The sequence below is a fragment of the Massilia sp. genome, assembly GCF_046293535.1.
Classification (GTDB): Bacteria; Pseudomonadota; Gammaproteobacteria; order Burkholderiales; family Burkholderiaceae_D; genus Telluria.
The window spans coordinates 57,672-113,904 of record NZ_JBKBOV010000013.1; the positions used below are offsets into that span (position 1 = coordinate 57,672).

Annotated in this window: 46 protein-coding genes, 2 tRNA genes and 1 pseudogene (2 of these 49 only partly in view); 21 read left to right on the plus strand and 28 right to left on the minus strand. The window is 67.1% G+C overall.

Going from position 1 to position 56,233, the window contains the following annotated elements; all coding sequences use genetic code 11:
- The 3 genes in view from ACK4S9_RS09730 to ACK4S9_RS09740 are tightly spaced (at most 56 nt apart) and all read right to left on the minus strand, a layout consistent with a single transcriptional unit that may run on beyond the window.
- Positions 1-419, minus strand: partial view of an L-serine ammonia-lyase gene (locus ACK4S9_RS09730; RefSeq protein WP_409724773.1) — the 5' portion only. The gene continues 970 nt to the left of window position 1, outside the view; 419 of the gene's 1,389 nt are visible here — the first part of the coding sequence; the start codon lies at positions 417-419; its stop codon lies beyond the left edge, outside the window.
- 56 nt (positions 420-475) lie between these two features.
- Positions 476-1,432: an NAD-dependent epimerase/dehydratase family protein gene (locus tag ACK4S9_RS09735; RefSeq protein ID WP_409724776.1), complete on the minus strand. Its 957-nt coding sequence runs from the start codon at positions 1,430-1,432 to the stop codon at positions 476-478.
- Positions 1,433-1,452: 20 nt separating this feature from the next.
- Complete coding sequence (locus tag ACK4S9_RS09740) at positions 1,453-2,658, minus strand: glycine C-acetyltransferase (RefSeq protein WP_409724779.1); 1,206 nt, start codon at positions 2,656-2,658, stop codon at positions 1,453-1,455.
- Between the two features lie 182 nt (positions 2,659-2,840).
- Between ACK4S9_RS09740 and ACK4S9_RS09745 the strand changes: the two genes are divergently transcribed.
- Complete coding sequence (locus ACK4S9_RS09745; protein WP_409724782.1) at positions 2,841-3,416, plus strand: helix-turn-helix domain-containing protein; 576 nt, start codon at positions 2,841-2,843, stop codon at positions 3,414-3,416.
- A gap of 223 nt (positions 3,417-3,639) precedes the next feature.
- On the opposite strand, the gene ACK4S9_RS09750 is transcribed toward ACK4S9_RS09745, so the two are convergent.
- From ACK4S9_RS09750 to ACK4S9_RS09765, 4 genes are all read right to left on the minus strand, one after another.
- Positions 3,640-5,823, minus strand: coding sequence for a prolyl oligopeptidase family serine peptidase (locus tag ACK4S9_RS09750; RefSeq protein WP_409724785.1), 2,184 nt, complete (start codon positions 5,821-5,823; stop codon positions 3,640-3,642).
- A 116-nt stretch (positions 5,824-5,939) separates the two neighbouring features.
- Complete coding sequence (locus ACK4S9_RS09755; RefSeq protein ID WP_409724788.1) at positions 5,940-7,346, minus strand: tetratricopeptide repeat protein; 1,407 nt, start codon at positions 7,344-7,346, stop codon at positions 5,940-5,942.
- Positions 7,347-7,496: 150 nt separating this feature from the next.
- Positions 7,497-8,144 (minus strand): PolC-type DNA polymerase III, encoded by a 648-nt coding sequence (locus ACK4S9_RS09760; protein ID WP_409724791.1) that lies wholly within the window; start codon positions 8,142-8,144, stop codon positions 7,497-7,499.
- A 20-nt stretch (positions 8,145-8,164) separates the two neighbouring features.
- Positions 8,165-9,430 carry an Hsp70 family protein gene (locus ACK4S9_RS09765; RefSeq protein WP_409724794.1) on the minus strand — a complete coding sequence of 422 codons (1,266 nt, stop codon included), beginning with the start codon at positions 9,428-9,430 and terminating at the stop codon, positions 8,165-8,167.
- Positions 9,431-9,595: 165 nt separating this feature from the next.
- Here ACK4S9_RS09765 and ACK4S9_RS09770 point away from each other — a divergent pair, with 165 nt between their 5' ends.
- From ACK4S9_RS09770 to ACK4S9_RS09790, 5 genes are all read left to right on the plus strand, one after another.
- A complete protein-coding gene (locus ACK4S9_RS09770; RefSeq protein ID WP_409724797.1) occupies positions 9,596-10,051 on the plus strand; it encodes a DUF2244 domain-containing protein in 456 nt (151 codons plus the stop codon).
- Positions 10,052-10,179: 128 nt separating this feature from the next.
- Positions 10,180-11,091: an isoaspartyl peptidase/L-asparaginase gene (locus ACK4S9_RS09775; RefSeq protein ID WP_409724800.1), complete on the plus strand. Its 912-nt coding sequence runs from the start codon at positions 10,180-10,182 to the stop codon at positions 11,089-11,091.
- Positions 11,088-11,966, plus strand: coding sequence for a cyanophycinase (locus ACK4S9_RS09780; protein ID WP_409724803.1), 879 nt, complete (start codon positions 11,088-11,090; stop codon positions 11,964-11,966). The genes ACK4S9_RS09775 and ACK4S9_RS09780 overlap by 4 nt, the downstream gene beginning before the upstream one ends.
- On the plus strand, positions 11,963-14,551 hold the full coding sequence (gene cphA, locus ACK4S9_RS09785) for a cyanophycin synthetase (protein ID WP_409724806.1): 2,589 nt from the start codon (positions 11,963-11,965) through the stop codon (positions 14,549-14,551). The genes ACK4S9_RS09780 and cphA (ACK4S9_RS09785) overlap by 4 nt, the downstream gene beginning before the upstream one ends.
- A 214-nt stretch (positions 14,552-14,765) precedes the next feature.
- Positions 14,766-15,266: an outer membrane beta-barrel protein gene (locus ACK4S9_RS09790; RefSeq protein WP_409724808.1), complete on the plus strand. Its 501-nt coding sequence runs from the start codon at positions 14,766-14,768 to the stop codon at positions 15,264-15,266.
- Between the two features lie 124 nt (positions 15,267-15,390).
- Here the strand turns inward: ACK4S9_RS09790 and cphA (ACK4S9_RS09795) are convergent, their stop codons facing one another.
- The 7 genes from cphA (ACK4S9_RS09795) to ACK4S9_RS09825 form a co-directional block, all read right to left on the minus strand.
- Complete coding sequence (gene cphA / locus ACK4S9_RS09795; protein WP_409724811.1) at positions 15,391-18,033, minus strand: cyanophycin synthetase; 2,643 nt, start codon at positions 18,031-18,033, stop codon at positions 15,391-15,393.
- 65 nt (positions 18,034-18,098) lie between these two features.
- On the minus strand, positions 18,099-19,550 hold the full coding sequence (locus ACK4S9_RS09800; protein ID WP_409724814.1) for an iron-containing redox enzyme family protein: 1,452 nt from the start codon (positions 19,548-19,550) through the stop codon (positions 18,099-18,101).
- 148 nt (positions 19,551-19,698) lie between these two features.
- Complete coding sequence (locus tag ACK4S9_RS09805) at positions 19,699-21,468, minus strand: thiamine pyrophosphate-requiring protein (RefSeq protein ID WP_409724817.1); 1,770 nt, start codon at positions 21,466-21,468, stop codon at positions 19,699-19,701.
- Between the two features lie 110 nt (positions 21,469-21,578).
- Positions 21,579-22,196, minus strand: a complete 618-nt coding sequence (locus tag ACK4S9_RS09810) for an isochorismatase family protein (RefSeq protein WP_409724820.1) — start codon at positions 22,194-22,196, stop codon at positions 21,579-21,581.
- Positions 22,197-22,339: 143 nt separating this feature from the next.
- Positions 22,340-23,734, minus strand: coding sequence for an amino acid permease (locus ACK4S9_RS09815; RefSeq protein ID WP_409724823.1), 1,395 nt, complete (start codon positions 23,732-23,734; stop codon positions 22,340-22,342).
- 437 nt (positions 23,735-24,171) lie between these two features.
- Positions 24,172-26,328: an MHYT domain-containing protein gene (locus tag ACK4S9_RS09820; protein WP_409724826.1), complete on the minus strand. Its 2,157-nt coding sequence runs from the start codon at positions 26,326-26,328 to the stop codon at positions 24,172-24,174.
- 121 nt (positions 26,329-26,449) lie between these two features.
- Entirely contained in the window at positions 26,450-27,442 is a 993-nt protein-coding gene (locus tag ACK4S9_RS09825) for a diguanylate cyclase domain-containing protein (RefSeq protein WP_409724828.1), read from the minus strand.
- A 271-nt stretch (positions 27,443-27,713) separates the two neighbouring features.
- Here ACK4S9_RS09825 and ACK4S9_RS09830 point away from each other — a divergent pair, with 271 nt between their 5' ends.
- The 4 genes and pseudogenes from ACK4S9_RS09830 (at position 27,714) to ACK4S9_RS09845 (ending at position 30,873) form a co-directional block, all read left to right on the plus strand.
- On the plus strand, positions 27,714-27,950 hold the full coding sequence (locus ACK4S9_RS09830; protein WP_409724909.1) for a helix-turn-helix domain-containing protein: 237 nt from the start codon (positions 27,714-27,716) through the stop codon (positions 27,948-27,950).
- Between the two features lie 168 nt (positions 27,951-28,118).
- The gene (gene htpX / locus ACK4S9_RS09835) at positions 28,119-28,988 is read left to right on the plus strand and encodes a protease HtpX (protein ID WP_409724831.1); all 870 of its coding nucleotides are present in this window, start codon (positions 28,119-28,121) and stop codon (positions 28,986-28,988) included.
- A 52-nt stretch (positions 28,989-29,040) separates the two neighbouring features.
- Complete coding sequence (locus ACK4S9_RS09840; protein ID WP_409724833.1) at positions 29,041-30,072, plus strand: AI-2E family transporter; 1,032 nt, start codon at positions 29,041-29,043, stop codon at positions 30,070-30,072.
- 3 nt (positions 30,073-30,075) lie between these two features.
- A pseudogene (locus ACK4S9_RS09845) lies at positions 30,076-30,873 on the plus strand (transposase).
- A gap of 112 nt (positions 30,874-30,985) precedes the next feature.
- Here the strand turns inward: ACK4S9_RS09845 and ACK4S9_RS09850 are convergent.
- Together ACK4S9_RS09850 and ACK4S9_RS09855 are read right to left on the minus strand one after the other, a co-directional pair.
- Positions 30,986-31,060: transfer RNA gene (locus tag ACK4S9_RS09850), tRNA-Val, on the minus strand.
- A 41-nt stretch (positions 31,061-31,101) separates the two neighbouring features.
- The gene (locus tag ACK4S9_RS09855) at positions 31,102-33,171 is read right to left on the minus strand and encodes a GDSL-type esterase/lipase family protein (protein ID WP_409724836.1); all 2,070 of its coding nucleotides are present in this window, start codon (positions 33,169-33,171) and stop codon (positions 31,102-31,104) included.
- A gap of 243 nt (positions 33,172-33,414) precedes the next feature.
- On the opposite strand from ACK4S9_RS09855, the gene ACK4S9_RS09860 reads away from it, so the two are divergent.
- Positions 33,415-34,047: a class I SAM-dependent methyltransferase gene (locus tag ACK4S9_RS09860; RefSeq protein WP_409724912.1), complete on the plus strand. Its 633-nt coding sequence runs from the start codon at positions 33,415-33,417 to the stop codon at positions 34,045-34,047.
- A gap of 55 nt (positions 34,048-34,102) precedes the next feature.
- Here ACK4S9_RS09860 and ACK4S9_RS09865 read toward each other — a convergent pair.
- The 4 genes from ACK4S9_RS09865 to ACK4S9_RS09880 all read right to left on the minus strand — a co-directional run bounded on the left by ACK4S9_RS09865 (position 34,103) and on the right by ACK4S9_RS09880 (position 36,225).
- A tRNA-Val gene (locus ACK4S9_RS09865) sits at positions 34,103-34,177 on the minus strand.
- A 26-nt stretch (positions 34,178-34,203) separates the two neighbouring features.
- Complete coding sequence (gene dnaQ / locus ACK4S9_RS09870; RefSeq protein WP_409724839.1) at positions 34,204-34,923, minus strand: DNA polymerase III subunit epsilon; 720 nt, start codon at positions 34,921-34,923, stop codon at positions 34,204-34,206.
- A 73-nt stretch (positions 34,924-34,996) separates the two neighbouring features.
- The gene (gene rnhA / locus ACK4S9_RS09875) at positions 34,997-35,455 is read right to left on the minus strand and encodes a ribonuclease HI (protein ID WP_409724842.1); all 459 of its coding nucleotides are present in this window, start codon (positions 35,453-35,455) and stop codon (positions 34,997-34,999) included.
- Positions 35,452-36,225: a class I SAM-dependent methyltransferase gene (locus tag ACK4S9_RS09880; protein ID WP_409724845.1), complete on the minus strand. Its 774-nt coding sequence runs from the start codon at positions 36,223-36,225 to the stop codon at positions 35,452-35,454. The genes rnhA and ACK4S9_RS09880 overlap by 4 nt, the downstream gene beginning before the upstream one ends.
- Positions 36,226-36,252: 27 nt before the next feature.
- Between ACK4S9_RS09880 and gloB the strand changes: the two genes are divergently transcribed.
- Complete coding sequence (gloB, locus tag ACK4S9_RS09885) at positions 36,253-37,053, plus strand: hydroxyacylglutathione hydrolase (protein WP_409724848.1); 801 nt, start codon at positions 36,253-36,255, stop codon at positions 37,051-37,053.
- 157 nt (positions 37,054-37,210) lie between these two features.
- Here the strand turns inward: gloB and aceB are convergent, their stop codons facing one another.
- A complete protein-coding gene (gene aceB, locus ACK4S9_RS09890; protein WP_409724851.1) occupies positions 37,211-38,800 on the minus strand; it encodes a malate synthase A in 1,590 nt (529 codons plus the stop codon).
- 163 nt (positions 38,801-38,963) lie between these two features.
- Between aceB and ACK4S9_RS09895 the strand changes: the two genes are divergently transcribed.
- Positions 38,964-39,866 carry a LysR family transcriptional regulator gene (locus ACK4S9_RS09895; protein ID WP_409724854.1) on the plus strand — a complete coding sequence of 301 codons (903 nt, stop codon included), beginning with the start codon at positions 38,964-38,966 and terminating at the stop codon, positions 39,864-39,866.
- A 92-nt stretch (positions 39,867-39,958) separates the two neighbouring features.
- On the opposite strand, the gene ACK4S9_RS09900 is transcribed toward ACK4S9_RS09895, so the two are convergent.
- From ACK4S9_RS09900 to ACK4S9_RS09915, 4 genes are all read right to left on the minus strand, one after another.
- Positions 39,959-40,162, minus strand: coding sequence for a cold-shock protein (locus tag ACK4S9_RS09900; RefSeq protein ID WP_027867533.1), 204 nt, complete (start codon positions 40,160-40,162; stop codon positions 39,959-39,961).
- A gap of 371 nt (positions 40,163-40,533) precedes the next feature.
- Complete coding sequence (locus ACK4S9_RS09905; RefSeq protein WP_409724857.1) at positions 40,534-40,881, minus strand: Hpt domain-containing protein; 348 nt, start codon at positions 40,879-40,881, stop codon at positions 40,534-40,536.
- A 24-nt stretch (positions 40,882-40,905) separates the two neighbouring features.
- Complete coding sequence (gene upp, locus ACK4S9_RS09910) at positions 40,906-41,556, minus strand: uracil phosphoribosyltransferase (protein ID WP_409724859.1); 651 nt, start codon at positions 41,554-41,556, stop codon at positions 40,906-40,908.
- Positions 41,557-41,691: 135 nt separating this feature from the next.
- Positions 41,692-43,392, minus strand: a complete 1,701-nt coding sequence (locus ACK4S9_RS09915) for an isovaleryl-CoA dehydrogenase (protein WP_409724861.1) — start codon at positions 43,390-43,392, stop codon at positions 41,692-41,694.
- A gap of 343 nt (positions 43,393-43,735) precedes the next feature.
- Between ACK4S9_RS09915 and ACK4S9_RS09920 the strand changes: the two genes are divergently transcribed.
- Together ACK4S9_RS09920 and ACK4S9_RS09925 are read left to right on the plus strand one after the other, a co-directional pair.
- The gene (locus ACK4S9_RS09920; RefSeq protein ID WP_409724863.1) at positions 43,736-45,469 is read left to right on the plus strand and encodes a putative bifunctional diguanylate cyclase/phosphodiesterase; all 1,734 of its coding nucleotides are present in this window, start codon (positions 43,736-43,738) and stop codon (positions 45,467-45,469) included.
- The gene (locus tag ACK4S9_RS09925) at positions 45,466-46,959 is read left to right on the plus strand and encodes an HDOD domain-containing protein (RefSeq protein WP_409724865.1); all 1,494 of its coding nucleotides are present in this window, start codon (positions 45,466-45,468) and stop codon (positions 46,957-46,959) included. The genes ACK4S9_RS09920 and ACK4S9_RS09925 overlap by 4 nt, the downstream gene beginning before the upstream one ends.
- Before the next feature lie 182 nt (positions 46,960-47,141).
- Here the strand turns inward: ACK4S9_RS09925 and aroC are convergent, their stop codons facing one another.
- Positions 47,142-48,236: a chorismate synthase gene (aroC, locus tag ACK4S9_RS09930; RefSeq protein WP_409724867.1), complete on the minus strand. Its 1,095-nt coding sequence runs from the start codon at positions 48,234-48,236 to the stop codon at positions 47,142-47,144.
- 227 nt (positions 48,237-48,463) lie between these two features.
- Between aroC and ACK4S9_RS09935 the strand changes: the two genes are divergently transcribed.
- Entirely contained in the window at positions 48,464-50,731 is a 2,268-nt protein-coding gene (locus ACK4S9_RS09935) for an EAL domain-containing protein (RefSeq protein WP_409724870.1), read from the plus strand.
- 123 nt (positions 50,732-50,854) lie between these two features.
- On the opposite strand, the gene ACK4S9_RS09940 is transcribed toward ACK4S9_RS09935, so the two are convergent.
- A complete protein-coding gene (locus tag ACK4S9_RS09940) occupies positions 50,855-51,307 on the minus strand; it encodes a CBS domain-containing protein (RefSeq protein ID WP_409724873.1) in 453 nt (150 codons plus the stop codon).
- 180 nt (positions 51,308-51,487) lie between these two features.
- Here ACK4S9_RS09940 and ACK4S9_RS09945 point away from each other — a divergent pair, with 180 nt between their 5' ends.
- The 3 genes from ACK4S9_RS09945 to ACK4S9_RS09955 are packed head-to-tail and all read left to right on the plus strand — an operon-like array spanning position 51,488 to position 53,935.
- Entirely contained in the window at positions 51,488-52,798 is a 1,311-nt protein-coding gene (locus tag ACK4S9_RS09945; RefSeq protein WP_409724876.1) for an O-acetylhomoserine aminocarboxypropyltransferase, read from the plus strand.
- A gap of 1 nt (position 52,799) precedes the next feature.
- Positions 52,800-53,633, plus strand: coding sequence for an alpha/beta fold hydrolase (locus tag ACK4S9_RS09950; RefSeq protein WP_409724878.1), 834 nt, complete (start codon positions 52,800-52,802; stop codon positions 53,631-53,633).
- Positions 53,630-53,935 carry an Mpo1-like protein gene (locus ACK4S9_RS09955; protein WP_409724881.1) on the plus strand — a complete coding sequence of 102 codons (306 nt, stop codon included), beginning with the start codon at positions 53,630-53,632 and terminating at the stop codon, positions 53,933-53,935. The genes ACK4S9_RS09950 and ACK4S9_RS09955 overlap by 4 nt, the downstream gene beginning before the upstream one ends.
- A gap of 12 nt (positions 53,936-53,947) precedes the next feature.
- Here ACK4S9_RS09955 and ACK4S9_RS09960 read toward each other — a convergent pair whose 3' ends face one another.
- Positions 53,948-55,306, minus strand: a complete 1,359-nt coding sequence (locus tag ACK4S9_RS09960) for a YihY family inner membrane protein (RefSeq protein ID WP_409724884.1) — start codon at positions 55,304-55,306, stop codon at positions 53,948-53,950.
- Positions 55,307-55,380: 74 nt separating this feature from the next.
- On the opposite strand from ACK4S9_RS09960, the gene wrbA reads away from it, so the two are divergent.
- Both wrbA and ACK4S9_RS09970 read left to right on the plus strand, forming a co-directional pair.
- Positions 55,381-56,001: an NAD(P)H:quinone oxidoreductase gene (wrbA, locus tag ACK4S9_RS09965; protein WP_409724887.1), complete on the plus strand. Its 621-nt coding sequence runs from the start codon at positions 55,381-55,383 to the stop codon at positions 55,999-56,001.
- Positions 55,998-56,233 carry the 5' portion of a DUF2069 domain-containing protein gene (locus ACK4S9_RS09970; RefSeq protein ID WP_409724890.1) on the plus strand. 166 nt of this gene lie beyond the right edge of the window, so 236 of the gene's 402 nt are visible here — the first part of the coding sequence; its start codon is at positions 55,998-56,000; its stop codon lies beyond the right edge, outside the window. Before wrbA ends, ACK4S9_RS09970 begins: the two co-directional genes overlap by 4 nt.

The window sequence follows — 56,233 nt, forward strand, 5'->3', positions numbered from 1 at the left end:
ATGCGCTCGATGATGCTGCCGTCAAGCAGCTTGAGGATGAACTTCATGCCGTTCGGGTGTTCCGGCAGGGTCGACTGCTTGTGCCACACCAGTCCGGTGCGGTACTGGAAAGGCACTTCCTTCTCGCCCAGCAGCTTGAGGACGCCGTCCATCTCGGCTTCGGCCAGCTTGTCCTCGACCGTACCGGGGTCGACGCCCTGCGGCGTTTCGCCCATCAGGCCGAGGATCACCGCCTTGTCGGTGGCGTGGCCGACGCCGGTCAGGGCGAGCGAACCGTACAGGTGCGCCTCGATGCCGACCGCATCGTCGAGCGAACCGCACTCGAGCAAAAAGCGGCGCGCCGCCACCATCGGACCCACCGTGTGGGAACTCGACGGCCCGATACCGATCTTGAACAGATCAAAAACACTCATGTCCATCGTTGTCTCGACTCTTCCGTTTTTTATTGTTCTGTTGGTGGCAAACGCCGGTCCGCTTATGCGGCGACACCGACGTCGATATTCTTCAGCATGCTCTCGACCATCTCGTCCACGCCAATGCGCGCCTTCCAGCCCCAGTCCTGGGCCGCGCGGCTGTCGTCCAGGCTCTTCGGCCAGGTATCCGCGATCTGCTGGCGGCTGTCCGGCTTGTAGGCGATCTGGAATCCCGGCAGCGCCTTCTGGATGGCGGCCGCCAGTTCGCGCGGATTGAAGGACACGCCCGCCACGTTGTACGAGGACCGGATCGCGACCTTCTCGCTCGGCGCATCCATCAGCTCGATGGTCGCACGAATCGCGTCCGGCATGTAGATCATCGGCAGCGTGGTTTCCGGGCCCAGGAAGCATTCGTAGGTCTCGCCCTTGAGCGCCGCGTGGAAGATGGCGATCGCGTAGTCGGTGGTGCCGCCGCCCGGGGGCGACTTGAAGCTGATGATGCCGGGGTAGCGGATCGAGCGCACATCGACGCCGTACTTGCTGTGATAGTACTCGCACAGGCGCTCGCCGGCCAGCTTGCTGATGCCGTAGATCGTGGTCGGGTCCATCACCGTGTACTGCGCCGTGTTCTCGGCCGGGGTGTTCGGGCCGAAGGCGGCGATCGACGAAGGCCAGAACACCTTCAGCGGCTTGCCCGCCTCGATGCGCTCGCGTGCGACTTCCAGGATGTTGAGCAGGCCGTCCATGTTCAGCGTCCACGCCTTGAGGGGCGCCTTTTCGCCGGTGGCCGACAGCAGCGCCGCCAACTGGTACACCTGGGTGACGCCTTCCTCGTCGATCAACCCGGCCAGGCGGTCGCGGTCCAGCACGTCGAGCTGGGTGTAGCGCGCGGCGCCGTAGATGTTGTTGGCGCCGATGTCCGAAGCGATCACGTTCTGCTCGCCGTGCTGCTCGGCCAGGGCGGTGACCAGCTCGCTGCCGATCTGGCCGTTGGCGCCGATGATGAGGATGCGTTCCATGTGGTTTTCCGTTCCGATTCTTAGTTATTCTTGAGGATGCCCAGCTCTTTGCCGGCCTGCTCGAAGGCGGCCAGGACGGTGTCGAGCTGCTCGCGGGTGTGCGCGGCCGACAGCTGCACGCGCACGCGCGCCTGCCCCATCGGCACCACCGGATAGAAGAAGCCCGACAGCAGCACGCCCAGTTCGAACATGCGGGCCGCGAATTTCTGCGCCACCGGGGCGTCGAACAGCATCACCGGCACCACCGGGTGGGTGCCCGGCTTGATGGTGAAGCCGATGCGCTCGATCTCCTGGCGGAAGTAGGCGGTGTTCTCCATCAGGCGGTCGCGCAGCTCGGTCGACGTCGAGATGCGGTCCAGCACCGCCAGAGAAGCACCTGCGATCATCGGCGCCAGGGTGTTCGAGAACAGGTAGGGACGCGACTTCTGGCGCAGGGTCTCGATGACTTCGCGGCGGCCCGAGGTGAAGCCGCCCATGGCGCCGCCCAGGGCCTTGCCCAGGGTACCGGTGATGATGTCGATTCTCCCCATGACGCCGCAGTGCTCGTGCGTGCCGCGGCCAGTACGGCCCATGAAGCCCGAGGCGTGCGATTCGTCGATCATGGTCAGGGCGCCGTACTTCTCGGCCAGCTCGACGATTCTATCCAGCTGGGCGATGGTGCCGTCCATCGAGAACACGCCGTCGGTGACGATGATCTTGTGGCGCTTGCCGGCGTCAAGGGCTGCCTGCAGCTGCTTTTCCAGATCAAGCATGTCGTTGTTGGCGTAGCGGTAGCGCGCGGCCTTGCACAGGCGCACGCCGTCGATGATCGAGGCGTGGTTCAGGGCGTCCGAGATGATCGCGTCGTTCTCGTCGAACAGCGGCTCGAACACGCCGCCGTTGGCGTCGAATGCGGCCGCGTACAGGATGGTGTCTTCGGTGCCGAGGAATTCGGACAGCTTCGCTTCGAGTTCCTTGTGCACGGTCTGCGTGCCGCAGATGAAGCGCACCGAGGACAGGCCGTAGCCGTATTTTTCCAGGGCGGCGGCGGCGGCGCGGGAGGTCTCTTCGTCGCCGGACAGGCCGAGGTAGTTGTTGGCGCACATATTGATGAGCGTGCGGCCGTCCTGGGAAACCACTTCCGAGCCCTGGCGCGAAGCGATCACGCGCTCCGGCTTGAACAGGCCATCGCTGCGCAGCGTCTCGAGTTTCGATTGCAGGCCGCTATAGAATGCTTGGTCGCTCATGTGTCCCTACTCCCAGAAAATGTGGTTGGCTGCGCCGGCTTGACCGGTGGCTGGCGAATGTTGTACCGTTGGACTCGTTCGACTTATGGAAGCAAGTTCTATATGTCGAACTAAATTTCAATATATTGAATCTTACCCCCAGCTAATGAACTTGGCAAGCCAGGTATCAGCATATTCAGGTCATGACCAAAACTTTAACAAATAACGCTCCACCAGAAGTTGGCGCCACGCTACAGCGCCTGCGCCTGGCGCGCGGCCTGACCCTCGAAGACTTGTCGCGCATCGCGGGCGTGTCGAAATCGATGCTGTCCCAGATCGAGCGCGAGAAAGCCAATCCCACCATCGCCATCACCTGGCGCCTGGCCAATGCCCTGGGCGTGGAAATCGGCGAACTGCTTTCGTCCGAGGTGCGCTCGGTGGACCTGATCCGGGTGGTCGACGCCCACGAGACCCCCACCCTGCCCGGCGCCCACGCCGGCTATTCACTGCGCATCCTCGGTCCGATGGACCTGGCGGGCAAGTACGAATGGTACGAACTGACCCTGGCGCCCGGGGGAGAACTGAAGTCACAAGCCCACGATCCGGGCACCAGCGAGCACCTGACCGTCATTACCGGGGCGGTCGAACTGGAGGTGGGGACGGAGAAGAAGAAGATCAAGCACGGGGGAACGGCGCGCTATCCGGCCGATCATGACCACGTGATCAGGAATGCGGGGAAGACGGAGGCGAAGGCATTGTTGGTCGTTGTCCAACGCTGAGCTCTGCTCACCCAGAAATTGGGTTCCGGCCTGCGCCGGAACGACATGCCTCCGCTACGGGCGGAAGGCTCGCCAACACTTCTTTGCGTTTGCCTGAAGCACGTCGTCCCGGCGCAGGCCGGGACCCAGTTTGACGCTCGAAGCGCACTGCCACCGTGTGAGAACAGCAACGGCCGCCGGATCACTCCGAGCGACCGTTGCTTTTTACGGACCCGCGGTCAGCTTACTTGCTGCCGGCCGCCGCCGGCGCAGCCTCGCCCATCTTCAGCTCGCGCGCCAGGAAGCCCCAGCGATCGGCCACTTCCTCGATCTGCTTGGTGGTCGGCTTGCCGGCGCCATGGCCGGCCTTGGTCTCGATGCGGATCAGGACCGGCGCCGGGCCGGCCTGCGCAGCCTGGGCCGCCGCGGCGAACTTGAAGCTGTGCGCCGGCACCACGCGGTCGTCGTGGTCGGCGGTGGTCACCATGGTGGCCGGGTAGCAGGTGCCGGCCTTCAGGTTATGCAGCGGCGAGTACTTGACCAGGGCCTTGAACTCTTCCGGGTTCTCCGACGAGCCGTAGTCCGAGGTCCAGGCCCAGCCGATGGTGAACTTGTGGAAGCGCAGCATGTCCATCACGCCCACGGCCGGAATCGCCGCGCCGAACAGCTCCGGACGCTGGGTCATGGCCGCGCCCACCAGCAGGCCGCCGTTGGAACCGCCGCCGATCGCCAGCTTGCTTGGGGACGTGATCTTGTTGGCGACCAGCCATTCGGCCGCGCCGATGAAGTCGTCGAACACGTTTTGCTTGCGCAGCTTGGTGCCGGCCTGGTGCCAGGCCTCGCCGTATTCGCCGCCGCCGCGCAGGTTGGCCACCACGTAGACGCCACCCATCTCCATCCAGGCCAGGTTGGCCGGCGAGAAGCCAGGGGTCATCGAGATGTTGAAGCCGCCGTAGCCGTACAGGTAAGTCGGATTCTGGCCATCCATCTTGAGGCCCTTCTTCGACACGATGAACATCGGGACCTTGGTGCCGTCCGTCGAAGTGAAGAACTGCTGGCGGGTTTCATAGTCGGCCGGGTTGAAGTCGACCTTCGGCTGCCTGAACACGGTGCTTTCGCCCGTCTTCAGGTTCAGGCGGTAGATCGTGGTCGGGGTGGTGAAGCCGGTGAACGAGTAGAAGGTCTCGGTCTCATCGCGCTTGCCCGACAGGCCGCCGACGCTGCCGATGCCCGGCAGCTTGACTTCGCGCACCAGCTTGCCCTTGAGGTCGTGCACGCGCACGACGCTCCTCGCATCCTTCAGGTACTCGAGCACCAGCTGGTTGTTGATGATGTCGGCGCCGGCCAGGGTGTCGGCGCTTTCGGCGACGATCTCTTTCCAGTTCGATTCCGCCGGATTGTCGACGTCGATCGCGATGATGCGCTTCTTCGGCGCCTTGCGGTCGGTGCTGAAGTAGAACACGCTGCCGACGTTGTCGATGAAGTCATAGCCGGCGTCGAAGTTGTCGATCAGGTCGACCACCTTGGCATCCGGCTTGGACAGGTCCTTGTACGAGATGCGGTACTTCGGCGCGGTTCCCTTGGTGGTCGTGATGATCAGGTAGCGGCCGTCGTCGGTGGTATGGCCGCCGAAGCCCCATTCCTTCTGGTCCGGACGGTCGTAGACCAGGGTGTCGGCGCTTTGCGGGGTGCCGAGGCGGTGGTAATACAGCTTCTGGAAGTAGTTCACGTCGGCCAGCTTGGTCGCCTCCTTCGGCTCGTCGTAGCGGCTGTAGAAGAAGCCCTTGCCGTCCTTGGTCCAGGCGGTGCTGGAGAACTTGACCCACTTGATGTGGTCGGGCAGGTCCTTGCCGGTCTCGACGTCGCGCACGCGGATTTCGTTCCAGTCCGAGCCCGATGCTGCAGTGCTGTAGGCCAGCAGCTTGCCGTCCGGGCTGACCGCGGCGCCGGCCAGGGCGACGGTGCCGTCGCTCGACATGGTGTTCGGATCGAGCAGCACGCGCGGGGTGTCGGTCAGGGTCTTCTGGGTGTACAGGACCGACTGGTTCTGCAGGCCGTCGTTACGCGAATAGAAGTAACGGCCGCCTTCCTTGCCCGGCACGCTGTAGCGCTCGTAGTTCCACAACTTGGTCAGGCGCTCGCGGATCGCCGCGCGCTGCGGGATCTGCGCCAGGTAGGCCTGGGTCACCTTGTTCTGCGCCGTCACCCACTCCTTGGTTTCAAGGCTGTTCGCGTCCTCTAGCCAGCGGTAGGGATCGGCCACCATGGTGCCGTGGTAGTTGTCGGTGTGGTCGACCTTCTTCGAGACCGGGTAGGTCAGGGAGGAGCCCTTGCCGGTAGCGGAAGGGGGGCAGCTTTGTGCCAGCGCCGTATTGGCGCCGAAGGCCGCGGCCAGCAGGGCGACGAGCGTTGCGTGTCTCAGGGTCATGTGGTTCTCATATTCGAGTTATTCATGGGGTCGGCTTGCGCCGACGGCCATCATAACGCGAATCGCCGTGCTCGCATATCCGGCGCCAGCCTGCCGATACTGGGGAGTCGCCGTCCCTACGAGGCCAGACGGGGCGGCGAAACGCGCCGCCCCGCGCGCACGCGCGTGGCCAGGGCGCGCCCCCAGGGGCCGCCGTTCGCCCCCAGGCGCCTGGCGACGCCACTGCGCGCGCGGCGCGCTTCTTCGCTGCCAGGGCGGCCGTTCTGGCCGCCACTGGCGGCCAGGACCATCCACATGTAGGCGCGCAGGGGGTCGCGCTCGACGCCGCGGCCGCTGTTGACCATGCCGCCCAGGTTGTACTGGGCCAGCGCATGGCCCTGCTCGGCCGCCTGCCGGTACCAATAGGCGGCCAGGGCGTCGTCGTGCGGCACGCCCTGGCCGTTGGCGTACAGGACGCCGAGGTTGTTCTGGGCGCTGGCGTCGCCCTGCTGGGCCGCGCGCCGGTACCACTCGGCGGCGCGCGCCTCGTCGCGCGGCACGCCGTCGCCCTTGGCATACATGACCCCGAGGCTGAACTGGGCATTGGCGGCGCCTTGCTCGGCGGCCTGCAGGTAATAGTCGAGCGCGCGTGCCGGGTCCGGCCGGGTGCCGCGGCCGCCGGCAACCATGACCCCGGCGCAGTACTGCGCCTGCACGTGCCCGCGCGCCGCCGCGCGCAGGAAGCACTCCAGCGCGCGCTCGTCGCCGCCGCTGCCATGGCCGGCCGCGAGCAGGGTGCCGAGCCCGTAGTGGGCCTCCGCGTCGTCCTGCGCGGCGGCCCGCTCGAGCCAGGCGATGGCGCGCGCCGGGTCTTTCGGCACGCCCTGCCCATTGGCGTAGGCCAGGCCGAGGAAGCGCTGCGCCACGGCGATGCCCCCTGCGGCCGCCTCCCGGAACCAGCACACGGCCTGCGCGTCGTCGGGCTCGACCCCGTCGCCGCGGCGGTACATCAATGCGAGGTTGAGCTGGGCCTGGCCATGCCCCTGGCGCGCGGCCTTGCGGAACCAGGCCATCGCCAGCGGGTGGCTGACCGGCGCGCCCAGGCCCTGCAGATAGCATTCGCCCAGCAGGTTCTGGGCGCTGGCGAGACCCTGCTCGGCGGCACGGTAGAACCAGCCGAACGCCAGTTCGTGCGATTGCGGCACGCCGCGTCCCTTGCGGTAGAGCTGGCCCAGGTTCTGCTGGGCGGCGGGGTCGCCTTGCGCGGCGGCGCGGCCGAACCACAGCGCGGCGAGCTCGTCGCTGCGCGGCGCGCCGCGGCCGTTGCAGTACATGGCGCCGAGGTGGTTCTGCGCGGTGGCCAGACCCTGGCGCGCGGCGCGCTGCATCCATTCGAGCGCACGCACGTCGTTGCGCTCGACGGCCTCGCCGTGCTTGTAGAGCAGGCCGAGGTTGAACTGTGCATAGGGATCGCCGCGCTCGGCGGCGGGCAGGAACCACTGGAAGACTTCGTGTCCCTCGCGGGCGGCGTTCTGGCGATTCATCCCTACCCCCTTCGGCCCTCTGCGCCGTTCAACGAGGCGGGGATGAAGAATCTCCCGCCGTTGTTAAAATTTTAAGGAGTGAGACCCTCGCGTGATTTGCGTCCGCACAATCGTGGGAGTGCCACATGCAGGCGCGGACGTGGTAATGACTCAGGACGCGCGCCGTTCACGCTCGAGGCTGGCGTACTTGTCCAGGAAAACGGGGACCTTGGCGGCGGCCAGCTTGTTCACCGAGACCAGCAGGTCCGGCGCCACCTGCTGCAGGCCATGGGTGCTGCCGAGGTGGCGGGCCGCGTGCAGCAGCACGTGCGCGGCCACTTCGGCGTCGGCTTCGGCCCGGTGGGCGGCGCCCTTGAACGCGATGCCCAGGCGGTTCGAGAGGTTGCCGAGCTTGTAGCTGGGCAGGCCCGGGAACAGGCGGCGCGACAGCTTCAGCGAGCACACCAGGCCGCAGTGTCCGGTCGGGCGCCCGATGCGCCAGCCCTCGGCCTTGAGGAATTTCTCGTCGAAGCTGGCGTTGTGCGCCGACAGCACGTCGCCACCGATGAAGTCGAGCAGTTCGGCCACCACCTGCTGGCTGGGCGGCGCGCTGTCGACCATCTGCTGGGTAATCCCGGTGAGCTGGGTGATGAAGGACGGGATGCGCACACCGCAGTTCACCAGGGAGACGTAGCGTTCGCGGATCGCGCCGCCGACGATGCGCAGCGCCGCCACTTCGGTGATGCGGTCGCCGGACTCGGGCGACAGGCCGGTGGTCTCGAAGTCGAGCATCACGATCGGGCGTTCAAACACACTCATATTGCGTCCTCCTTGAAGCGTTAACCGAATTTGCGCAGCGCGTCGAGCGCCAGGCCGGCGCCGATGCTGCCGAACAGGTCGCCCTCGACCTTGCGCGCACGCGGCAGCGCCGCCGCGATCCGTTCGCGCAGCAGCGACACGCCGCTCGAACCGCCCGTGAAGAAGACCGTGTCGACCGCATCGGGTTCCACGCCGGCGTCGCGGAACAGGCGCAGTACGGTGGCGCCGACGCTGTCGACCAACTGGCCGATGGCGGCCTCGAAGCCTTCCCGCGTGAGCTCCAGGCTTTCCGGCGGCGCCAGGCGCTCGAGCTCCATGGTGAAGCGCGGGCTGCCCGACAAGCCGATCTTGGCCGCCTCGACCTGGATCGCCAGCCAGTGGCCGGCGCGCTCGTCGATCAGCTTCTGCAGGCGCACCAGTTTGGCCGGCTCGGAGCTATCGCGCACCAGGTCGGCCAGTTGGGCGATGCTCTTGCGCGTATAGGCCTGGTTGATGGTGTGCCAGGTCGCCAGGTTGAAATAGGTGCTCGAGGGGATGGCGGCGCCCGAGCGCAGGCTGCTGCCGTAGCCGAGCAGCGGCATCACGCTCGCCAGGCTCAGGTACTTGTCGAAGTCGGTGCCGCCGATGTGCACGCCGCCGTTGGCGAGGATGTCGTCGCGCCGCTCGGTGCGCTCCGTGCGCCCCGGGCCCAGGCGCACCAGCGAGAAGTCGGACGTGCCGCCGCCGATGTCGGCGATCAGGACCAGCTCCTCGCGCTCGATGCGCGACTCGTAGTCGAAGGCGGCCGCGATCGGCTCGTACTGGAAGGATATCTCGCGAAAGCCGATCGACCTGGCCACCTCTTCCAGCGTGTCCTGGGCGCGGCGGTCGGCCTCGGGGTCGTCGTCGATGAAGAACACCGGGCGCCCGAACACGGCGCTGCCGAATTCGCGGCCGGCGCGGTGTTCGGCGCGGCGCTTGACCTCGCCGATGAACTGGCCCAGCAGCGCCTTGAAGGGCAGCGCGCGCCCCGCCACTTCGGTCTGGCCGTCGATCAGGCTGGTGCCGAGCAGGCTTTTCAGGGAGCGCATCAGGCGGCCCTCGTAACCCTCCAGGTACTCGAGCAGGGCGGCGCGCCCGTAGCTCACCTGTTCGTCGTCGGCGTTGAAGAACACGACCGAGGGCAGGGTCGCCTTGCCGTCTTCCAGTGCCAGCAGGCTGCTTGCGCCCGCCTCGTAACTGCTGCCCGGAAGCCAGCCGACGGTGGAATTGGAGGTGCCGAAATCAAGGCCGCATGCGAGCGCCATAGGATGCTTATCAGTGAAAGGGGCGGTATGGTAACAGATATGCGACGGCTTTTCCCGTCCGGGCGATGCCTTTTTCCCGTCTGTGGCAAACTCGTACACACTCCATCGTAAATACAGCACGGGATGCCGGCGACGGCCATGGAACCTTTACCCTTCGAAAGACTCATGAAGCGCAACTGCTCGATGACGCCGCGCCAGGCGCTGCTCGTCTATGCGCTGCTGTGCACGGCCACGCTCGGCATCGCCCTGGTGTTCACCTGGCGCGGCGCCTGGATGGTGCTCGCTTTCGCCCTGCTCGAAACCGGGGCTCTGGGCGCCGCCCTCATTCACTATTGCCGTCATGCACTGGACCACGAGCGCGTCCGCCTGGAGCACGGCTGCCTGCTGGTCGAGTGCGCGGATGGCACCAGGCTGTCCACCGTCCAGCTCGACCCCGGCCACGCCCGCGTCAGCCTGCCCGACAGCGGCATGCGCAGCCTGGTGCTGATCGAAGCACGCGGCGTGCGCGTCGAAATTGGGCGTTATCTGACACCCTCGGCACGCCTCGAACTGGTGCGCGCCCTGCGCACCGCCCTGCGTGGCGCCTCCCTCCTCTACCTCGCTCCCGGGCATTCCCTGTAAGTTACTTCTTACACAAGCACGGCAACTGTACCGATTTGGTGCACGCAGGTCCGCGCGGATAATGCTGCTATTAACTGCGTGACAACAAAGCGCAGCTCGTAACGCATCTATCAAGGATCACCTACCCCATGAGCAATCCCCAACAGGCCGGCGCCGTCGTCGTGCACGGAGGCGCCGGCGCACCGCTGGAACACGAGGACGGCTGCGTACTGGCCGCCCGCCGCGCGCTGGCGCAACTGGAAGTCAACGGCGACGCGCTCGACGCCGCCATCATCGCCGTCACCACCCTCGAGGACGACGGCCGCTTCAACGCGGGCAGCGGCTCCACGCTGGGGCTGGACGGCGCAACCATCGAGATGGATGCGTCCATCATGGATACCCGCGGCCGGCTCGGCACGGTGGCCTGCGTGCGCGACGTCCAGAACCCGGTCAAGCTGGCGCGCGCCATCGCCGACACGCCGCACGTGATGCTGGCCGGCGAAGGGGCGCAGCGCTTCGCGCGCACCATCGGCTTGCCCGCGGGCGCGCCGATCTCCGAGCGCCAGCGCGCCGACCACCGCAAGCTGATGCAGGAATTGGCAGGATCGGTGCCGCTCATGCCCGGCATCGACAACCGCCTGTTCGACCGCTTCTGGAACTACAAGACTCCGCTGCAGCTGCCGAAGTCCTCGGCCTGCGACACCGTCGGCGCCGTGGTGCGCGGCCCGGACGGCCACTTCGCCGTGGCCTGCTCCACCGGCGGCTCGGCGCCCTGCCTGCTGGGCCGGGTCGGCGACAGCCCGATCATCGGCAGCGGCTTCTATGCCGGCTCGCTGGGCGCCATCGCCGCCACCGGCATCGGCGAGCATATCGTGCGCCACCTGCTGGCGCGCACCGTCTACGGCTGGATCGAGCACGGCATGTCGCTCGAGGAAGCGCTCAAGCGCGGCGTGGACCTGTTCGACAAGGAAGTGGACATCGGCCTGATCGGCGTCACCCGTAACGAGGCCGGTGCTTACAGCAACCAGGGCATGCCCTATTCGAAGATGACCCAGCGATGAGCGAACGACGAGAACACAAGAACGGCCACCTGGTGATCATCGGCGGCCACGAGGACCGCGAGCGCGAAATGGAAATCCTGAAGCGTTTCGTCGAACTGTCCGGCGGCGCCGAGGCCAGCATCGTGGTGATCACGGCGGCCAGCACCGTCGCCGACGAGATGTGGAGCATCTACGACGAAGCCTTCGGCACGCTCGGCGTGGCGAATCGCCGCCACCTGGAGGTGACCAGCCGCCAGGACGCCAACAGCGAGGAGTTCGTGCGTCAGGTCGACGCTGCCACCGGCATCTTCATGACCGGCGGCGACCAGAAGCGCCTGCTGGCCCTGCTCGGCGGCAGCGCCCTCGACGCGGCCATGCACGTCGCGCTCAAGGTACGCGGCGCCACCATCGGCGGCACCAGCGCCGGCGCCTCGGCCATGTCGGGCCACATGCTGGCCACCGGCAGGGTCGAACTGCACCCCGAGAAAGGCTCGGTCAGCCTGGGCGCCGGGCTGGGCTTCCTGCACCGGGTAGTGGTCGACCAGCATTTCTCGGAACGCCAGCGCCTCTCGCGCCTGCTCAGCGTGGTGGCCCAGAACCCCTACCTGCAAGGCATCGGCATCGACGAGGACACCGCGCTGGTGGTCGACATCGGCGTCGGCATCGAGGTGCTGGGCCAGGGCGCGGTCACCATCGTCGACGGCCGCACCATGATCACCAACGTGGCCGACATCAAGGACCGCGACACCCCGGAGCTGATCGACGTGCGCCTGCACCTGCTGCCGGCCGGCAGCAGCTACCGCCTGCCCGCCGCGGACAGCGAAGCCGGCAAAGGCCTGCCTCCCCCACTGCTCGATTTTTTGGAAAATGTAACGAAACGGAACCCGATTTCATGAAAATCAGAGAAAAACGCCTGCTGCGCGGCCCCAACCTGTACGCCGCCAGCCCCTGCCTGATGGCAGTCATCGACGACGGCTTCACCAAGGCGCCCGGATTCGCCGCGCGCCTGTTCGAGCAGTTGCCCGCGCTTCCCCCGGACGCCGCGGTGCGCCTGGCCGACGACGCCCTGCTGGTCGAAGCGATCGAGCCGGTGCTCAACGAATTGCAGCGCCTAGCCGGCGCGCCCGGCGGCTTCGGCGCTACGCTCGCCGTGAGCGGCGCCCCGCGCACCCGTCGCGTGGTGTGCGGATACGGCATCGAACAGGTGGCCGACGCGGCCCTGCGCGTGGCGATCGACCTGGTGCACGCGGCGGCCGAAGACCGTCCCTTCGACCTGCCCAAGGCGCTGGGCGCGCTGCGCGAGCTCGCGGAGGATTACGCGATCGGCACCAGCACCAATGCCGTGGTGCAGGCGGCGCTGCGGCGCGGCATCCCTGCCCTGCGCCTGACCGACGAGGCCAACCTGTTCCAGCTTGGCTGGGGCAGCCGCCAGAAGCGCCTGCAGGCGACCATCACCGGCGCCACCAATTCGATCGCGGTCGGCATCGCCAGCGACAAGCAGCTGACCAAGGCTTTGCTGGAGGTGGCCGGCGTGCCGGTGCCCGCGGGCAGCACGGTCTCGAGCGAGGAAGAAGCGCTGCGCGCGGCGCGTCGCCTGTCCGGCCCGGCGACCATCAAGCCGCTCGACGGCAACCAGGGCAAGGGCGTGACCACCGACTGCGCCACGCCCGAGGAAGTGGCGCGCGCCTTTGCCCATGCGCGCAAGTACGGTCGCAAGATCATCGTCGAGGAACACCTTCAGGGGCGCGACTACCGCGTGCTGGTCGCCGGCCGCAAGGTCGCCGCCGCCTCCTGGCGCCGGCCGCCCTGCGTGGTCGGCGACGGCCGCTCGACCATCCGCGAACTGGTCGAGATCGAGAACCGCAACCCGGCGCGCGGCGAGGGCCATACCAACATCCTCACCAGGATCCCGATGGATGCGCTGGCCGAGGAAACCCTGGCCAAGCAGGGCTACTCCTTCGAGACCGTGCTCGCCAGCGGGGTGAGCGCCGACCTGCGCGGGAACGCCAACCTGTCCACGGGCGGCACCGCCGAGGACGTGACCGACCTGCTGCCGGAAGAAACGCGCGACATCTGCATCCGCGCCGCGCGCACCATCGGCCTGGACGTCGCCGGCATCGACATCGTGTGCCAGGACATCGCCAAGCCCCTGCGCGAGCAGAAAGGCGGCATCATCGAAGTCAATGCGGCGCCCGGCATCCGCATGCACCAGTATCCGAGCCGGGGCACCCCGCGCGACGCCGGCGCGGCCATCGTCGACGCCCTGTTCGACGAATGCGACGGCCGCATCCCGACCGTGGCCATCACCGGCACCAACGGCAAGACCACGACCGCGCTCCTGATCGCCCATGCCGTGCGCCAGACCGGCCTGCGCACCGGGGTGACGACCACCGAGGGCGTGTACGTCGACGGCATCCTGACGACCCGTGGCGACTGCACCGGCTACCGCTCGGCGCGCAGCGTGCTGTCCAGCCCCGAGGTCGACTTCGCGGTGCTGGAGACGGCGCGCGGCGGCATCCTCAAGCGCGGCCTGGCCTATGACCGGGTCGACGTGTCGGTGGTGCTGAACGTCTCCAGCGACCACCTGGGCCTGGATGGCGTCGAGACCCTCGACGACCTGGCCAGGGTCAAGGCGGTGGTGGCCCAGCGCGCCTCGCGCGCGGTGGTCCTGAATGCCGAGGACGACTATTGCGTGGCGATGTCGGACGGGCTGCGCGACGGCGTGGAAGTAATCTACTTCTCGCTCGACGCCGACAACCCGGTCCTGCTGCGCCACCTGGAAAACGGCGGGCGCGCCGTCTACCTGCAGGACCAGACCCTGGTGCTGGCCAACGGCAGCCGCCACGAGGCGCTGCTCGACGCGCGCCAGATGCCGGTGTCGCTGGGCGGCGCGGCGCGCTACAACGTCGCCAATGCCCTGGCGGCGGCTGCGGCCCTCACCGCCCACGGTTTCGGCAACCTCGAGATCGCCGAAGGGCTGCGCAGCTTCGTGTCCGACGCCAAGCACAACCCGATGCGCTCGAACCTGTTCGACGTGGACGGCGTCACCGTGATCGTCGACTACGCCCACAACTGCGCCGCCTACGCCGCGCTGGCCGAAGGCGCGCGCGCATTGAGCGCGGGCCGCCTGGTCGGGGTGGTGGCGGCGCCGGGCGACCGCCGCGACGCCGACCTGATCGACATCGGACGCACCTGTGCGGCCGGCTTCGACGACCTGGTGATCTACGAAACCGAGAATCGCGGGCGCCCCGACGGCGAAACCGCGGCGCTGCTGGTGCGTGGCGCCAAGCTGGGCAAGCTGGCCGACGATTCGCTCAGCGTCGTGCTCGCTTCACACCAGGCGATCCGCCACGGCTTGTCACTGTGCCGGCCCGGCGACGTGCTGGTGTTCGGCTGCGGCACCACCTTGTCGGAGCTGACCGATGCGCTGCGTCCGGACAAGCCGGAACTGGCGCGCCGGATCGAAGCGGAAGCGATCTGAGCCGTCGCCGCCACTGTTGCGCAAACGCCCCTCACGGGGCGTTTTTACTTAAGAAGGTCTTAAATCGATGCCTTCCTGGCTACTTAACGCGCCAAGTTTTGCATTTGCTTACAAATTGCTATTTTAATGCGCGCCTTCAACTGTTACCTTGCTCATCCGTAACCCGGCCCGCTCCCAACGACAGCGGACCGGCTCGAATTCGGAAGGAAAAGGTATGCAGAAAGTGTTGGCCGTTCTCTTCGCAGCCGCGGCATTCGCCGGCGCCGCCCAGGCAGCCGAGCCGGTGCGCGGCGCGGGGCAAGCCTATGCCGGCGTGGCGGTGTCCGGCGTCGACTACGTCGGCGCGGCGACCAAGGCCAGCCCGAAGGTGTTCGGCGGCTACCAGTTCGGCAAGCAGTTCGCGGTCGAGGGCGGCGCCGTCGACCTGAAGAACGGCTACGGCATGTACATCGCCGTCAAGCCCAGCGTAGCGCTGACCGAGAAGTTGAGCGCCTACGGCAAGGTGGGCGTGGCCCAGACCCGCGCCCCGGCCCTGCCGCCGGCGCCGACCGCGCTCGGCAAGAAGACCCGGACCGGCGCCTACGGCGCCTTCGGCCTGCAGTATTCGATCAGCCCGAATGCCGCCGTCACGGTGGAGTACGAGCGCCTGCCGGTGGAGAAGCCGAGCGTGCTCAAGCCGAACGTCTGGACCATGGCGCTGCAGTTCTTCTTCTAACACCCACGGGGGTCCACCCACGGGGGTCAGGTCTGACATTCGGACACGAGCTCGAGCGTTACCGAGGTGTACTGCTCAGCCCGTGTCTCAATGTCAGACCTGACCCCGTCTGGAAGGGCGCGGCTCAGACCTGGGCCGCCACCAGGTCCGCGCTGTCCGGATCGTTGACCCGCAAGGCATCCACGAAGACCTGCAGCGACGAGCCGCAGGCGAACACCAGGACGTCGCCCGGCCGGCACAAGGCCAAGCCGTGGCGGATCGCCTCGCCAACCTCGATCACACGGTGCAGGGTGTCGCTGATCCCCGCCGCTTCCCGTGCGCCGTCGAGGATCAGGTCGACCGCCTCGCCCACGGCGCGCCCGCGGCTCTGGGACTCGTACACCACCAGTTCGTCGAAGCGCGCACCGCACACGCGGCCGACCTCGCGCAGGTCTTCGTCGCGGCGGTCGCCCGGCGCGGTGACGATGCCCACCAACTGCCCCGGCAGCAAGGCGCGCGCCATCTCGGCCATCGCGCGGTAAGCCGCCGGGTTGTGCGCATAGTCGACGATGACGGTCACGCCGCGGATGTCGAACATATTGGTGCGCAGCGGATTGGTGCGCCCGTTCGACACGAAGGTCGACAGGCCGGTGGCGATCTCCAGGTTGGTGAAGCTTGACGCCATCAGGGCCGCCGCCGCCGCCAGGCTGTTGGCGATGTTGAAGCGCGCGCGACCGCCGAAGGCGACCGGCATGCTTTCGACCCGCAGCAATTCCTGGTGCAGGTTGCCGTCGGCGACCACTACCGCATTGTCCTGCAGGTAGACGCCGCGCCCGCCCTCCTCGAGGTGTTGCAGGAACACCGGGTTCTCCGGGTCCATCGAAAAATACACGATCTCCGCTTCCGGCTTGGCCCGGCGCCCCATGGCCACGCACAGCGGATCCTCGGCGTTGAGCACGACCGCGCGCGATGCCGAAGTAGCGACCACGGCCTTGACCTGGGCCAGGTCTTCCACCGTGTCGACGCCGTCCAGGCCGAGATGGTCGGCGGCGATGTTCAGCACCACCCCGACGTCGCAGCGATCAAAAGCCAGGCCGCGCTTGAGGATGCCGCCGCGCGCCGTCTCCAGCACCGCCACCTCGACGTCGGGCGAGCCGAGCACGGTGCGCGCCGACCAGTAGCCGGTGCAGTCGCCCTTGGCGACCTGCTTGCCGTCGATGAACACGCCTTCGGTGGTGGTCACGCCGGTCACCTTGCCCGCCAGGCGCACGGTGTGCGCGATCAGGAGCGTGGTGGTGGTCTTGCCGTTGGTACCGGTTACCGCGATCAGCGGAATGCGGCCATCCGAGTCGCCCATCAGGCCCTGCACGATGGCGTCGCCGGCGTCGCGCGCTTCGCCCCTGCTCGGATACTGGTGCATGCGGATGCCGGGCGCCGCGTTGACCTCGATGACGGCGCCGCGCTGGACATCGAGCGGCAAGGCGATGTCGCGGCAGACGATGTCGATGCCGGCCACGTCCAGGCCGATCTTGGCCGCGGCCCGCAGGCACAGCTGGCGGGTCGATTCCGGCAGCAGGTCGGTCACGTCCTCGGCGGTGCCGCCGGTGGACAGGTTGGCGTTGCCGCGCAGTTCAGCCGTCACCCCGCTGGGCACCACGCTGTCGAAGTCGAAGCCCTGCTTGCGCAGGACGTCGGCCGCATGGTCGTCGAGCGCGATCCTGGTGAGGATGTTGGTGTGGCCGGCGCCGCGCGCCGGGTTCTCGTTCTCGCGCTCGACCAGTTCGCGCACGGTGGCGACGCCGTCGCCGACCACGTGGGCGGGGCGGCGCATCGAGGCCGCCGCAATCCGGCCGCCGGCGACCAGCACACGGTAGTCGCGGCCTTCGACGAAGCGTTCGACGATGATCCTGCGTCCATACTGGCGCGCGAACGCGAAGGCGCGCGCTACCGCCTCGTCGTCACGGCAGTCGACCGTCACGCCCTTGCCCTGGTTGCCGTCGAGCGGCTTGAGCGTCACCGGTGCCTTCATGCGGGCGGCCGCGCGCTGCGCCTCCTCGACGCTGGTGACCACCGAACCTTCCGGCACCGGCACGCCGGCTTCCGTGAGCAGGGTCTTGGTGAGCTGCTTGTCGCTGGCGATCTTCACCGCGATGAAGCTGGTGTCGCCGGTGGTGGTGGCCTGCAGGCGCTTCTGCTTCACGCCCCAGCCGAGCAGGAACAGGTTGGCGTCCTCGGTGATGCGCTGGGTCGGTATGCCGCGCTCGTGCGCCGCGGCCAGCACCGCCGCGGTGCTGGTGCCGATCGCGTGGCGCGCGGCGAGCGCGCGCAGCTCGTCCAGGCGCGGCGCCAGCTCGAACGCTTCGCCACGGCCGAGCGCCGTGACCAGGTCCAGCGCCAGCTGGAAGGCCGGCTGCACCAGCTTTTCGGACTGGTAGGCGCAGACGATGCGGAACACGCCCTGGCGGCCGGAAACCGGACGCGTGCGCCCGTACGAGGCCGGCGAGGTCGACTCGCCCGCGGCCAGGGTCTGCAGCTCGAGCGTCACCTGCTCGATCACGCGGCCGAGGTAGGTGCCTTCGCGCAGGCGCTGGGCGAAGCCGCCGCGCTGGCCGATCGGCAGGATCTGTCCGGCGAGCGAAGGCAGCGCGCCCAGCAGCGCGTCGTTGAAGCCGGGGATGTCTTTCGAGGAGATGCCATACAGTTCCTGCAGGTCGATCACGCTCAGCACGCAGGGGGAATCGGCGTGGACGTTGGGTCCGCGCAGGAAGCGCTGTTCCAGGATTTGCACGAATAGATCCTTGTAATAATTATCGAGTGCGCCGGGTGTCCGGCGCGGGAATTGCGTCGGCGGCGTCAGGCGTCGAACAGCCGCGTGTACATGCGGGTGGCCATCAGGCCGGCCGCCGTGTGGTGGACCTCGGGCGACATCAGGCCGCCCAGTAGTTCCATCGCTTCCTGCTTGCCGCTGGCCGCGGCCACCTTCTCTTCGAGCAGGCGCAGTTCGTTGTCCGGCGCTTCCAGGCGCGGATGGCGGCGGATCAGGCCGCGTTCCGGGAAGGCGGCGCTGCGGTCCTGCTGCTCGCCCAGGTTGTCCAGCGTGCGCTGGCGCGCGCGCCAGGTGAGCATGCGCGGCCCTTCGGCGCGTTCGCCGCCGGGCGCCGACATGATCCAGTCGCGCAGCACCTGCAGCTCATAGGCGTTGAAGACGCCGAACATCTCGGCCTTCTCGCCGTGCACCAGGCGCCAGAAGCGGCTGTGCTCGGGCTCTTCGCCGCGCTTGATCCAGCCGGCCTTTTCCAGCGCCGCCAGGAAGTCGGGAATCTGTGCCGGCGCCGCCAGCCAGTCGTTGACCGAGCGGCCGGCGACGCGGCAGTAATCCGAGTGCATGTTCTTGCCGACGCCGCTCTTGGCGGCGAGGATGCTCACCAGCTCGGCCTGCAGGTCGAACTCGGCGATGCAAGAGGTGGTGCTGGCGCCGATGTCGTTCAGGCGATAGCCGTCCAGCACGCGGCGGTAGAAGGCCTCGCGGTCGCCGATCCGCGGCATCAGGTTCCGGAGGGCCTGCACCGCCTTCTGGGCGTGGCCGCTGGCCGCATTGTCGACCGTGACGTGCAGGGTGAAGTAGTACGGATCGATGCCGAATTCGTTCAGTTCGTAGGAGGTGATCAGCAGGTGCAGCGGCAGCTGCTCGTAGCCGAGGTTGTAGCCGATCACCTCGGGCAGGAAGTGTTCGGTGTTGTGGCCGAGCGCGAGCTGGATCGCGCCCTGCACGAAGTGCTCGTCGTCCAGGTCCTCCCAGCCTTCGCAGCCATGGGTGGCGAGCAGCTTGCGGTAGATGGTGACGTGGTTCTTGCTCGGGGCGCCCTCGCCCAGTTCCTCGAGGTAGGTCTTGATCAGCTCATGGTAGGCCGGGTTGTCCCAGTGCTTGAGCAGGCCGTAGAGCCAGGCGCCGTCGACCAGCTTGGTCGGTGCCACCGCCTTGATGAAGTACAAGGCGTGCGCTCGGCAAGAAAAATAGCGGCGCGGCGCGCCGCTCTTGCGGGCGGCCAGGTATTCGCGGTACTGGGCGCCGACGGCGTCGGTACGCTCCTCGACCCAGGCCGGCAGCTCGGCGATCGTCGACGGCAGGTCGGCCGGGAGGGCCTGCACCGCGGCGACCTGGTCGGCGACGTAGGCGCGCGCGGCGTCCAGGTGCGCCTGCGGATCCTCGTACAGCGAAAAGTACAGCGACTTCGAGCGTTCCTGGGTGGCGGGAACGCTGGGTACCGCGACGTTGGTGGCGCTTTCAAACAGCATCGAATTCATGGTCTCGGAACGTGTTGTTGGTCTATTGGGACGATTGCAACATTATCCAGCCTGAACTATTTATACGAAATCGGGAGCCGCGCTGTGAGGATGTAAGAAAGGGATTACAAGACGACCATCCCGGTGCGGCCCATTCCTTACCAAATGGTCAAGAATCGGACTGTGCATCCGCTCCGCGCCGGATGTCCCCCGCCTCGGCATCGCCTTTCGCGATCGCCTCCTCGTAATGCTCGCGCTGTTTCTCGACCATGTGCGGCGGCAGCGGCGGGATGTTCGGATCGACCACCGCTTCCAGCACGAAGGGCTTGTCGCTGGCCTGGGCCCGCTCCCAGGCCGCGCCGAGCTGTTCCGGATCCTCGATGCGCTCGCCGGCCAGCCCCAGCATGCGCGCGTAGTCTGCGTAGGAGAAATCGGGCAATTGCTGCGAAGCTTGGAACTTCGGCTCGCCCTGCATGCCGCGCTGTTCCCAGGTGACGAAATTCAGGTCGCGGTTGTTCAGCACCAGCACGACGAAGGCCGCATCCGGCCAGCGCCGCTGCTGCCAGTGCCAGGCCAGCGAGATCAGGCCGTTGATGCCGTTCATCTGCATGGCGCCATCGCCCGCCAGCGCGATCACCGGGCGATCCGGGTGGGCCAGCTTGGCCGCCAGCGCATAGGGCACGGCCGAGCCCATGGTGGCGAGCGTGCCGGACAGCGAAGCCAGCATGCCGGGGCGCAGCGCCAGGTGCAGCGCATACCAGGCCGCCACCGAACCGGAGTCGCCGGCCAGGATCGCGCCCTCGGGCAGGCGCGGCGACAGTTCGGTGAACACCCGCTGCGGATTGATCGGCTTGGCCGGCTCCAGCGCTTTGTCGGCCAGTTGGCGCCGGCTTTGCACGATGTCGCGTTCGATTCGTTCGCGCCAGGCACGTTCCTCCTTGCGTTCGAGCAGGGGAATCAGGGCGCGCAGCGTGGACCTGGCGTCGCCCATCAGGTTGGCCTCCATCGGATAGCGCAAGCCCAGCATGCGGCCGTCGATGTCGATCTGGACCCCGCGCGCCTGCCCTTCCGGCGGCAGGAATTCGGCGTAGGGAAAACTCGAGCCCACTATCAGGAGGGTGTCGCAATCGCGCAGCATTGCATTGCTGGCCTCGGTGCCGAGGATGCCGACCGATCCGGTCACGAACGGGAGGTTGTCCGCCAGCACCGCCTTGCCCAGCAGGGCCTTGGCCACGCCCGCACCCAGCAGATCGGCCACCTCGGTGAGTTCCGCGTGCGCCCCATGGGCGCCGGCCCCGGCCAGGATCGCCACCTTGCTGCCGGCATTGAGGATGGCGGCCGCGGCGCGCAGCGCCTCGTCGGGGGCAGCGTGGGCGCGGCTGGGCGCGCCCAGGCCGCTGAAGGTGTAGCCGTGCTCGCGCGGCGGAAAATGCACCGCGTCTTCCTCCTGCAGGTCGCTGGGCAGGATGATGCAGGTGACGCAGCGCTCGCTGAGGGCGATGCGCACGGCCCGGTCGACCAGGTGGCGCAACTGCTCGTTCGACGTCGCCATCTGCACGTACTCGCCGGCCACGTCCTTGAACAGGCTGACGAGGTCGACTTCCTGCTGGTAATTGGCGCCGAGCGCGCTGCGCTTTTGCTGGCCGACGATGGCCACCACCGGCTGGTGGTCGAGCTTGGCGTCGTAGAGGCCGTTGAGCAGGTGGATCGCGCCCGGTCCCGAGGTGGCCAGGCAGACCCCGACCTCGCCGGTGAACTTGGCGTGGCCGCAGGCCATGAAGGCGGACATCTCCTCGTGCCGCGACTGGATGAATTCGACGGCGTCCTGGCGCCCGAAGGCGGCCATGATGCCGTTGATGCCGTCGCCGGGATAGCCGAAAATGCGCCGCACGCCCCATTGCCGCAGGCGTTCGAGCAGGAAGTCGCCGACCGTTGCCATTCGTTTCCCCTCCAAGCCGTGACCCGCGAAAGTGGGGCCACCCAGCGGCAGGCTACGGCCTTCGCCGCGCTCGCACCGTGCGCTGGCGCGCATAGCGCGCCAGGCGCGATCTAGAGCCGGGCGCCGAGTTCCACGTCGGCCACCAGCAGGCCGCCGGACAACCGGACCGGCACCGCGCCCTTGGCCAGCATGCGCGCGATGGCGCGGTCGCCGTCGCCGGGCACGACCTCGACGGCGCGGGTCGCTTCCGGCACCAGCAGCACCTCGAAGCCGGCCTCGATCCCGTCCAGCACGGTGCTCAGCACGCAGTAGTCGGCCGCCAGGCCGCACACGGCCAGCCGGGTGATGCCGTCGGCCAGCATGCTGCGCGCCAGGCCGGTGCCGTGGAAGGCGGAATAAGCGTCCGCGTCAGCCGTGAGGGCCTTGGAGACCACGATCGCCTCCTCGGGCAGGCGCAGCGCCTCGCTGAAGAAGGCGCCCTCGGAGGCCGCCACGCAATGCGGCGGCCAGGGCCCGCCCTGGGCCGTGAACGAGCAATGCCCGGGCGGATGCCAGTCGCGCGAGGCGTACACCGGCAGGCCGCGGCCGTGGTACAGGTCGATGAGCGCGTTGATCGGCTCGATCACGAGGTCGCCGCGCGGCACGGCCAGCGCGCCGCCGGGAAGGAAGTCGTTCTGCAGGTCGACGATCAGGAGGGCGTCGCCCCTGCCGAGCACAATGGCGCTCATAAAAAACGGTCTTTCGCGAAAGCCGCGGCCCGGGATGGGCCGGCGATGCAGGCCAAGCTTACCACGGCGGCAGGATGGCTGCCCCCAATGAAAAACGCCCGGCCACCTGCGTGGACCGGGCGTTCGGCTCGGCTAGCGCCGGCTTACTGCTTGTTCAGCAGCGAGCGCTGGCGGGCGTACAGGAAGTACACGGCCAGGCCGATCAGGATCCAGATGCCGAAGGCCACCCAGGTGGTCCAGCTCAGGAAGGACATCAGGACCAGGCAGAAGATGATGGCCAGCGCCGGGATCACCGGCACGCCCGGGCAGCGGAACGCGCGCGGCAGGTCCGGACGCTTCTTGCGCAGGATGATCACGGCCACCGACACCAGCGAGAACGCGGCCAGGGTGCCGATGTTGACGAGTTCGGCGAGCACGCCGAGCGGCACCAGCGCCGCGATCAGGCCGAAGATGAGGCCGACCATCCAGGTGGCGAAGTACGGGGTGCCGTATTTCGGATGCACTTCCGACAGCTTGGCCGGCAGCAGGCCGTCACGCGACATCGCGAACAGGATGCGGGTCTGGCCGTAGGCCATCACCAGGATCACGGTGCTCATGCCCAGGATCGCGGCCAGGTCGACGAAACCGGCGACCCAGTCCTGGCCCGCCACCTGCAGCGCCAGCGAGACCGGATGGTCCACGCCTTCGAACTGCATGTAGGGCACGATGCCGGTCATGATCGCCGCCACCGCCACGTACAGCACGGTGCACACGGCCAGCGAACCGATGATGCCGATCGGCAGGTCGCGCGAGGGATTCTTGACCTCCTCGGCCGCCGAGGTGACGGCGTCGAAGCCGATGAAGGCGAAGAACACCAGCGCGGCGGCGCTCAGGACGCTGCCTGCGCCGAACGGCATGAAGGGCTGCCAGTTGTCCGGCTTGACGTAGTTGACGCCGACGACGATGAACAGGATCACGACGCCGGTCTTGATGATCACCATGATGTTGTTCAGGCGCGCCGACTCGCGCACGCCGAGCGACAGCAGGAAGGTCAGGCACATCATGATCAGGAAGGCCGGCAGGTTGAACAGCGTGTTCACGCCCGGCTGCGCGCCGGGCGCGGCGCGCAGGGCTTCCGGCAGCACGATGCCGATGCCCTTGAGCAGCGACTGGAAATAGCCGGACCAGCCCACCGCGACCGCCGAGGTGGCCAGGCCGTATTCGAGCAGCAGGTCCCAGCCGATCATCCAGGCCACCAGTTCACCCAGGGTGAAGTAGCTGTAGGTATAGATCGAGCCCGCCACCGGCACGCTCGAAGCGAATTCGGCATAGCAGAGGGCGGCGAAGCCGCAGGCGATGGCGGCGATGATGAAGGAGAGCGTGAGCGCCGGGCCCGCGGTGACGGCACCGGTACCGGTCAGGACGAAAATGCCGGTGCCGACGATGGCGCCGATACCCATCAGGACCAGGTCGAACGGACCCAGAACTTTCTTGAGGCCGCCCGGCTTTTGCGCCGCCGCGACCATCGTGTCGAGATTTTTGGTTCTGAAAAGACTCACTACTTGTTCTCCAATCAAAAAATAGTATGGTTCCGCGTCTTGTAGTTGGCGCTGCACCGTATGCCCCGCGCGCTGCCATCCGGCCGGTAGACCGCATGCCCGACTCGTGAACCGACCTCGCCTGTTGCCGCTTCCCGCTCTCGCCCGAAGCCGCAGGCATGACATTATCACCAGATTGCAGATCGGAATCAAAGTAAAGTCATGAAAACCGAGTAATTCTTTTGTTTCAATCAAAAAACCACGGCCGTAGACTGTTCGTTGCGGCCGCGCGCCGCGGCCCGCGTCAGGGAAGGGAGACGGTCCGTAGCCGCGCCTTCATCGTCGAAGGCGTGGACGGCGCCGGACAGGCAGACAGGGAAAGACTGTCCAGTGGCCGCCTTTCCGCCCGCGCGTGCAAGTTCCGGAAGCCTCGAGATATCGCGTACCGAAGCTGGAAGCTAGACTGAACTGCGGCTCAGCGCCCCGCGCCCCGCCATCCCCACCACGGTCTGCAGCAGCAAGGCCGGACGCAGCGGCTTGGCCAGGTATTCGTCGAAGCCGGCCTCGAGCGCGCGCTGCTGGTCTTCGCGGCGCGAGAACGCCGTCAGCGCGATCGCCGGCACGCCGGCCACCGCCTTGTCGCGATCGGCGCGGATGCGCCGGATCAGCTCGAAACCGTCCATCAAGGGCATGCCGATGTCGCTGATCAGGAGGTCCGGGCAATGGCGCCCGGCCATGCGCAGGGCATCGGCCGCGCTGGTGGCCGTCACGATCCGGGCGCCGGTCTCGCACAAGACCTGCTGCACCAGTTCCAGCGAATCGCGTTCGTCGTCCACCACCAGCAGCGTGAGGCCCGCCAGGCTGCCGTCGCCGGAGCCGGGCATCTCGTCGAGCGCGCCGGCCGGCGCCGGCGCGCGCGGCGCGCGCGCGGGCGCCCCCCGGGAGAGCGGCAGGTGCACGGGAAATGTGGCGCCCCCCCCCCCGCCGCCCCAGGCCCCGGTGATTGCGCCCCCCCGCCGCGCCCCCCGCCGCCCGCCGCCGCCGCGGGCCCCCCCGCCCCGCGCGCCGGCCGCCCCCGGCGCCCGCGGCTCGATCGCGGCCGCGCCCAGGTAGAGCGGCAGGTGCACGGTAAAGGTGGCGCCGCACCCCACGCCGCCGCTGGCCACGGTGATGGCGCCGCCCTGCAGCTCCACCAGCTGGCGCGCGATCGCCAGGCCCAGGCCGAGGCCGCCGTGGCGCCGCGCCGACGAGGAATCGGCCTGGCGGAAGCGGTCGAACACATAGGGCAGGAAATCGGGATCGATACCGATGCCGGAGTCGGCCACATCGATCGCCACCGCATCGCCCTCGCGCCGCACGCTGACGGCGACCCGGCCACCGGGCTCGGTGAACTTGACCGCATTCGACACGAGGTTCGTCATCACCTGCTGCATGCGTCCGGGATCGCCCAGCACCGGGCCGGCGTCGTAGTCGACCTCGGCCACCAGCTGGATCTGCTTGCCGAGCGCCGCCGGACGCGCGGTCTCGAGCGCGGCGTTGACGAATTCGGCCGGCGTCACGGCTTTCGCTTCCACCCTGATCTTGCCGGCGATCAGGCGGCTCATGTCGAGCATGTCCTCGATCAGCTGGGACTGGGCGCGCGCATTGCGCTCGATGGTCTCCAGCCCGCGGCGCAGCATGGCCTCGTCGCGCCGGCCCTGCAGCAGCAGCTGCGACCAGCCCAGCATGGCGTTCAGGGGCGTGCGCAGCTCGTGCGACAACGTGGCCAGGAATTCGTCCTTCAGCTGGCTCAGGTGCTCGGCTTCGACCCGCGCCTTCTGTTCGCGCAGATAGAGGTCCTGACGCTCGGCGGCCGCTTCCTGGGAAGCCGCCAGGGTGCGATTGCGCGACTCCAGGCGGGTGTCGAAAATGGCGGCCAGCAGCGCGATGGTGAGCAGCGCGAAGGCGATGACGGCGACCAGGATCGCCAGGTGATCCTGGTTGACGCCGTCGTTCGCGGCGCGGCAAACGCTGCCTGCCTCGAAGTGGGCGGCGGCCATGCCGGTATAGTGCATGCCCGCGATGGCCCCGCCCATGACGACGGCGGCGCCCAGTTGCGCCAGGCGCGGGTGCCTGAGGTTCTCGTTGAGCCGGAAGCCGATCCACAGCGCGCCGGCGGAGGCGCCGATGGCGATCGCCACGGAAGCCGCGAACAGCCAGGGATCGTAGCGGATGGCCGGATCCATGCGCATGCCTGCCATGCCGGTGTAGTGCATGGCATTGATGCCCAGGCCCATCAGGATCGCGCCCCAGACCAGGTGGCGGCCGGCCAGCTCGCGGTGGCGCAACTGCCACAGGGCCAGCCCGGACACGATCACCGGCAGCAGCCAGGAGACGAAGGTGATCAGGGGATCGTAGGCCAGCGGCATCGGCAGGCGGAAGGCCAGCATGCCGATGAAGTGCATGGCCCAGATGCCGCTGCCCATGGCGAAGGCGCCGCCGGCCATCCAGGCATGCGCCGCAAGGCCGTGCGACTGCTTGACCCGCATCGCCAGGCTCAGTGCCGTATACGATGCGAAGATCGCAGCCAGGATCGAGAGGAGCACCAGCGTTGGTTGGTAATGGCCGATCAGCATAGAAAGCTCAGTTGAATCCCTTCATGTCCATACAACGCGGCGCAAGCCCCACGATTCGAGTGTACACGACGCCAGCCGGACCTGGCGCTATCGAAACCGCTAGGCCCAGCCGGGGCCGGCCTCAGGCCGGCGCCTGTGCGGATGCCAGGACGTCGCCGTCCACCACCACCCGGTCGCGCCCGCCCCGCTTGGCGGCGTACAAGGCCTTGTCGGCCGCTTCGATCAGTTGCGCCGGTTCGATGAGGCTGCCGCGCTCGAATGCGGCCACCCCGATGCTCAGGGTCACGTGAGGACGCAGCGCCGCCGGCGCATGCGCCAGCCCGAGCGCGGCGACGTGCTCGCGGATCGCGTTCGCATGGGCGCGCGCCTGCTCGGCCGTGGTGTCGGGGAGGATCGCCGCGAACTCTTCGCCGCCGTAGCGCGCGGCGACGTCGGCCGGGCGCTTGCACATGGCGGCCAGGGCCTGGGCCACCGTGGTCAGGCAGGCGTCGCCCTCCTGGTGACCGAAGTGGTCGTTGTAGGCCTTGAAGGAATCGATGTCCATCAGGAGCAGCGCCAGCGCGCCGCCGTTGCGTTGCGCTCGGCGCAGCTCGCGGTCGAGGGCGACGTCGAAGTGGCGGCGGTTGGCGATCCCGGTCAGGCCGTCGACGTAGGAACGGGCGCGCAAGGATTCGGCATGATCGAGCAGGCGGCGCTCGCGGTCGGCGGCGCCGCTGACGTCGCGGATCTCGACCAGGCAGAAGCGCTCGCCCCCTTCGCTGAAAGGCGTCACGCTCACCGCCTGCTCGATGCGCGCGCCGTCGAAGCTGCCCGCCTCGCGCAGCGGGAACGGGGCGCGGCCGCTCGATGCCGGGATCGTGGTCGCGGTCTCCTCGGTAAGGGCCGCCAGCACCGCCGACTCGACCCGCGAGCCGCGCAACTCCGGGAACACCTCGAACAGCGAACGGTCGCGCGCGCGCGCGGCCGCATAGCCGGAGCGCGGCACCATCCAGCCGTTCCACAGCACGATCGCCTGCGCGGCGTCGAGCACGACCAGGCCGGAGTTGACGAGGTTGACGGCGCGCGCGGCGAAACTGTTCGCGGGTGCGCTCGCGGGGTCGGTCTTGTTGTTCATCGGAGGCAGGCCAGGGATCAAAAAATGATGACAGAAAGAAACTCGCGGATCATACCCGAGTTTGCGCCGCTGCTGGTCTCCTCCGTAAAAAGCGCTATTTACAAAAAACGCATGGTCGTGATTTTTCGTGAGCCTTGGGGCATCTCTTTCCGGCTACGATCAAGTCTTTGGTGCGGCCCATCCGGTCGCAGGTGAGATCGACATGGGCGAACGAAAGGGACTTTCAATGGCTGGCAAGATGGGTGAAGAATTCGGTGTGGACACCGTCGCAATGGACCTGGCTGTCGAAGCGGCGCCCCTGCACGCGCCGTGGCCGGCCGCGCCGCACGAACTGCGCCGCCTGCGGATTCGCAAGCGCGAAAGCCAGGAAAAATTCTGGAGCCGCTTCGGCGTCACCCAGTCCAGCGGCAGCCGTTTCGAAACCGGCGTCGTGATCCCGCCGCCGGTCGCCATCTTGCTGCGCCTGTACGTCAACGGCACGCTCAAGGACGAAGACCTGCACGGCTGACCCCTTCGGGGGACGCGGTGCGGGGCTGACGGGCGGCACTTCCGTATTTAAGAAGTAAAGCTTCGAATTTCTTCGCTTTTACTGGATCAGCCGGGTGCGTTATCCTTATGGCTGAGCAGGACCGGCCGCGGGCCGTCCTGCCGCTATCGATCAACGCACACCGGAACCATGAAACGCATCGTACTCCTCATCGCGACCAACCTCGCCATCATGCTGGTGCTGGGCATTTCGGCCAGCCTGCTGGGCGTGAACCGCTTCCTCACCGCAAACGGCCTGAACCTCGGCGCCCTGCTCGTCTTCGCCGGCCTGATGGGCTTCGGCGGCGCCTTCATCTCGCTCCTGATCAGTAAACCCATGGCCAAGTGGTCGACCGGCGCGCGCGTGATCAAGCAGGCGTCGAACGCGACCGAAGCCTGGCTGCTGGCCACCGTGGCTTCCCAGGCCCAGCGCGCCGGCATCGCCATGCCGGAAGTCGCGGTGTACGACGGCGAGCCGAACGCATTCGCCACCGGCGCCTCGAAGAACGCCTCGCTGGTGGCGGTGTCGACCGGCCTGCTGTCCTCGATGACGCAGGACGAGGTCGAGGCCGTGCTGGCGCATGAGGTCGCGCACATCGCCAACGGCGACATGGTCACCCTCACCCTGATCCAGGGCGTGGTCAACACCTTCGTGATCTTCCTGGCGCGCGTGGTCGCCTACGCGGTCGACAGCCTGCTGCGCAAGGACGAGGAAAGCAGCGCCCCCGGCATCGCGTACACCGTCACCGCCATCGTCTGCGATATCCTGTTCGGCATCCTGGCCAGCATCATCGTGGCCTGGTTCTCGCGCCAGCGCGAATACCGCGCCGACCGCGGCGCCGCCCGGATCATGGGCACGCCGCGCCCGATGATCGATGCGCTGGCCCGCCTGGGCGGCTTCGCCCCGGGCGCGCTGCCGAAGAACATGGCCGCGTCGGGCATCGCGGGCGGTGGCGTCATGTCGCTGTTCAGCAGCCATCCGTCGTGCGAGGATCGCATCGCCGCGCTCCAGCGCGCCTGAGCGCCTCAAGCAAGCTAACATCCACAACAACATACAAGGGGACCGGGCCAGGATGCGCTACTCGTCACTCGTGCTGCCGGTGCTGTTCACGATCGCACTGGCACTACTGTTGCAACACTTCCTCGGCTCGCTGGCTTGGGCCGGCCTGCTGGCCGTCATCACCTGGCCGCTGCACGAACGCCTGCAGGCACGCGGCCTGCCGCGCATGGCCAGCGCCAGCGTGCTGCTGGCGCTGCTGGTGTTCTGTTTCGTCGGGCCTTCGCTGCTGCTGTTCAAGGCGCTGGGCAACGAACTGGTCGGCCTGCAGCGCCTGCTGGCCGAACTCAACGAAGTCGGCGTGCCGGCGCCGGCCTGGCTGTCCGGCATTCCGCTCGTGGCCGAGCGCATCCTGGCATGGTGGAGCGAGCACCTGGCGGTGCCGGGCGGCCTGAACGCGCTGATCCAGACCACCCTGGGCGACGTCATGCCGCACCTGACCGGCGCGGCGCGCTTCTGGGGCTCGGTGATCCTCGCCAACGCGCTCTACCTGTTCCTGACCCTGCTCACCCTGTTCATCCTGTACCTGCACGGCCCCGCCGTGGTGCGCTATGTGGACGGCGCCGGCAACCGCTTGCTGCCCGAGCATTACGGCAACCTGCGCCGCATCCTGCCGCTGTCCGTGCGCGGCACCGCGCTCGGCCTGTGCTCGATCGCGGTGCTGGAAGGAGTCGTGCTGGGCGTCGCCTACTACGTCGCCGGCGCGCCGGCCCCGGCCATGCTGGGTGTGATCACCGGCTACCTGGCCCTGATCCCCGGCGGCGCCCCGCTGTCCTTCACCATGGTGTCGCTGCTGCTGCTCGGCCAGGGCAATGCCGGCGCCGCGCTCGGCCTGTTCGTCTGGGGCGCGGTGGAGCTGTTCATGGTCGACAAGTTCATCCGTCCGAAACTGATCGGCCACCGCGTCAACCTGCCTTTCCTGGCGGTGCTGTTCGGCCTGCTGGGCGGCGTATCGACCCTGGGCGTGATCGGGCTGTTCGTGGGACCCTTCATGATGGCGGTGCTGTTCAGCTGGCTGCGCGAAGGCCAAGTCACGCCCAGGGCCTAGCACCTGAAGCGGGCGCGCGACGCGCCCGTCGATCTGGCAAAGGATGCATTCCAAGTCCACGGTATAGACGAGCAAGGCCAAGTTCGTATAAAGCGCTCGCTCAAGCGTAGGGAAATGATAGAGTTCTTCACGCGTATCGAGCCCTGCCTGATCGGCATGGAGAGTTGTGGCGGTGCCCACGATTGGGCGCGGCGGCTTCGTGAAGTGGGTCATACGGTGAAGCTGATGGCGCCACAGTTTGTAAAGCCTTACGTCAAGGGGAACAAGCATGACGCAGCTGACGCCGAGGCCATCTGCGAGGCGGTGCGTCGGCCAACGATGCGGTTCGTTCCAATGAAGACGGTCGACCAGCAAACCATTCTGGCCGTACACCGAGTACGGCAGGGAATGATCAAGGCCAGGACGGCGCAAGCCAATGCTTCAAATTCATAAGTGGCATCGCGCCAGTGACGTTTCTCGGAATCTAGAACAGATTCCCGGAGTCGGTCCAATTACAGCCAGTGCTCTAGTGGCATCGATTGGCGATGCGCGCAACTTCAAGAACGGTCGCCAGCTAGCCGCATGGCTCGGATTAGTACCTGAACAGCACTCCAGCGGCGGCAAGACCAAGCTGCAAGGCATCAGTAAGAGAGGCGACAATTACCTGCGCACCTTACTAGTACATGGAGCGCGAGCGGTAGTGAAAGCGCCGAGCGAAAGCCAGAACGCTATGCTTGGCTTAGCAAATTGATGTGCCGCAGTCACATCAACGTCGCGACTCTTGAAATGCGGTGCGCGCATGGTCGTTCCCGTCTGTGGTGACAGGCGTTTGACCATGGAGCAGCTCAGCAGTTCGACGCTCATCCATAGCGAAGGTTGACAGCGCCATGCGAAAAGGCCCGCAACGTTTCCGTTGCGGGCCTTTTTCGAATCCTGGTGGGAAGTGCAAGTTTCGAACTTGCGACCCCTGCAGTGTGAATGCAGTGCTCTACCCCTGAGCTAACCTCCCGAGTGCGCGTATTATGCACTATCTATTGAGATTCATCAATATCAAACCGGATGATCGTTCTCCGCTTTCGGCGGCTGCGCCAGCACCCACATGAAGTACAGCGCCTTGGCGGCCTTGGCGCGACTGACGGACGCCTTCGGTTCCAGCAGAACGCCGTTCACCATGCGCCCGCGCGCGATCCCGGCCTCTGAACGGATCAGGCCGAGTTCATAGGCCGCTTTCAAGCTGGCGACGTACTGGACCGACACTTCGCCGATATCGCGCAAACGGTCCCAGCCGACCAGCGGGTAGTACATGGCGCCTTGCGCGCCGCTGTCGAGGTTGGGATCGTAGCCGGGCGTGCCCGGCAGCACGGTCTTGCCGTTGTAGTCGGTCATGTAGGCCGGCTTGGCGGCGAAGCGGGCGCGGTAGGCATCGAGCAGGATCACGCCCATCAGTTCGCGCGAGAGCGGGCCGTCTGCGTACTGCGCCAGCCTGCCCGCGGGCAGGCGCATCGCCCTGGCGAGCGCCGCGGCGAATTCGCGGATGCGCACGGTCTGCCCCGGATTGAAATTGCCTTGCGCATCCTTGCTCAGGACGCGCAATTGCAGCAATTTCTCGACCTGGTCGCGATAATACGCGCCCTCGCCGACCACGATGTCGCGCGCGGTTTCAGGATGGATCGACGACCAGTCACCGGCGGCGATCGCGGCCCTCGCCTCGCTGCGCAGCCCTGCGACGATGCCGGCAGCGACCCGGTCGCCCTGTCCGGCCAGCCGCGCCAGTTCACCGACGACCATGCGCGCATACTGTTTCGACAGCGACTCGCGGAAATGGGTGCCGTCGATCTTGTTCGCGGGATGGCCGTTGGCGTAACTGCCGTCGTTGGTCTTGCCGGGTGTCTCGCCGGCCTCGATCGCCATCACCATCGGCATGATGGCCGTGGCGCCCACCTCGTTGTAGTAGTCGACGCTGCGCGCGTTCAGGTCCACCACCGTGACGCCATGCGCCGCGCCCAGCTTCTTCATCAAGTCGGGAAAGCGGCGCTTGCTGAAGGAATTCACGAACACCTCGCCGGGACGCGCGTTGCCGTTCACGCGCGACATCGGCGTGACGAAGACCGGCACCATGCCGCGCGCGCGGATCGCCGGCAGGTAGAACTCGGTAATGAAAGTCTCGTACATCGCCTCGGTCGATCCGCGCCCGAAGCGCCGCGCCTCGTCGAGGCTTTCGTCGTTGTGACCGAACTGGATCATCACGATGTCGCCGACGCGGCCGTCCATCAAGAGGTCATTGAGCCGGCCTTCCGCATAGGCGTTGCGGAAGGACCGCCCGCCCATCGAATAATTCAGCAGCCTGAGCTTGCGCGGGTCGAACAGCTTGTCGACGACCTGGCCCCAGCCGCTCATCGGCGCCTCGTCGAAGGTGTAGGACTTGACGGTCGAATCGCCCAGCGTATACAGGGTGGGGAGCCTGCCGGCCTCCCTCTCCTGCGGTGCGATCGGCGTGATCACGATCTGCTCGACCCCGACCGGCGTGTTCGGGCGTTTCGGCTCGATCTCGATGTCCAGGAAGCCGCGCCCATTGACGTAGCGGAAGGACCATTCCCTGCCCTGCCAGGTGGCCGGGGTAGCGTTCGGCAGCAGGCCCGCCGCATCCCAGAACACGCCGGGTGCCAAGCGACTGGCCTGCATGCCGGTCACCGCCACCGTGGTGTCTTCCATGTCGGATGTGGTCCGGACGCGGATCGCGTAGGCGCCCGGGGCGGCCTTGATGCGGAAGGCCATGCCGAAGTTGTTGTAGTGGTCCTTCTCGAAACCCTTCTCGGCCTCGAAGGCCGGCTCCTCGATCACGAAGCCGGTGCCGGCGCTGCGGATGGCGCCCGCATGGACGACGCGCGCCGGCAGGGCGCCGGTGTGCTCGACGAAGCCGTAGCCGGCCGCGGCGTCGTAGCGCGGCGCGCCAAGTCGCTCGTCCAACTTGACCTGGACGGCGCCCGGCGCGGGCTTGTCCGTGAAGTCGAAGCGCAGCGTGGCGCCTGGCGCCTGCGCCGCGGCCAATGCTGGGAGGCACAGCACCAGGCCTGCGAATGCGCCGCGCAGCGCGGCGGCGTGTTGCTTGTGTGTGGTCATGGGTTCCTTCATGGTCGGCTTGCCGGTCGGCACGAGGAGCGGGGTTATCCTGAAGCCCTCGCTAGTTGTACGATGACTTGACCCGAGAACATAGCAGAGCCTCCTATGAAACTCAAGGCCCCGCTTGCGCAAGCCGCCATAGTCGTCATACATCTGAGGCCGCGAGCTGGCGTAAGCTGCGTCCGGCGCGGATCGATTAGGATTGCAGCTGACACTCACCCCATCAGGAGCGCCATCTTGCCTGTGCATCTCTCATCCACGCCGCTCCCAGGCGCAAGCAGCCCGGCCTCGCCGATGCGTCGCCGCGTGACGGCCGGCGGCGGCGCCCTCGCCGGCCTCGCACTGGCGCCGGCACTCATCCTCCCTTCGCAGGCCGCCACCGCGCGGCTGCCGGTCGTGCCCTATGTCGCCACGCCGCCGGATGTGGTGCGGCGCATGCTGGCGCTGGGCCGGGTCGGCCGCGGCGACACCGTCTACGACCTGGGCTGTGGCGACGGCCGCATCGTGATCGAGGCGGCGCGGCGCCATGGCGCACGCGGCGTCGGCATCGATCTGGATCCTGAGCGCATCCGCGAAGCGCGCGAGAACGCGCGCCGCGCCGGCGTGGAACGGCGGGTACGCTTCGAGCAGGCAGACCTGTTCGCGACCGATTTCAGTCCGGCCACGGTGGTCATGCTGTATTTGCTGTTCGAGGTGAACCTGAAGTTGATGCCGCAGCTATGGCGCCAGCTGCGCCCGGGCAGCCGCGTGGTGTCGCACGACTTCCACATGGGCGGGCAGTGGCCGCCCGAGCAGATCGTGCGGATCCGCAAGCATTCCCTGTACGCCTGGACCATTACGCCCGACCTGAGGGCGTACGCGACGGGGCAGCCCTAAAAACAAAAAAGACGTCGATCGCTCGCGCAATCAACGTCTTTTTCATGTGAATTCTTGGTGGGAAGTGCAAGTTTCGAACTTGCGACCCCTGCAGTGTGAATGCAGTGCTCTACCCCTGAGCTAACCTCCCGAAGCGAGGCGTATTATGCCACAGGATCACTCGGCCGTCATCCCTGCGGGCGAATAATTCCGCCACAGGCAGCTGCCCTTCACATTCTTGTCCAGGCCGGCGAGGACTTCTTCGTGCGCGGCGAGTTCGTCGGCACTGGCCGCCACCACGATGATCTCGCCGAGCGGCCCGGCATCGCCCAGTTCGCCGCCGGAGCTCGCTTCGACCGCCACGTCCATGGTTAGCGAGTTCTGGCCGCGCGTCATTGCGAGGTAGACGTCGGCCAGCAGTTCCGAGTCGAGCAATGCACCGTGCAGCTTGCGGTGCGCGTTCGAGATTTCGTAGCGGTCGCACAGGGCGTCCAGCGAGTTGCGCTTGCCCGGATGGAGTTCCTTGGCCTGCACCAGGGTATCGATCACGCCGCTGCAGTGCGAGGTGAACGGCGGCAGGCCGAGGCGCTGGAACTCGTGGTTCAGGAAGCCCAGGTCGAAGGGCGCGTTGTGGATGATGACTTCGGCGCCCTGTACGTATTCGCGCAGTTCCTCGACGATCTCGGCGAACTTCGGCTTGTCGCTCAAGAATTCGGTGGTCAGGCCGTGCACCGCCAGCGCGGCCTCGTCCGAGTCGCGCTCCGGGTTGATATAACGGTGAAAATTATTGCCGGTCAGCTTGCGGTTGACGATCTCGACGCAGCCGACCTCGATGATGCGGTCACCCGTGCGGGGATTCAGGCCGGTGGTTTCGGTATCGAGGACAATCTGGCGCATGGGGTGTCGTGAAGTGTTGAAGCGGGTTGCAGTATAGCAAACCGTAGCCCGCTCATCGACCGCCTGACGCGAATTAGCGACGCACCGAGGCCGCGCCGCGGTTGGCCAGCACGTCGGCGCGCTCGTTGCCCGGATGGCCGTTGTGGCCGCGCACCCAGCGCCATTCGACCGCGTGCTGCTGCTGCGCCAGGTCGAGCGCCTTCCACAGGTCGTCGTTCTTCACCGGCTCTTTCGTCGAGGTCTTCCAGCCGCGCGCCTTCCAGCCGTGGATCCATTCCGAGATCCCCTTCTGCACGTACTGGCTGTCGGTATGCAGGACGACCTGGCATGGGCGGTTCAGCACGCCGAGGGCCTCGATCACGGCGCGCAGTTCCATGCGGTTGTTGGTGGTGTTCGGCTCGCCGCCATAGATTTCCTTTTCGTGGCCATTCGAGACCAGGAGCGCGCCCCAGCCGCCGGTTCCTGGATTGCCCTTGCAGGCGCCGTCGGTATAGATTTCCACCTTGGTTGGATTCGTTTGTGCTTCGCTCATTCTCTGTTCGCCGCCGGCACTGCTGCCGGCCGCTTGCTCGTTTTCTTGTTCCATGCAGGTCCGATGATGTGCATGCCCTTGACCCGCTTGATGGCGTGGACCACGTACACGGCGCCCAGGTAGGGCCACCAGCGCCGGCCGGCCGACTCCATCATCGAGAACCGGCTCAGCCAGTGGGCTGTCCGGCACGGCGGCGCGTAGCAGCCGAAATGGCTGCGGCTGACGCCGAGATTCAGCAATTTTAACCAGTCCTTCAGGCGCGGCATAGAGATGAACTCGCCGGAGGCCGGCAGGTAGCCGTTGCGCGTGACCTTGCCCACGCCCTGGCGCATGCCCCACAGGCTGGCCGGATTGAAACCGCAGATAATCAATTGCCCTTCCGGGATCAGGACGCGCTCGACCTCGCGCAGCACCTGGTGCGGCTCGCTGGCAAACTCGAGCACGTGCGGCAGCACCACCAGGTCGATGCTGTGCGAGGCGAACGGCAACTCCTCGAAGTCGAGGGCCACCGCGATCTGCTGGCCGCCCGCCGCGAAGGCGAGTTCGTCGGCGGTCGAGGTGCGGATCGCGGCCTGCCACTTGTTGGGCATGCGGCTGGCCGCCAGCGCGTCCAGTTGTGGCACGCCGATCTGCAGCGCATTGAAGCCGAAGATGTCGACCGTCAACTCGTCGAGGCAGGCTTGCTCGAAGGCGCGCACGTAGGCGCCCGCCGGCGATTGCAGCCAGTGGTCGAGCGCTATAATGGATTTTTCCGATGACGCGCTGTCCATGCAACCCTTTCAGCCTCCACATTTACCATGACGAGACACGTACGCCAGGACCTGTCGGTCCTCACCGTTCCCGCCTTTAACGACAATTACCTGTGGGCGATCCATGACGGCGTCCATGCGGCAGTGGTCGACCCGGGCGATGCCGGCCCCATCCAACAAGCATTGGCCGAACACCATCTTACCCTTTCTGCCATTTTACTCACCCATCACCATGCTGACCATATCGGAGGCGTGCCCGCCTTGTTGGCGCAGGGCAGTGTTCCGGTATTCGGTCCGCGTCATGACGGCATCGAGGGCATCACGCAGGCCCTGGGCGAAGGCGAACGCGTGGAGGTGCCAGGACTCGACTTGGTGCTCGAGGTGCTCGAAGTGCCGGGCCATACCCGGGGACACATCGCCTACGTGCGGCGCACGCCGGGTGCGCACTGGCTGTTCTGCGGCGACACCCTGTTTGCCGGCGGCTGCGGCCGGCTGTTCGAAGGCAGCCCCGCACAGATGGCGGATTCGCTGGCCAAGCTCGCCGCCCTGCCGGACGATACGCTGGTTTATTGCGCGCACGAATACACGGTATCGAACCTGCGCTTCGCCCAGGCGGTCGAGCCCGATAACCAGGCGATCGCCCTGCGCATGAAGGATGCGAGCGAGCGGCGCGGCACCCGGCTGCCGACGGTGCCCTCGACCATCGGGCTCGAGCGCGGCACGAATCCCTTCCTGCGCTATACGGAGCCGGGGATCGTCAACCGCCTGGTGCAGGCCGGCAGGCTGAAGGAAGGCGCGACGTCGGTCGAGGCCTTCGCCGCGCTGCGCGAATGGAAGAACGTGTTTTGATGTTGTAGGGTGGGCGGCTCGTGTATCGGGCCACTGGCCCGGTACACCCCACGCGGTGATTGTTACCGGCGTTAATATCGCGTCGGATGATCTCGCTGCAAACCATCGCCGCGTGGGCGGGAAACCCGCCCACCCTACGATAAGCACAACCGCAGACTCAAATCTCCTCGTACAGCGGCAAGGTCAGGAACTCGGCAAACGTATCCGAGGTCGACATCTGCTCGAAGATCTCGGCCGCCCGCGCATAGCTCGGGCTCTCCCCGTTCGGCGCCACCGCCTTTACCTTGGCCAGCTCTTCCGGAATCATCGCGCGCACCATCTCGGCCGTCACCTTGCGGCCATCCACGAGCACGCCCTTGGGCGTCCGGATCCACTGCCACACCTGCGAGCGGCTGATCTCGGCCGTCGCCGCATCTTCCATCAGGTTATGGATCGGCACGCAGCCATTGCCGGCCAGCCAGGCGCCCAGGTAGTGGATGCCGACGTTGATGTTGTAGCGCAGGCCCTCTTCCGTGATCGGGGTCTCCGGCTTGAAGTCGAGCAGTTCCGCAGCCGTCACGTTCACGTCCGGACGCTGCTTGTCGATCTGGTTGGGCTTGTCGCCGAGCACCTTCACGAACTCGGTCATGGCCAGGTCGACCAGGCCCGGGTGCGCCACCCAGCCGCCGTCGTAACCGTCGGTCGCGTCGCGCGCCTTGTCGCCCCGCACGCCGCCCATGGCCACCTCGTTCTTCGCCGGATCGTTCTTGATCGGAATCAGGGCCGACATGCCGCCGATCGCCGGCGCGCCGCGCTTGTGGCAGGTCTTGAGCAGCAGCAGCGCATAGGCGCGCATGAAAGGCGACGTCATGGTCACCTTGGCGCGGTCGGCCAGGCAGAAGTCCTTGTCCAGCTTGAACTTCTTGATGCACGAGAAGATGTAGTCCCAGCGGCCCGCATTCAGGCCGGCGCTGTGTTCGCGCAGTTCGTACAGGATCTCGTCCATCTCGAAGGCGGCCAGGATGGTCTCGATCAGCACGGTGGCCCGGATGGTCCCGCGCGGCAGGCCGAGCGCGTCCTGGGTCATGAGGAAGATGTCGTTCCACAGGCGCGCTTCCAGGTGCGACTCCATCTTCGGCAGATAGAAATAGGGCCCGGCGCCGCGCGCCAATTGTTCCTTGGCATTGTGGAACATGAACAGGGCGAAGTCGAAGATGCCGCCCGAGACCCGCTGGCCGTCCACCAGCACATGCTTCTCGTCCAGGTGCCAGCCGCGCGGGCGCACCACCAGGGTGGCCACCTTCTCGTTCAATTGGTAGGTTTTACCGTTCTGCTCGAGCGAGATGGTGCGGCGCACGGCATCCATCATGTTGATCTGGCCGGTGATCTGGTTGTCCCAGTTCGGCGTGTTCGAATCCTCGAAGTCGGTCATGTAGCTGTCGGCGCCGGAGTTGAGCGCATTGATGACCATCTTGCGTTCGACCGGACCGGTGATCTCCACGCGCCGGCAGGCCAGCGCCTGCGGGATCGGCGCGATCTTCCAGTCGCCGTCGCGGATGTGCGCCGTCTCGGGCAGGAAGTCGGGACGCTCGCCGGCGTCGAGACGGCGCGCCCGTTCGGCGCGTGCGGCCAGCAATTCCTGGCGGCGCGGCTCGAAGGCGCGCGACAGCTTCGCGACCAGGTCGAGGGCGTCCGGCGTCAGGATCTGTTCGTAACCAGGCTTGATCTCGGCGGTGATCTGCATGCCGGCGGGGGTGGCGATCGTCATTGCTCAACTCCTGTAAGTGGGAAAGCGTTTGCTCGCTCCAGGCTGCTCAGAGCAGCCTTGGCGTTTGTCATAGCATCAAGTATATTCACTTATAGGTAGCTAAACGATACATTTTCGCACTACATCTGTGCGTTTTTGTATCAAATCGAGCACGTGTGGAAGAATGGACAAGTTCAAGCAAATCTCGACCTTCGTCGACGTGGTCGCGCGCGGCAGCCTGTCGGCGGCGGCACGCGCCGAAGGAATCGCCCCGGCCATGATCGGGCGCCGCCTCGACGCCCTCGAAGCGCGGCTCGGCGTCAAGCTGCTGCAGCGGACCACGCGCCGCCTGGCGCTCACCGACGAGGGCGCGGCCTTCCTGGAGGACTGCCAGCGCATCCTGGCCGACCTCGACGAGGCCGAGTCCGCCGCCGCCGAACGCAGCGCGCGCGCCACCGGGCACTTGCTGGTCTCGGCCCCGGCCGGGTTCGGGCGCCAGCACGTGGCGCCCTTGCTGCCCTCCTTCCTGGCCGAGCACCGCGAACTGACCGTCAACCTGAACCTCACCGACCGCCTGGTCGACGTGATCGGCGAAGGCGTCGACGTGGCGATCCGCATCGCCAGCCTGACCGATTCCAGCCTGGTCGGCGCCAAGCTGGCCGACAACCACCGCGTCGTGGTCGGCACGCCAGCCTACCTGAAGCGCCACGGGCGGCCGCAGGTACTGGCCGATCTCGCGAAACACAACTGCCTGGCGATCAGCAGCGAAGGCAGCCAGCGCGGCTGGACCTTCCTCGACAAGGGCAAGCCGGTCACCCTGAAGGTGGGCGGCAACATGGAGTGCAACGACGGCGCCGTCCTGCACGCCTGGGCCCTGGCCGGCAAGGGGCTGGCCTGGCGCTCGATGTGGGAAGTGGGCGCGCAGATCGCTGCCGGCGAACTGTGCACGGTGCTGGACGAATTCGCGGCGCCCGGTAATGACATTTATGCTGTATTTGCTCAGCGGCAGCACCTGCCCTTGCGGATACGCGCTTTCGTCGACTTCTTGCGCCGCAGCTATTCTCAGCCGGAATACTGGCGGATTTGATGGCCAGCCATGCAACGCGGGTAAGATCGTGAGCCGAACGGGCAAAAAAAATCCCCGGCAATCCGGGGATTTTTGCTATCGCTGGAGAGCGATTACAGCGGCTGGATGTTCGCGGCCTGCTTGCCCTTCGGGCCGGTGGTCACGTCGAACGAAACGCGCTGGTTCTCTTGCAGCGATTTGAAGCCGTTGCTCTGGATTGCCGAGAAGTGTGCGAACAGATCTTCGCCGCCTTCATCAGGGGTGATGAAGCCGAAACCCTTCGAGTCATTGAACCATTTAACGATGCCAGTTGCCATTACAATTTCCTATTTCAGTTAAGTGGGCTTGCGCCCGTTTAAGATCGTTTGAAGAAGCAAGAAAGGAATGACAGACTAACTGCACTACTACCTACAACCCAACGATCCCGTATTATACCGAATAAAAACGGCGCGACACGCTTTTCGCAAAATAAAAAAGCGGGTTTCTGCAACAATTCCTGTAAAAGTTCCTAACTTCAACTTTTACCGGTCTGTTTTTAAATCGGCAGTAATAAGAATATAGGTCAGCAAGTGGTTGCAAGTTTGTGCGGCATCAAACGATATGACATTGACTTACTGCGACTGGACATCACGCAGTTATTACTCATGGGCTAGAGCAGCCGCACAATATTGCCGCCGGCTTTCCGGTTTCAGGCCAGGCCGCGCGGGTCGCGGCGTGCCGCCTCCACGAACTGCAGCAGTTCGCCGACCCAGGCGGCCCAGTCGCTAGGGGCCACGGTCTCGAAAGCGGTCAGCACGCGCAGGCGCTGCTCCAGCAGGCGCGCATGCTGGCCGAGGCCGCGGTAGCCGAAGGTGACGGCCGAGCCGGCCATCGTGTGCAGCATGGCCTGCAGTTCGCCGGCGGTGGCGGCGGGCTGCAAGGGGTCGAGCTCGGCGCCGAGCGCCGCGATGCGCTCCAGGATTGCGGGCAGGCGACTGGCGAAGCCGGCGTTCGCCGACGCCAGGCGCGAGAAGAACTGCTGGTCGGCACCGTGCATCTCCACCCTCCTCGCGCCTGCCGCTTATTTGGTGCCGAAGATGCGGTCGCCGGCGTCGCCCAGGCCCGGCACGATGTACGCATCCTCGTTCAGGTGCGAGTCGAGCGAGGCGACATAGACCTTCACGTCCGGATGCGACTTCTGGAACACATCGAGGCCTTCCGGCGCGGCCACCAGCGCCAGGAACAGGATCTGCTCGCTCGGCACGCCGCGTTTTTTCAGCACGTCGACGGCATGCACCGCCGAATTGCCGGTCGCGATCATCGGGTCGCACAGGATGAAGGTCCGCTCGTTGGTGTCCGGCAGGCGCACCAGGTACTCCACCGGCTCGTGGGTGTCCGGATCGCGGAACACGCCGATGTGGCCGACGCGTGCCGAAGGCACCAGTTCCAGCAGGCCGTCGCTCATGCCGATGCCGGCGCGCAGGATCGGCACGATCGCCAGCTTCTTGCCGGCGATGACCGGCGCCTCGATCGTCACCAGCGGCGTCTGCACGGTGCGGGTGGTCAGCGGCAGGTCGCGCGTGATCTCGTACCCCATCAAGAGCGTGATCTCACGCAGCAGTTCGCGGAAGGTGCGCGTGGAGGTATCGTGCTCGCGCATGTGCGACAGCTTGTGCTGGATGAGCGGGTGGTTCAGGATGAAGAGGTTGGGGAAGCGCGGATCTTGTTTCATGGTCGATATCGAACGTGTCGGTGTAATGCTCTTGGACCGGCATTATCCCAGCCACGCGCGCATTTGTCCTTCTTTTCTGCACATTTCGACAAGTACGCGCAGCCGTGCACGCAGCCGCGCGCGTTTTCCCCGTCTTTACTGCGGCGCCAGCGCCCGCGCCAGGATCGCCGCGCAGTCGCTGGCGGCCGGCAGCCGTCCGAAGGCGCCGCCCGGCTCGCGCGCGATGCGCGAGGCCACGAAGGCCTCCGACACGTAGCCCGGCGCATGGCGCAGCAGCAGCGCGGCCTGCACCGCCAGCACCAGGCGCTCGGCCAGGCGGCGCGCGCCGCCCTCGTCCTGGACCAGGGCCGGCAGTTCGTCGAGCAGCCGGGCCGTGTACTGGCCGAAGCGCGCATCGAGATTGGCTGCCGGTTCCAGCTCGGCGGCCAGGGCCGCGCGCGCCTCCGGCAAGGACTTGCCGAGCGCGCGCAGCACGTCCAGGCACATGACGTTGCCCGAGCCTTCCCAGATCGAGTTGACCGGGAATTCCCGGTACAGGCGCGCCAGCGGCCCGTCCTCGACGTAGCCGTTGCCGCCCATGACCTCCATGGCCTCGGCCCCGAAGGCGGGGCCGCGCTTGCAGATCCAGTACTTGCCGGCCGGGGTCAGGATGCGCCCCAGCAGGGCCTGCGACGGATCGGCGCCCTGGTCGACACAGCGCGCCAGGCGCAGCGCGAACGCGGTGGCGGCTTCGGATTCGAGCGCGAGGTCAGCCAGCACGTTCTGCATCAGGGGCTGCTCGCTGAGAAGGCGCCCGAAGGCGCTGCGCCCGCGCGCGTGGTGCAGCGCATGGCACAGCGCCGCGCGCATGATGCCGGCGCTGCCGAGCACGCAATCGAGCCGGGTGTAGCCGCCCATCTCGAGGATGGTGGGGATGCCGCGCCCCGGGGCGCCGACCATCCACCCGACCGCGTCCTGGAATTCCACTTCCGATGAGGCGTTCGAGCGGTTGCCCAGCTTGTCCTTCAGGCGCTGCACACGGATCGCGTTGCGGCTGCCGTCCGGTAGAAAGCGCGGCACGAAGAAGCAGCTCGGGTGGTCCGCCGCCCCGGCGGCACTCCCGCCATCGCCGGTCTGGGCCAGGATCAGGTGGGCGTCGGACTGCGGCACCGAGAAGAACCATTTGTGGCCGACGATGCGCCAGGCGCCCTCGCCCTCGGGGCCGAAGCGCTCGCTGGCCTCGCCCGGGAGCATCGGCGCGGCGCGGGTGGTATTGGCGCGCACGTCGCTGCCGCCCTGCTTCTCGGTCATGCCCATGCCGACCAGCGCGCCGCGCTTGCGCGCCACCGGCAGCGCGCGCGGATCGTAGTCGTTCGACAGGATCTTCGGCAGCCAGGTGGCCGCAAGCCGGGGCACGCGGCGCAGGGCCGGCACCGAGGCGAAGGTCATGGTCACCGGGCACTGGACGCCGTTCTCCACCTGGCCGAACAGCAGGTACTGGGCGGCGCGCGCGACCTGGGCGCCCGGACGGGCATCGACCCAGGGCGCCGAATGGGCGCCGGCGCGGATCAGGAGCGCCATCAACTGGTGCCAGGCCGGATGGAACTCGACTTCGTCGACCCGGTTGCCCATGCGGTCGTAACTCACCAGGCGCGGCCCGTTGGCGTTCGCCACGCGCGCCAGGTCGAGGATCTCGGCGCGCCCGAGTTCGGCGCCCAGGGCGTCCAGCGCGGTGCCGGCCCAGCCAGCCCCTTCGCGTTCGACCGCCTCGCGCAGGGCGGGATCGCAGCGGAACAGGTTCACGTCGGCGAACGGCGCGGCCTGGTTCAGCACGTCGTGGGTGTCGAAGGGCTTCATTTTTCGCTCTCTCTTCCGTTATAGATGGAGGATCTGCGACCAAGTGTTGCAGCCGAGCATCAACTCAGAAGACATCATCATTGAGGAATTTGCTATGGAGCAATAATCAGCGACAATAGCAGATCGATTAGCTTGCATTGACTGCAACAACGCTAACGCAAAGGACTGCCGAAGGCAAGCCTCTGCTGTAGCGCAAGGACAAACAAAACCAGACGGGCGCTTGTGATTTTTAAATGCCTTTCGGAATCTTTGGATGCTACAGTCATACCGGGTTTGGTAGACTTGCATGATTCACACGTGGCCTGTCAGCGCGTGCCAGCAACAACAAGGCAGACATCACAGAATGCACACCAGTTCCACCGCCGCCCCGTTCGAGCCGCGCAAGCAGCCTTCCCCGCTGCTCGACAGCCTGCTCGAAGCGGCCGGCGACATCGTGTTCCGCGTGACCCCCGGCGGCCAGGTGCGCGCCGCCAGTCGCCGGGCGCTGACCCTGAACGGCGTGGAAATCAAGGGTCGCCCCCTGGTGTCGCTGGCGCATGACGTCGACCAGCAGGCGCTGAAGAACGCCCTCCTCGCCGCTGCCGCCAGCGGCAATCCGGCGCTGGTCGAAGCGCGCTTTCGCTGCAAGGAACGCGACATCTGGTTCGAACTGCGCATCGCCACGATCGCGTCCGGCGACGATGCCCCCTTGCTCGTGATCGGCCGCGACATGTCGGCCCAGCACGCCACCGAGGAACGCCTGCGCCACATGGCGACCCACGACTCGCTCACCGAACTGCCGAACCGGGTGCTGCTGTCGGACCGCATCCGCATGGTAATCGCCAACGCGCGCCGCTCCGGCCAGGGCTTCGCCGTCGCCACCATCGGCCTGGACGGTTTCAAGAAGGTCAACGACGGACTCGGGCACGCGGTCGGCGACGCGGTGCTGCGCATGGCCGCGGCACGCCTGCGCCGCACGCTGCGCGACAGCGACACCCTGGCGCGGGTCGGCGGCGACGAGTTCGTCGCGGTGCTGCCGGGGTCCAGCAACGAGGCCCAGATCAAGCTGGTCACCGGGCGCCTGATGGCAGCGCTGCAGTCGCCCTTCGAGATCGACGGCCACACCATCTACCTGGCCGGCTCGATCGGGGTGTCGGTGTATCCCGAGCATGCCGAGGACGAAGTGCGGCTCGTGACCCTGGCCGACACCGCCATGTCGCGCGCCAAGGAGACCGGCAAGGCCCGCACCGTCACCTACAGCGCGCGCGACCAGGGCCCGCCCGAGCACGACATCTCGCTCGAGGCCGCGATGTTCAATGCCGTGCGCGAGGGCGAATTCCAGCTCTACTACCAGCCGATCGTCGATACCCGCAACCGCACCATCGAAGGCTTCGAGACCCTGATGCGCTGGAAGCACCCGAGCCTCGGCATGGTGCCCCCGGGCCGCTTCATCCCGATCGCCGAAACCAACGGCCTGATCAACCTGCTCGGCGCCTGGGCATTGAAGGCGGCCTGCATGCAGATCCGCCAGTTCGAGGAAGCGGCCGGCCGCGCGCTCTACATCTCGGTCAACATCAGCCCGCGCCAGTTCAGGAACGACAAGTTCCTCACCGTGCTGGACGATGCGCTGGCCCTGTCCGGCACGCCGGGAAGCAAGCTGGTGCTCGAGATCACCGAGGGCACGCTGATGGTCGATCCGGTGCATGCCGAGTCGGTGCTGGCCAGGATGGCCGAACGCGGCGCGCGCATCGCGATCGACGACTTCGGCACCGGCTATTCGAGCCTGGCCTACCTGAAGCGCTTCCCGATCTCGGTCCTGAAGGTCGACCGCGCTTTCGTCAAGGACCTGCCGGGCGCCGAGAAGGACGCGGCGATCTGCAACGCGGTGCTCGACCTGGCCAAGCACCTCGACCTGTCGGTGGTGGCCGAAGGGGTCGAGACCGAAGCGCAGCTGGCCTGGCTGGACGCCCTGGGCTGCCAGTACGTGCAAGGCTACCTGACCGGCAAGCCGATGCCGGCCCACGTGGCCCTGACGGCCCTGAAAGAAAACCTCTACACCGAATTACTGCCGCACGATTTCCGGGCGATCCGACCATGACCCAACTCTCCGACACCCCGCGCTCGCCCAGGGCCGAAGCCACCCTTTCCCTGCTGTGGGAACGCATCCGCAGGCAGGGCGACATGCCGGGCTTCACCAAGGCCATCAACGCCATCCTGGCCTCCATGCGCGGCGAGGACGAGCGCGAGTTCTCGATGACCCAGACGGTGCTGTCGGACCCGGTCCTGACCCAGAAGGTGCTGCGCCTGGCGAACAGCGGCATGTACTCGGCCTTCGGCCAGCGCATCAACACGGTGTCGAAAGCGGTGCTGGTGCTCGGGACCGAGGCCATCGGGCACCTGGCGCTGGGCCTGAAGCTGATCGAGGAACTGGCCAAGTCCACCCCCGACACCGAGACCGCCCACATCGAGATGGAAAAGGCGGTGCTGGCCGGCATGGTGGCCCAGCAGGTGGCCGCCAGCGCGGTCTCGCGCGACCCCGAGGAGGCCGTGGTGTGCTCGATCCTGCATTCGCTGGGCCGCATGATGGTCACCTTCTACATGCCGGAGCGCTGGGCCCAGTTGCGCGAGGCGGGCGGCGCCGGCCGCGAGGAACTGGCGGCCGAAACCTTGCTCGGCCTGTCGCTGGAAGAGGTCGGCCGCGCCACCGCCGAACACTGGGGCCTGCCGCGCAACCTGGTCGCGGGCATGCGCCGCGTCGAACCGGGCGAGCGCGGAGAAGGCTTCGGCCATGACGACTGGCTGGCCGCGCTCGGCACCATGTCGACCCGGGCCGCCGACGCCCTGTGGCACGACGACGAAGCCGCGGCGAGCCGCGTGAGCGCCCTGGCCGAGAGCTTCGCCCCGATGCTCGGCGTGGAAGCGACCGGCCTGCTGAGCGCGATCGACAAGGCGCGCGAAACCGCCGCCTCGGACCTGACCATCGCCCCGCTCGCCAAGCCGGCCGAGAAGCGCGCGAAACTGGCGGCCGCGACCCGCAAGCGCATGGCCGGCAACAAGGTATTGATGAGCGGCGTGGCCGACATGCGCGACGCCGGCGTGAACGCGACGCCCGGCCAGATGATGTCGATGGCCCTGGAGACCATCCACAAGGGCCTGTCCTTCACCCGCTCGTTCGCTTTCTTGCGCAACCGCCGCGAGGGCCGCTACTGCGCGCGCCTGGGCCTGGGCGAAGGCAGCAAGGCACAGCTAGCCAACCTGGCCTTCGACGACGCCTACGAGCCGAACGTGTTCCATGCGGCGCTGGGAAGCGACCGCGTGATCTTCATCGAGAACGCCCAGGACCCCAAGTTCGCGGCCAAGCTGCCGGGCTGGTGGAAAGGCACCCTGAGCGAGGCGCGCTGCTTCGTCGTGATCCCGCTGTGCGCCCACGGACAGCCCGCCGGCTTCATCTACGGCGAGTGGGACGACAGCTTCCCGCAGGTGGTGCTGAGCCAGACCGAGTTCTCGCTGCTCAACGACCTGCGCGGCCTGGTGGTGCGCACGGTGGAGCGGCGCCACCAGGTGGAGGCGGTGGCGACCCGGGTGTGAGTTCGCTCCCACCGTGTCGTCCGCCTAGCTTGAAGACCGTCGTTCCGGCGCAGGCCGGAACCCAAGTCTGTTGAGTTGTGGTGGCGGAACGAACCTGGATCCCGGCCTGCGCCGGGATGACGTTGGATATGCTGGAGACTTCTTGAGCGGCGCGGCTTCGACGAAGCCGCGCACCAGCCTGATCAACCCAGCTTCGGCGTGCCCACGCTCACGTCCCCGCATTGCGCCCGGTGCATCAGCGCATGGTCGATCAGCACCAGCGCCAGCATCGCCTCGGCGATCGGCGTCGCGCGAATCCCCACGCAAGGGTCGTGGCGGCCGAAGGTCTCGACCATGACCGGCTTGCCGTCCTTGTCGATCGAACGGCGCGGCGTGCGGATCGACGAGGTCGGCTTGATCGCGATCGAGACCGTGATGTCCTGGCCGGTCGAGATCCCGCCCAGCACCCCGCCGGCGTTGTTGCCGACAAAACCATCCGGCGTCAGCTCGTCGCCATGCTCCGAGCCCTTCTGCGCCACCGAGGCGAAACCCGCGCCGATCTCCACGCCCTTGACCGCATTGATCCCCATCATCGCGTAGGCGATGTCTGCGTCGAGCTTGTCGTAGATTGGCTGGCCCCAGCCCACCGGCACGCCGCGCGCCACCACGTCGATGCGCGCGCCGATCGAGTCGCCGGCGCGGCGCAGTTCGTCCATCGCCGCTTCCATGCGGGCCAACAGGTCGGCGTCCGCGGTCGCGGCGAAGAAGGGATTCGCATGCACGTGCTCGAAGGACTCGAAGGGCACGGCGATGTCGCCCAACTGGGTCATGCAGCCGAAGAATTCGGTGCCGTGGCGTTCGCGCAGCCACTTCTTCGCCACCGCGCCGGCGCCGACGATCGGGGCGGTCAGGCGCGCCGAGGAGCGGCCGCCGCCGCGCGGGTCGCGCACGCCGTACTTGTGCCAATAGGTGTAGTCGGCATGGCCGGGGCGGAAAGTCTCGGTGATGTTGCCGTAGTCCTTGCTGCGCTGGTCTTCGTTGGGAATCAGGAGGGCGATCGGGGTGCCGGTGGTCACGCCCTGGTAGACGCCCGACAGGATCTGCACCCGGTCGGCCTCCTGGCGCTGCGTCACGTGGCGTGAGGTGCCGGGCTTGCGACGGTCGAGCTCGGGCTGGATGTCGGCTTCGGAGAGCGCCATGCCGGGCGGGCAGCCGTCGATGACGCAGCCGATGGCCGGGCCATGCGACTCGCCAAAAGTGGTAACGGAGAACAGCTTGCCGAAGGAGTTGCCGGACATGGTGGGTCTGTTTTCAAATTGGTGGGTTTGTCATTCTACCAGCATGGCGGCGGCAAGTCAGAAGACCCCCACGGCGCCGCTGCGGCCCGCAATTCTCTCCCTTTAGCGGGAGAAGAGTTGCCGTATGGATACATATTTACCCGCCAAGCCCCCTCGAAGGCTTCCCTGTTAGCAATTGCATATATACTGAGGGCATCAAAAAGACCAGCCAACTGGAGATGTAGCGCATGTCTGCCCCGATGCCGCCCTTAGGCACCTTGACGCACACGAGCGGCGACCGAGACGACCTGGTCTTCGCCGAGGAGGCCGACCTGTCCCCGCCCCCACCCATTCGCCCCGCGTGGCGCATCCTGGTCGTGGACGACGACGCCGACGTGCATTCGACCACCACCTTCGCCCTGAAGAACGTCGAGATGCAGGGCCGTCCGCTGGAATTCCTGCACGCCCATTCAGCGCGCGAAGCGCGCGCCATCCTCGAATGCCAGCCGGACATCGCCGTGGTCCTGCTCGACGTGGTGATGGAACGTCCCGATGCCGGCCTGCAACTGGTACGCCAGATCCGCGAGGACCTGGGCATGATCGAAGTGCGCATCATCCTGCGCACCGGCCAGCCCGGATACGCACCCGAGATCGACGCGATCCGCGGTTACGACATCAACGACTACCGCACCAAGTCCGAACTCACCCGCACCAAGCTGTACACCGCGGTGGCCGCCGCGGTCCGTTCCTACCAGCAGTTGCGCGCGCTCGAAGCCGGCCGCGCAGGCCTGGAACACATCGTCTCGGCCGGCGCCTCCCTGATGTCCCTGCACGGCGTGGTCGATGTGGCCCAGGGCGTGCTGCGCCAGGCCGCCACCCTGCTCGGGCAGGACGCCGCCGGCGTGCTGTGCGTGCGCGAAAGCGGCCAGGGCCGGCCCGACATCCTGCACGTGGTGGCGGCGGCGGGCGACCATGCAGGGCTCGAGGGCCGCGAACTGAGTCCGCAGCGCTACCCGAGGCTGGCCGACGTGGCCGGCCGCACCCTGGGCGCGCGCGCCGGCCTCGCGGCCGACGGCTGGCTGACCCTGCATTTTCCCGGCAAGGCCGGCCGCGACTTCGCCGCCTGCATCCCCTTCGAACGCCAGGTCGGCGAGATGGAGCGCCGCCTGCTCGACGTGTTCGCCAGCGTGGTGGCCGTCGGCCTGGACAACGTCGAACTGGTCACGCACCTGAACCAGGCAGCGTTCCGCGACCAGCTGACCGGCCTGCCGAACCGCACCCGCCTGGTCGAGCTGATCGACGCCCTGCTCGCGGGCCCGCGGCGCAGCGCCTGCACGCTGGCCCTCGTCGACCTCGACCATTTTGCCGAGACCAACGACGCGCTGGGCCACCATTTCGGCGACCTGCTGCTGGCGGCGGTCGGCAAGCGCCTCAAGTCGCAACTCGTCCCGCAACTGGAGATCGCCCGCATTGGCGGTGACATCTTCTGCGTGCTGGGCGATGCCGCCGCGGTGCAGCCGGCCGCGATCCAGGCGCTGTTCCGGGTGCCCTTCCACATCGACGGCCAGGACGTGCAGGTATCGGCGACGCTTGGCCTGGTCCGTTTGTCGGAGCACGACGGCACCGGCGCCGACGCGCTCAAGGATGCCGACATCGCGCTCAAGCGCGCCAAGTCGCAGCAGCGCGCCGGACACTTCTACTTTTCTCGAAGCATGGGCGTCGAGATCCGCGAACGCGTGCGCATGATGCACGCCCTGCGCAGCGGCTTCCAGCGCGGCGAACTGTTCCTGGCCTACCAGCCGCAGGTCGACCTGGCCAGCAACCGCCCCTTCGGCGCCGAGGCGCTGCTGCGCTGGCGCACCGAGGACGGGCGCATGGTGGGACCGGACCGCTTCATCCCGATCGCCGAATACTCGGGCCTGATCGTCGACATCGGCGAATGGGTGCTGCGCCAGGCCCTGCTCGAGCTGGTGCGCCTGCGCGCCAGCGGGCATCTGGACTTCACGATGTCGGTGAACGTCTCGCAGGTGCAGTTCCGCCATCCGCAGTTCGTGGAGATGCTGCGCCGCGCGCTGGACACGACCGGCGCGCCGCCCGAGTTCGTGGAACTGGAGATCACCGAATCGATGGCCATGGAAGAGCCGGCGCTGCTGGTGGAAAAGCTGGCGCAGGTCAAGCGCACCGGCGTGTCGATCGCGATCGACGACTTCGGCACCGGCTTCTCGTCGCTGTCGCACCTGCAGCGCCTGCAGGTGGACCGCCTGAAGATCGACCGCACCTTCGTCACCGAAATCACCGGATCGGCGCGCGGCAGCAGCATTGCGGAAATGGTGATCCAACTGGGCCGCAACCTGGGTCTGTCGGTGGTCGCGGAAGGGGTCGAGGACGAACGCCAGGCGCACATCCTGCGCACGCTGGGCTGCCCGCTGGCGCAGGGCTTCCTGTTCGCGCGGCCGCTGTCGCCGGAGGCGCTGCAGGAGTGGCTGGGGAACCAGGCATTGATCGCGGCGGCGTAATTCGCGCTGCCGCGATCGTGTAGGTGCACGGCGATGCCGTGCACGCGCTCAGCTCCGTGAAGTGCAGTGACGGCTCATCCGGAAGTTGAACGCGCGGACGGCGAAGCCGTCCTCCCTACGACATCAATCCTCCGCGGCCTGCTCGGCCGGCCAGTCGCGGATATACGCCTTGAGCATGCGGTTTTCGAAGCTCTGCGCTTCCAGCACCGCCTTGGCCACGTCGTAGAACGAGATCACGCCCAGCAGGGTGCGGGCATTCATCACCGGCAGGTAGCGCGCATGCTTTTCCAGCATGATGCGGCGCACTTCGTTGACTTCGGTATCCGGCGTCACGGTGATCGGGCTGTCGTCCATCACCTTGCGCACGGTGCCGTTGCCGAGGGCCCCGCCCTGCGCGTGCAGTTCCTTGATCACTTCGCGGAAGGTCAGCATGCCGACCAGGTCGCCGTACTCCATGACGACCAGCGAGCCGATGTCCCGTTCGGCCATCGTCGCGGCGGCCTGCACCAGCGGCATGTCGGGCGTGACGGTATAGAGGATTTCGCCTTTGACCTGCAGGATCTCGGAGACTTTCATGGTAGCCACCCCGTCCGGTTGGTTTGTAATCGAAGCAATATTTGTATAACTCATAACTTGACTGTAGCCGATGCCCGCCAAAAAATCCAGCGCTGCACCAATTTAGGGAAGAGCAATGTTGCGCAAGCATAAATCAATGCTAGGATGCCCGCCATCTCCTTACCTGGAAGCGTCAACACCATGAGCGGTCCCCAGTACCCCGGCTTCGATACGCTGGCCCTGCATGCCGGCAGCGCCCCCGACCCGAGCACCGGCGCGCGCGCCACGCCGATCCATTTCACGTCCTCGTTCGCGTTTCGCGATTCGGATCATGCGGCGTCCCTGTTCAACATGGAGCGCGCCGGCCACGTCTATTCGCGCATCTCGAACCCGACCAACGCGGTGCTGGAAGAGCGCATCGCCGCACTCGAGGGCGGCGTGGCCGGCATCGCCACCGCCAGCGGCCAGGCCGCGCTGCACCTGGGTCTGGTCACCATCGCCGGCGCCGGCGCGCACATCGTGGCATCAAACGCCCTGTACGGCGGCTCGCACAACCTGCTGCACTACACGCTGCGCCGCTTCGGCGTCGAGACCACCTTCGTGGACCCGCGCGACCTGGACGCCTGGCGCGCCGCGATCCGCCCGACCACCAAGCTGCTGTTCGGCGAGACCCTCGGCAACCCGGGCCTGGACGTGCTCGACATCCCGGCAGTGGCCGGCATCGCGCACGAGCACGGCCTGCCGCTGATGGTGGACGCGACCTTTACCACGCCGTACCTGGAGCGTCCGTTCGAACTGGGCGCCGACCTGCTGTTCCATTCGGCCACCAAGTTCCTGTGCGGCCACGGCACCGCCATTGGCGGCTTGCTGGTCGATGGCGGCACCTTCGACTGGGACGCCGCCCATGCGCGAAGCGGGCGCTTTCCGGAATTGTGCGAGCCCTACGAGGGCTTTCACGGCATGGTGTTCGCGGAAGAGTCGACGGTCGCCCCCTTCGCCCTGCGCGCGCGGCGCGAAGGCCTGCGCGACTTCGGCGCGGCCATGAGCCCGCACAATGCCTTCGCCATCCTGCAAGGCATCGAAACCCTGGGCCTGCGCATGGACCGCCACGTGGCCAATACGCGGCGCGTGGTGGAATTCCTGCTGTCGCATCCGGCGGTGGAATCGGTGTCCTACCCGGAACTGGAATCGCATCCGGACTACGCCCTGGCCCAGCGCCTGCTGCCGAAAGGCTGCGGCGCCGTCTTCACCTTCCAGCTCAAGGGCGACCGCGCGGCCGGACGGCGCTTCGCCGACAGCCTGCAGGTGTTCTCGCACCTGGCCAACGTGGGCGACGCGAAATCCCTGGTCATCCACCCGGCCTCGACCACGCACTTCCGGGTGCCGGCCGAGCAGCTGGCCGCCTCCGGCATTACCGAAGGCACGATGCGCCTGTCTGTCGGCCTCGAAGACCCGGACGACCTGATCGACGACCTGAAGCGGGCCCTGAAACTGGCCCAGAAGGGAGCCTGAGATGCAATTTGACATCAACGGCGCTGGCGCCTACGCCTACACCGGCGGGAAGGCCTTCGATGCGGCGCTTCCCAGCATCGTGCTGATCCATGGCGCCCAGAACGACCATTCGGTCTGGGCCCTGCAGAGCCGCTACCTGGCGCACCACGGCTACGCGGTGCTGGCGGTCGACCTGCCGGGCCACGGGCGCAGCAGCGGCCCGGCCCTGGACAAGGTGGAAGCGATGGCCGACTGGATCCTGGCGCTCCTGGACGCGGCCGGCGTCGAGCGCGCGCTGCTGGCCGGCCACAGCATGGGCTCGCTCATCGCGCTGGAAGCCAGCCGGCGCGCGCCAGGCAGGGTGGCCGGCCTGGCCCTGCTCGGCAGCACCTACCCGATGAAGGTCTCCGACACCCTGCTCGAGAGCGCGCGCACGGACGAGGCGGCGGCCATCGACATGGTCAACATCTGGTCGCACTCGTCGATCGCGCACAAGCCGTCCTGCCCCGGTCCCGGCTTCTCGGTGATGGGCGGCGCGCGGCGCCTGATGCAGCGCATGTCGGCGCGCAATCCCGCGCAGCTGTTCTACACCGATTTTGCCGCCTGCAACGCTTACGCGCAGGGCGAAGCCGCCGCCGGCGCCGTGCGCTGCCCTACCCTGTTCGTATTCGGCAAGAAGGACGTAATGACGCCACCCCGGTCGACGTCACTGCTGACCGGCGCCATCAAGCATGGCAGAATCGTCAAGGTGGACGCCGGCCACCAGATGATGGCCGAATCGCCCGACGCGGTGCTCGACGCCCTGGCGGGCTTCGCCGCGACCATCCCCTACCAGGACAGCCAGGAGACGCCATGACGGCCCGTTTCGCCAGCTTCGCGGAATTCTATCCCTACTACCTGACCCAGCACGCCGACCGGCGCTGCCGCCGCGCCCACTTCATCGGCACCTCGTCGGCGATCGCCTCGATCGCCCAGTACATCGACAGCCTGAACGCCTGGTGGCTGCTGTTCGCGCTCGTCAGCGGCTACGGCGGTGCCTGGATCGGCCACTTCTTCTACGAGAAGAACAAGCCGGCCTCGTTTTCCCAGCCCTGGTTCTCGTTCCGCGCCGACTGGGTGATGTACTGGCAGATGCTCACTGGCAAACTGAGCTGGTAAGCTCCGGACGCGTCAAGCCGTGCGCTGCGCGGCCGCGAAGTGCGCGGCCAGGCTCTGTTCCAGCCCGCCTTCCACTGCCGCCTCCACCTGGCGCGCCAGCGCGGCCGTGTCGAGCGCGAGCGGCGTGGCCGGCGCCGGCTCTGCGGCCTGGGGCGCATCGAAGACGAACAGGCGGTAGACGTCGGCCAGCCGCAGCTTGCCGGGGTCGGCCAGCAGCACCCAGTTGTCGGCCTGCTCGGGGGTGGCGCGGCCCCAGCGCGCGCCGGGCGGCAACTCGTCCTGCACCCGTCCGACCCAGCCGGCCGCCACCATCTTCTCGAGCAGCATCGACATCTCGTCGTAGCCGATGCGGGTATGTGTCCGGATCGCCGCGCCGGGCACCAGCGCCGTCCCGGTCAGCGCCGCGCTGCCGTGCAGCACCTTGAGCAGCGCCATCGCGTCCACGAAAGCGCTGCCCGGCGCCGGCTGGTGCTTCCAGCGTTCGTACTTCACCACCGGCAAGGCGGCGGCCAGCACGGCGCCGACCAGGGTGATCAGCCAGGACAGGTAGATCCAGATCAGGAACAGCGGCAGCGCCGCCAGGGCGCCGTAGATGATGGCGTAGGTCGGGAACCGGCTGATGAACAGGGCGAAGCCGCGCTTGGCCAGTTCGAAGGCGATCGCCGCGGCCAACCCGCCCCACAGGGCGTCGCGCCAATGGACCCGGCGGTTCGGCACCGCCATGTAGAGCAGCATGTAGGCGCCGGCGCTCAGGGCCACCGACACGATGGTGTAGAACAGTGCGCCCAGGAAAGGAAAGGAAGCGACCAGTCCGCTGGTGGCGGTAAACAGCTGGGAAGTGGCGCTGAGCGACAGGCCGATCAGGATCGGCCCGAGCGTGATGATGGCCCAGTAGACCGGGATCCGCTGCGACCATGGCCGCGGGCGGCGCACGCCCCAGATCTGGTTGAAGGCCCGCTCGATCATGCCCATCATCGTGGTCGTCGTCAGCAGCAGCAGCGCCGCGCCGAGCAGGGACAGGCCCTTGGCCTTGCTGGCGAACTGGGTCAGGTTGGCGCTGATCGTGTTGGCGATGGCCTTGGGCATCAGGGTCTGCACGAACCAGGTGTCGAGCGCCATGCGCAACTGATCGAAGACCGGAAAGATGGTCAGGATCGCCAGTACGATGGTGAGCAGGGGCACCAGCGCGAGCGTGGTCGTGAAGGTCAGGCTGCCTGCAACCTGCGGCAATTTTTCTTCGCGCAGGCGGCGCTGGGCGAAGCGCAGCAGGTCGCCGGCCTCGAGGAGCGTCAGGCCGCGCGCGCGCTCGCCACCATTGGCCAGCAGCTCGCCGGTGCCGCGCGACAGGGAGTGAATGGTTTTGGAAAGCATCAGGTCTGGAACATGGATTTCAATTCGCCCCGGATAAGCATGTCATTTGAGCAAAGCGCCCTATAATACCAACGATGAAGCCGACCCTGACCCCGAACCTGACCATTCTCGTGTTGTACTACTCGCGCCACGGCGCCACCCGCAAGCTGGCCGAACTGGTCGCCCAGGGCATCGAGAGCGTGCCCGGGCTCGAGGCGCGCCTGCGCACCGTGCCCGCCGTGTCCACCGTGGCCGAGGCCACCGCGCCCGACATCCCGAGCGAAGGCGCCCCCTACGTCGAGCTGGACGACCTGCGCGAATGCGCCGGGCTGGCGCTCGGCTCGCCGACCCGCTTCGGCAACATGGCATCAAGCGTCAAGTATTTCCTCGACGGCACCGCCGCCGACTGGGTCAACGGCACGCTGTCGGGCAAGCCGGCGGTCGTCTTCACCTCCACCGGCAGCCTACACGGCGGCCAGGAATCGACCCTGCTGTCGATGATGCTTCCCTTGCTGCACCACGGCATGCTGGTGATGGGCCTGCCCTACTCGCATCCTGAACTCATGAATACCGCCAGCGGCGGCAGCCCCTACGGGGCCTCGCACTGGGCCGGCGCCGACGGCAAGCGCGCCCTGACCGAGGACGAGCGCGTGCTCGCGATCGCGCTCGGGAAACGCCTGGCCCACGCGGCGGTCAAACTCCACGGAATGCAATGATGGATACCGCAAAAGTCTTTCATGCCGGCGCAATCGCGAGCCTGATCTGGCTGATCGGCTGGCTCGTGGCCTGGGAAGTGTTCGTCGCACCGCTGCACCCGGGCGGCTCGCTCCTTGCGCTCAAGGCGCTGCCCCTGCTGCTGCCTTTGCGCGGGGTGATCAAGCGCGATCTCTACACCCTGCAATGGTCGTCGATGGTCATCCTCGTGTATTTCGCCGAAGGCGTGGTGCG

Excerpts from the sequence above, each read along its gene's own strand:
- ACK4S9_RS09735 (WP_409724776.1), bottom strand. The coding sequence starts at position 1,432 with ATGGAACGCATCCTCATCATCGGCGCCAACGGCCAGATCGGCAGCGAG.
- ACK4S9_RS09740 (WP_409724779.1), bottom strand. The coding sequence starts at position 2,658 with ATGAGCGACCAAGCATTCTATAGCGGCCTGCAATCGAAACTCGAGACG.
- ACK4S9_RS09745 (WP_409724782.1), top strand. The coding sequence starts at position 2,841 with ATGACCAAAACTTTAACAAATAACGCTCCACCAGAAGTTGGCGCCACG.
- ACK4S9_RS09750 (WP_409724785.1), bottom strand. The coding sequence starts at position 5,823 with ATGACCCTGAGACACGCAACGCTCGTCGCCCTGCTGGCCGCGGCCTTC.
- ACK4S9_RS09755 (WP_409724788.1), bottom strand. The coding sequence starts at position 7,346 with ATGAATCGCCAGAACGCCGCCCGCGAGGGACACGAAGTCTTCCAGTGG.
- ACK4S9_RS09760 (WP_409724791.1), bottom strand. The coding sequence starts at position 8,144 with ATGAGTGTGTTTGAACGCCCGATCGTGATGCTCGACTTCGAGACCACC.
- ACK4S9_RS09765 (WP_409724794.1), bottom strand. The coding sequence starts at position 9,430 with ATGGCGCTCGCATGCGGCCTTGATTTCGGCACCTCCAATTCCACCGTC.
- ACK4S9_RS09770 (WP_409724797.1), top strand. The coding sequence starts at position 9,596 with ATGAAGCGCAACTGCTCGATGACGCCGCGCCAGGCGCTGCTCGTCTAT.
- ACK4S9_RS09775 (WP_409724800.1), top strand. The coding sequence starts at position 10,180 with ATGAGCAATCCCCAACAGGCCGGCGCCGTCGTCGTGCACGGAGGCGCC.
- ACK4S9_RS09780 (WP_409724803.1), top strand. The coding sequence starts at position 11,088 with ATGAGCGAACGACGAGAACACAAGAACGGCCACCTGGTGATCATCGGC.
- cphA (WP_409724806.1), top strand. The coding sequence starts at position 11,963 with ATGAAAATCAGAGAAAAACGCCTGCTGCGCGGCCCCAACCTGTACGCC.
- ACK4S9_RS09790 (WP_409724808.1), top strand. The coding sequence starts at position 14,766 with ATGCAGAAAGTGTTGGCCGTTCTCTTCGCAGCCGCGGCATTCGCCGGC.
- ACK4S9_RS09800 (WP_409724814.1), bottom strand. The coding sequence starts at position 19,550 with ATGAATTCGATGCTGTTTGAAAGCGCCACCAACGTCGCGGTACCCAGC.
- ACK4S9_RS09805 (WP_409724817.1), bottom strand. The coding sequence starts at position 21,468 with ATGGCAACGGTCGGCGACTTCCTGCTCGAACGCCTGCGGCAATGGGGC.
- ACK4S9_RS09810 (WP_409724820.1), bottom strand. The coding sequence starts at position 22,196 with ATGAGCGCCATTGTGCTCGGCAGGGGCGACGCCCTCCTGATCGTCGAC.
- ACK4S9_RS09820 (WP_409724826.1), bottom strand. The coding sequence starts at position 26,328 with ATGCTGATCGGCCATTACCAACCAACGCTGGTGCTCCTCTCGATCCTG.
- ACK4S9_RS09825 (WP_409724828.1), bottom strand. The coding sequence starts at position 27,442 with ATGAACAACAAGACCGACCCCGCGAGCGCACCCGCGAACAGTTTCGCC.
- ACK4S9_RS09830 (WP_409724909.1), top strand. The coding sequence starts at position 27,714 with ATGGACCTGGCTGTCGAAGCGGCGCCCCTGCACGCGCCGTGGCCGGCC.
- htpX (WP_409724831.1), top strand. The coding sequence starts at position 28,119 with ATGAAACGCATCGTACTCCTCATCGCGACCAACCTCGCCATCATGCTG.
- ACK4S9_RS09840 (WP_409724833.1), top strand. The coding sequence starts at position 29,041 with ATGCGCTACTCGTCACTCGTGCTGCCGGTGCTGTTCACGATCGCACTG.
- ACK4S9_RS09855 (WP_409724836.1), bottom strand. The coding sequence starts at position 33,171 with ATGACCACACACAAGCAACACGCCGCCGCGCTGCGCGGCGCATTCGCA.
- dnaQ (WP_409724839.1), bottom strand. The coding sequence starts at position 34,923 with ATGCGCCAGATTGTCCTCGATACCGAAACCACCGGCCTGAATCCCCGC.
- rnhA (WP_409724842.1), bottom strand. The coding sequence starts at position 35,455 with ATGAGCGAAGCACAAACGAATCCAACCAAGGTGGAAATCTATACCGAC.
- ACK4S9_RS09880 (WP_409724845.1), bottom strand. The coding sequence starts at position 36,225 with ATGGACAGCGCGTCATCGGAAAAATCCATTATAGCGCTCGACCACTGG.
- gloB (WP_409724848.1), top strand. The coding sequence starts at position 36,253 with ATGACGAGACACGTACGCCAGGACCTGTCGGTCCTCACCGTTCCCGCC.
- aceB (WP_409724851.1), bottom strand. The coding sequence starts at position 38,800 with ATGACGATCGCCACCCCCGCCGGCATGCAGATCACCGCCGAGATCAAG.
- ACK4S9_RS09895 (WP_409724854.1), top strand. The coding sequence starts at position 38,964 with ATGGACAAGTTCAAGCAAATCTCGACCTTCGTCGACGTGGTCGCGCGC.
- ACK4S9_RS09900 (WP_027867533.1), bottom strand. The coding sequence starts at position 40,162 with ATGGCAACTGGCATCGTTAAATGGTTCAATGACTCGAAGGGTTTCGGC.
- ACK4S9_RS09905 (WP_409724857.1), bottom strand. The coding sequence starts at position 40,881 with ATGCACGGTGCCGACCAGCAGTTCTTCTCGCGCCTGGCGTCGGCGAAC.
- upp (WP_409724859.1), bottom strand. The coding sequence starts at position 41,556 with ATGAAACAAGATCCGCGCTTCCCCAACCTCTTCATCCTGAACCACCCG.
- ACK4S9_RS09915 (WP_409724861.1), bottom strand. The coding sequence starts at position 43,392 with ATGAAGCCCTTCGACACCCACGACGTGCTGAACCAGGCCGCGCCGTTC.
- ACK4S9_RS09920 (WP_409724863.1), top strand. The coding sequence starts at position 43,736 with ATGCACACCAGTTCCACCGCCGCCCCGTTCGAGCCGCGCAAGCAGCCT.
- ACK4S9_RS09925 (WP_409724865.1), top strand. The coding sequence starts at position 45,466 with ATGACCCAACTCTCCGACACCCCGCGCTCGCCCAGGGCCGAAGCCACC.
- aroC (WP_409724867.1), bottom strand. The coding sequence starts at position 48,236 with ATGTCCGGCAACTCCTTCGGCAAGCTGTTCTCCGTTACCACTTTTGGC.
- ACK4S9_RS09935 (WP_409724870.1), top strand. The coding sequence starts at position 48,464 with ATGTCTGCCCCGATGCCGCCCTTAGGCACCTTGACGCACACGAGCGGC.
- ACK4S9_RS09940 (WP_409724873.1), bottom strand. The coding sequence starts at position 51,307 with ATGAAAGTCTCCGAGATCCTGCAGGTCAAAGGCGAAATCCTCTATACC.
- ACK4S9_RS09945 (WP_409724876.1), top strand. The coding sequence starts at position 51,488 with ATGAGCGGTCCCCAGTACCCCGGCTTCGATACGCTGGCCCTGCATGCC.
- ACK4S9_RS09950 (WP_409724878.1), top strand. The coding sequence starts at position 52,800 with ATGCAATTTGACATCAACGGCGCTGGCGCCTACGCCTACACCGGCGGG.
- ACK4S9_RS09955 (WP_409724881.1), top strand. The coding sequence starts at position 53,630 with ATGACGGCCCGTTTCGCCAGCTTCGCGGAATTCTATCCCTACTACCTG.
- ACK4S9_RS09960 (WP_409724884.1), bottom strand. The coding sequence starts at position 55,306 with ATGCTTTCCAAAACCATTCACTCCCTGTCGCGCGGCACCGGCGAGCTG.
- wrbA (WP_409724887.1), top strand. The coding sequence starts at position 55,381 with ATGAAGCCGACCCTGACCCCGAACCTGACCATTCTCGTGTTGTACTAC.